Genomic DNA, 57,671 nt, shown 5'->3' on the forward strand with positions numbered 1-57,671 from the left:
CTTTCTGTTCGGATGGATGTTTTTTCCTCAAATTCACCCTTTTTTTTGCTTTTTTATCTATTTTTTAAGCATTTTTCTGTATTTTTTTCATATTCAATCTATTTTAATGCTGTGTTTTGCATACGAAAGCCAGAAAATCGTGGCATTTTTCTTGTGATCGCACTTTAAAAAGAAAAACCGCATCAAGTCGATGCGGTAAATCCAATACTTTGTGAGCTTTTATATTTGGCAGCCATTTCATCGGCAAGATGCTGCACAACCGCATCCACACTTTCAAACGGATGAAAACAGGACTGTCGTACAATCACTGCAAAGTCTCCAGCACTTAAACGATCTAGAGCATATAACTTAGACTTTATCTCTGACTCATCCACAACAAGCTTCAGTTGGGTACAAACGTTTTCCAACAAAGCCAAGCGTTGAGCATAATTTAAAAAATCAAAATGCATCTTAAAGTCAAAACGGCGCATTGCTGCCTGATCCAACTCATCAAAACGATTGGTTGTTGCAACCATAACGCCATTAAAGCTTTCCATTTGAACCAAAAACTCATTTACTTGAGAAACTTCCCAAGAACGTGTTGCTTGACGACGGTCTTGTAACAAACCATCTACTTCATCCAAGAGTAAAACAGCTTGCATCTCTTCTGCTTCCTGAAAAGCTTTTGCAAGATTTTTTTCTGTTTCCCCCACCCAAGCTGAAATCAAATCCGAGCCACGCTTAATCAATAATGGTCGATTGATACGTTCAGAAAGCCATTTTGCAAATGCGGTCTTACCCGTTCCAGATGCACCATATAGACATAAACGTCCGAAACCATGTTGCTGAATCCCTGTTGTGATTTCAGCAAGATTTGACTTACAGTTGATATAAGCCAAGTCATAGAATTTGGGTAATGCATTGCTATCTTGCAACCGAATCGCTTGATACCCTTGTGCTTTCAGTGTATTGGAAACCAATTGAGTCATGCTTTCCTGTACCACTAAACCTTCATTTTCCATCTGTGCCACTTTCGCAACACGATAACTGCGACGTAAAATTGCAGGGGAAAGTTGTTCAACATTGGCAAACGCTTGTTGATACAACATATTGAGATCTTCACCACAATGCTGTTGTATAAAGCTGCTCCGTTGCTGTTTAGGGGGGACTTTTATTTCTAACACCATGTCAAAACGGCGTATAAACGCAGGATCAAGCTGATCAGAGTTTGAAACCCAAATCGTAGGTGTTCGATTTTGTTCTAATATCCGGTTGACCCAAGCCTTACGACTTTGCGCTGTGCTTTTCATGCCGACACCATTTTCAGTGTCATTAAACACATCTTCCACTTCATCAAACATCAATAATGCAGATTGGCTATCGAAAATACATTGTGCCGCACGATAAGCACATAAACGCCCTGTCGCTGAAATCGCATCACCATCTTCATCTTCACAGGTGATTTCAAAAAGCTGTACGCCCATTTCTTGTGCCAATGTTTTACAGAGTTGTGTTTTGCCTGTACCAGAACTGCCATACAGAAAAATATTCACACCTTCTTGTTTATTCTGTTTCACTTGCTTTAGATAAGCCATCAACAAGGTCAATTCAGAGGCTAAATGAGGATAGTCCCTAAGCGTCAATTCAGCAGGATGACTTTTATTGATCGTGCCAACAAAAAGATCCATAACATCATTGGTTTTCACCAATAATTTATCCGCCAATTGGTTAGAGACCAGATTCAGTTTTCCACGTAAATAGTTACGATAGTGCTGCTGCACACTGATCAAACCACTACGATGTAAACGCCCTTGTACAGATAGCGCTTGACGGATCTCGTCATAAGGTAAATCCAAAACCACAGCCAAAGCACGAATCGTTTTAGAAGCCGTGAGCTCACCAATCGTGTCAGCGACATCATCTAAAAGTTGCTCACTGTTGAGCATCACTACAAAACCTAAAATCGTTGTTTCAACAGCGTTTAAATCCAGCAATTGCTGGATTAATTTCAAGTTATATTGAAGTTCATCATTAAATTGAAAGGCATTCAATAAATTTTGTTGCTGAATGCTTTTATGCAATTGATTGAGTTCTTGATAAGCTGCTTGCTCATTAAATTGATCCGCAAGCAATGCTTCTGAAAAACCAAGTTTCTTAGCAATCCATTGATGGCTAAAACAATGATCAGAAATGAATTCTTTTGCGCCTCCCAGCTCCAGCAAAAATCGAAAAGCCCAGAGTTTTACAATCGGAGAAATTTCAGCAAAATCCGCAACCTCAACATGTTGCACCGTATGTGCAAAAGGTTGATTTATATATTCGTTCATATATTCACTTTTTTCTTTTCATGTCCGAGTTTGGCTTTAGCTAATCTGTATTTTTTACAAGCAAAGCGATCCCGAAGAACATGTATATTCTTTAAAATAAGGTTTTTGTTCGTTTAATTTAAACGATTAAAATGTATGGGGGTCTATTGAAAGCCCAAAATAAGAAATACGCTAAACAACATGATTGTTCTCCCGATTATTGAATTTAAATGTAGATTCAAATTACATTTCAAACAGGTGTCTAAAATGTGCTGGGTTTAATCAAGATATTATGGTTATCCTGCAACCAGTCAGTGGTCGTCTATAATCTTGTCAAATGGCAACGTTACAAGATCAAATAAGGCAAGTGAAAGAAAAAAATACGGTCATCATTGTGATTATTTAAGCCATCGTGGCTAAATTTTGGCTCATTTTAATGTGAAGCATCTATTTTTGCAATTCTTTCTTAGATTTTTAGCCTTCATTATTCTTTTAAAGCAATCCATTTTCTTCGTATAAAGAAATTTAAACGTTTTGAAATTCCTATGCGCTATCAACCTCAAGACTATCAAGGTCTTACCCAAACAGAAAAAATAAAAAATCCCGCCTAAGCGAGATTTTTTTATTGTCTTTCAGGTTATTTCGCTTTATCTATAAATAGCTGAGTACTATATTCAGTCGTTGCTAATTTATTAATTTTCTTTTGCCCTTCTTGACCAGTCAAAGCTTGGGCATATTTAAGAAAAGCCTCTGCATAATCTAAGCCGACATCTAAACGACGCTCACCAGTGATGGTCTTTAAAGTCGTATAGTAATCCCCACCATTGGCAAGAAAATCAATAGTGATCACTTTATAGGTTTTATTCAGATCAATATTTTCATATTGTCCTGCTGCATTACGTACTTGTATTTGACTGAGGCGCTGACCTTTATCTTTTGTGAAATCAACATTCCAACGTAAACCACCCGTGTATGGATAACTTCCCGTGTTATTCTGGGTAATCACTCCGTCGATCGCATCTTCGAGTGTTGCTTTAACTTCAGCACCCGTCAAATCTAAACGCAACAACGTATTTTTAAAAGGTAATACATTATAAATTTTACCGACCGTGACATCGCCCAAAGCAACATCTTCACGGACACCACCGCCATTTTGGAAGGAAATATCTGCACCAAAAAACACTTTACCTTGTTGTAAAAATGCTTCGGCAATAATTTGCTGAATATCACCACCATGTTGATCGACATGAGTATTTTTATTACACACATCTCCTAATGTAGAACGGTTTACATCACGTAATGTTCCTGGTACTCGGCGCGAGCATAGATTATCTGTCGCCTGCCCTACAATTTTTTGAGCAAAGCTTTTCTTTTGATCCTGATAGAGTTTTAAAACATCTAAAGTCTTTTGTAATGGTGTGACCACAGTAAACGGTGCATTGTCTGTTTTAAATTGAGCCAGAATAGCTTGTTTTTCTGTTTCGGTGACTGCTTTTGCATCTTTCGCTGTACGGGTAAAATTATTTCCAATTAAAACATGCGGCGTACCACTACAGCTTTCGACATTACCATTTTTGTCGAACTTAACATTGAGATCTCCCACAATATAACTATATTGCCAAGCTTGAGCCACACAGACCAATTGACCATCTTTATTGCGTAGTTGAGTCGGATAAGCACCTTCAGGTGTCATTCCATATTTTTTTAAGCCATCTGGACCCAATAAAGTATGTGAATCGCCACCAATGATCACATCGACATCTGTAAGTGATTTTGCCAACTGTTGATCGAGGTCATATCCCACATGGGTTTGTAGAATAATATTTTTGATGCCTTGTGCTTTGTATTGATTAATTTCTTGTTGTGCGGTTTCGATTTCATCAGCAAATAATGTATCAGCATTCGGCTGAGAAGAGTTTTTGGTTTTTTTCGCCACAGTTAAACCAATAATTGCGAATTTAACACCATCTTTCTCAAAGACTTGTGACTTTAAAATACGGTTGGTTTTATACAATGGCGAAGATGCACCGAAACTTACGTTGGCAGTCAGGACTTGAGTCTTTTCTTTACAAGTACCTTGGTCTAGGTAACCAATAAATTTCTTTAAACCATCATCCTTAGCATCGAATTCATGATTTCCAGGGGTAAATGTATCAAAACAAACGGTATTCATCGCATCAGCATCTGCTTTACCGTCCGTAAGGTTATAGTACAAATCACCAGTGGTCGCATCACCTGCATGGATTTTAAAAGCGTTTTTCTTTTCTGCTGCAAGTTGATTAATTAAGCTGGCTACACGCGCAAAACCACCACTTGTAACACTGAATTCTTCTTCCCCTGTCCCCACATTGGTTTTAAATTTGATACTTTCTTCATCTAAATGTGAATGGTGGTCATTTATATGTAGGATGTTTAGCTCTAATGGTTTTGCTTCTACAGGCTGATCAACATTTGAATGATCATTATCATCATTACACGCCACCAGCAACGTAGAAAGCATACTCAGCAAAAATATTTGCTTTTTCTTATTAATCAACATGATATTTCCAACAAGCAATAAATTATTCTTGCTTAGTATGTTGATCGTTTATTTAATTTTGATGAATAATTAAACATTTTTCACATAAAAAACCTACGTTGAAATCTTGAATTTCCAAATAGTTTAATGCTTTTAATCACAAAAACCTTGTACCAGTCTGAATGTACCGTCTTAGTTTTTAAATAGCTTTATTATATTTATTGCTAAAACAATTATGTAAATTTATGATTTTTATTGATTTTAAATTTAATACATTCAAACGCAAAAAAACCAATCAAATCTGATTGGTTTTTAACGGTGGAAACTTAATCTGCTTGATAAAATGGTCGATCACCCATCAATGTTGCTCGATTCATAACCCGGTGCTGTGGGCGATAATCATCGACTGCATAGTGGAAAGTACAGCGATTGTCCCAAAATGCAACATCATTGGCTTGCCAAGACCAACGCACCACAAACTCAGGTTTTTGAATATGCTCAAACAGCATTTTCAAAACTGCATCACTTTCTTTGGCTTCTAATTCATTGATTCGTGTTGTAAACCCCTCACTCACAAATAAGGCTTTACGACCTGTAATGGGATGAGTACGAATCACAGGGTGGCTAATCGGTGGATGCTTTTTCTTGGCTGCTTCTAACTTTTCCAACTCTGCTGGGTCACCACCAAAGCGATCTATCGGAAATGAACGTGCAATATCATGTGTTGCAGTTAAACCCGATAGCATCTCTTGCATCGGTTGAGATAATGCTTCAAAAGCTGCTGTACCACTTGACCAGAGTGTATCGCCACCCCATGCTGGAACTTTCTTTGCACTCAAAATTGCACCCATTGCAGGTTCTTCAAGGAAAGTGACATCGGTATGCCATAGTGCATTATCACGCAAATCATTTAATTCGGTATCCAAAACCATAATTTCTGGCTGTTCTGGAATATTTGGATAAATGGGATGAATATGTAACTGTCCAAACTGTCGAGCGAAAGCAGCATGTTGCTGAGCTGTCATCGGCTGATTTCTAAAAAAAATAACCTGATGTTTTAGCAATGCTGTTTCGATCAATGTCTTTTCTTCAGGCGTCAAAGCTTGATTAAAATTAATCCCTTCAATCACAGCACCAATGGTAGGATTCAATGGTGTAATTTTAAAAGTATTTGATACAACAGCGTTCATTTCTTCCTCGATCATCTCAAGATGTTTTAAAGGCAAATCATTATTAAAACTTTAAAAATACAATAATCAATTTGAGGGCGATTGCGTTTTTATCAATCTTGCCAACATGCCCACAAAGATTTAAATCAAAGCGCTTAGTGAGCTTGCTTATCCCAAGGGACCAATTTCTTTTGCAAACGGCGTAATCCAATTTCCAGTGCAAAGGCAATCACAGCAATAATCAAAATACCCACAATCACCACATCTGTTGCCAAAAGTTGTGAAGATGATTGCACCATAAAGCCTAAACCTTCTGAAGCACCAACCAACTCAGCAGCAACCAATGTTGACCAACCCACGCCAAGTCCAATACGAATACCTGTTAAAATGCCAGGTAAAGCACTCGGTAAAACCACATGTTGAATAATTTGCAATGGCGTTGCACCCAAAGACTGTGCAGCACGAATTTTTGCTTGGTCGACAGAACGTACGCCTGTTGCCGTTGCGATAACAATCGGGGCAAAAATCGCAAGATAAATCAATAAAACTTTGGATAACTCACCAATACCACACCAAATTACGATCAAAGGCAAATAAGCCAAAGGGGGAATTGGACGGTAAAATTCGATGATTGGATCGACAACACCACGTATCACTTTATTTCGACCAATCGCAATTCCCACAGGAATAGCCGTAATTACAGCAGCAACCAAAGCCGTGCCAATACGACCTAAGCTTGCGCCAATATGGCTCCATAAGCTGATGCTCATATAGCCATTGGTCATCAAATCTTGTAAGCGATCTAATACTGCAACTGGTGATGGCAAAAATAAAGCATCAATCCAACCTACAGCAGTGACAAACCACCAAATTGCAAGCAATACCACAATTGTCATGCTACTGATCAAGGTAATATTCACTTCACGTGGAACATTATTTTTTTGGGGCTGAGGTTGAACTGAAGCCATTAATTTTGGGTCTAATTGTGCTGTCATCATTACACCTTTTGCCCTTGAGCTGACGTTTGTTGAGATGAGTGAGATTGCTCTTGATGATTTTGAATAAATACACGACTCAACACATGCTCACGCATTTCAATAAATTTTGGATCAGATTTGATGCTTCGTGCAGACTCACCATTGGCATATCTTTTTGCAAAGTCCAGTGTTAATCGCTCAACAATTCGTCCTGGATTGGGCGCTAAAATAATCAGATCTGTCGCAAGGAAAACTGCTTCTTCAATATCATGAGTGATTAAGAAAGTTGGTTTTGCCGTACTTTTCCATACATCCAACAACAAACACTGCATTTGTTCGCGTATAAAAGCATCTAAAGCACCGAACGGTTCATCCATCAGTAGAATTTTAGGATCTGAAGCCAAAGCGCGCGCTAATCCAACTCGTTGCCGTTGACCGCCTGACAGCTCCCAAATATGACGCTGTCCAAAACCGTCTAAATTGACCAGTTTCAATAATTCATGCGCTCGCATTTGACGTGTTTTTTTATCAATACCTGCCAGTTCTAAACCAAAAGCAATATTATCCTCAACATTCTGCCAAGGCAGTAAAACATCATCTTGGAACACCACACCACGATCACGACTTGGTGCAACAATGCTTTCGCCATCAAGCTTGATATTTCCTGCTTGGGGATGGGTAAAACCTGCAATCAAGTTTAATAATGTGGTCTTACCACTTCCCGACGCCCCCAAAGCAACCATGAGTTGTTCGGAGCCCAATTGAAATGACACATCTTGAAGTACCGGTTGCTCAGCACCTGGGTACTGTGCTTGTACGTGTTCTACAGTCAATACAGCCATGATGAATAGTCCCGATTTCTATTTTGACGCGTTGATAAAACGAGTGTTAATAAATTGTTGATAATTTGGTGAGACCTTTTTAACCAAGCCCTGTGCTTTCAAAAAGTTAACCGCATTGGCAATATTTTGTGTAGTTCGCCCACCTAAATACTGTGGGCTTAATTGTGCTTGACGATCAGGATATTCTGCCCCTGCAAGAAGCGTTGGAACATCTTGCGCATCAACTCCGGTAATTTTGGCAATTTTTTGTACTTCGGCTGAGTTTGCAGTCCAATGGCGCTTATTACGGTTGTAAGCATCATAGTAATTCAAAGTCACCGAGGAAAATTTGCTGAGTACTTCAGGATGCTTTTGCGCAAAATCCTTACGTGCGACCCAAACTTCAAATGTAGGCGAACCCCATTGCCCAACCTGCCCTGCATCCGTCATCACCTTGCCGGTTTTTTTGATATTGGCGAGTGCTGGAGACCAAACAAAAGCGGCATCAATATCTCCTCGACGCCATGCTGCATTGATTTCAGCAGGCTTGAGGTTCAACAACCGAATCTGATTGGGTTTAATATTCCAGTGTTGCAATGCGCCCAGTAAACTGTAGTGCGAAGTCGAAGCAAATGGTGTAGCCACTTTTTTCCCAATCAAATCTTGCGGACGATGGATACCAGAACCATTTCTGACCACCAAGGCTTCTGCACTTTTTAAATCTGTTGAAATCAAAAACACATCAATTGGCAAGTTATTGGCAACAGCAGCACCTAAAGGACTAGATCCAATCAAAGCAATATCTACAGAGCCTGAAGCCAAAGCAGTTAAAACTTCAGCACCACTGTTAAATAAGCGCCAATCCAGTTTTTCTCCAATCACTTTGTCATATACACCATCAGCCTGTGCAACTTTGGCAGGCTCTATATTGGTTTGATAACCAATCACAATTGGACGTGCATTTACCCAACCACTATAGCTAAACATAGCTAAAGACGAGCAAATTAAAATAAGCTGCTGAAATTTCATGATGGATATAAGCTGACAATCAATGGAAAAAGAAGAGAATCTGCTTTATGGTAAGGTTTTTGTATATTATTAAAAATATGTTTTTTAGATTTACTTATTCACTTTTTTCATTAATAAAATTGATCTTTTCACTGTGAATAGATATCTAGATCAAAACTAGAGAGTTTTTATTTAATCACAGCAATACATGAAAAACATAAAACACATCTCACTAAAATAATAAAGTGAAAATTAAATCACATTAAGCAACACTTTCAATGGTTTATTCATCGGAAATAGAGCAAAAGCTCTATTTTTATCTAAATAAAATTACTATATTGATTATAAATAAAGCACTTTTTAGCTATAAGGATATAACATGAAAAAGGGATTTATTGCTTTTACATCACTCGCATTATTAGGATTATCAAGCGCTTCTCAAGCTAAACAGGATGTCTGTGTATTTGACTTATTAGGAAAAGCTGGTGAATCTTATAAAATGATGGAGGAATGGGCACTCGCTGCAAAAGCGTGGAATACCGATATACAGCTGATTGCTTATCAAAATGAAGAAATGGCAGAACGAGACTTCCAAAGTGGTAAATGTGATGCTGTCTTTTTAACAGCAATGCGAGCACGCCAATTTAATAAATTTGCTGGTTCTATTGATGCGCTTGGTGGCGTTCCAAACAATGCCATCGCCTTAAAAGCCATTAATTTCGTTTTAGATAAAAGAAACACGCAACGACTGAAATCAACAATCAACGGTGTGGAGTATGAAGTGGGCGGTATCGCTCAAATCGGTCCTGCTTATATTTTTGTGAATGATAGATCGATTAACACCATTGAAAAAGGACGCGGAAAGAAATTCGCCGTATTGTCCTATGATAAAGCCCAGATCGCCGCAGTAAAACGTGTCGGCGCAATCCCTGTTTTATCTGATATTTCAGATTTTATTGTGAAGTTTAATCAGGGCAAAGTGGATATGGTGGGTGCGCCAGCTTATGCCTTTAAACCTTTAGAACTTTCAAAAGGCTTAGGTAGCAATGGGGCAATGTTTAACTTCCCTGTACTCAATGTCACTGCCGATTTGATTTTTAATACCAGTAAATTTTCTCCAGGTTTTGGCAACCTATCACGAGAATGGTTCCTTAAAAAAATGCCAAAGCAGTTTGAAATGGTCAGAAAACAAGAGGAAAGCATTCCAAATAAATATCGTCTGAATTTAAGTAAAGAGGACAAAGAGCGTTATCAAAAACTACTTCGGGATACACGCTTAGAATTGACCAAACAAGGGGTCTATGACCCAACCATGATGTCAGTGCTTAAGCGAGCACGTTGTACTGTAGATCGGACCAACTTTGAATGTTCACTCTCAGGTGAATAGAACTAAATTAAAGCCAACAGCGTTAGAGTGCTAATGATTTCTAAAAATTATTGGCACCATGACTCAATACCGTTTAAATGTTTCTTTATATTCTAGTTTCCTAAATAGAAATCACACCAATCCATTCTGTGAAGCATTGGCTGTAATATATCAAAACATTCTCTTACTACATCGCCATTCTACGAGACAAGGCTGAGTCTCGCTGGCGTAAAAATTCTCGTAAAAGTATAAAATAATCAGGATGTACAGCTTGTTGCACCGATGCACGTCCAGCCAATGCCATACGCCAAAGTTTGATCTTTGGTAGATTCTCAAAGAAATGAAAATCACCTAGATGATCAAACAACTCAAAATAACGAAATATGGGTGCAAACACGGCGTCCACCATGCAGAAATCGCTTCCTGCAAACCATGGACCCTCCGATAATTCTTTTTCAATTTGAAACAGTCGTGTACGAATCAAATCTGCTTGTATTTCCAACATTTGTTCGTCTTTAGCATTATAGAATGTAGCAATCGTATTGAGCAACGATGAACCAAACTCTATCCATGAACGATGATGAGCACGAATCAAAATATTCTTTGGATGCAACGGTGGTTCTAGGGCATCTTCTAAATATTCACAAATCACAGCAGACTCAAAAATTCCAACCTCATCAACCAGTAGAACAGGTGTTTTACCCAAAGGTGAATAGCTCAGAAACCACTCTGGTTTATTTGCTAAATCTATGTCTCGACGTTCAAAATGAACCGCTTTTTCCTTCAGTACAATGACAGCACGCTGTACATAAGGACAGAGTACATGGCTAATTAAAATCAGGGAGCTCATTCTATAATCTCCCTTTCAATGTGACACTGAATGAAGCAATCTCTGCTTCGTGTTTTATATTTATCAATACACAACAATAAAACATCGAATACTAAAAAATTTGATGGAATGACCATGAAAGCCTCCAATTTACAAATTAATAGATTCCATCTTATGATTGCAAGATCACAATAAAAATAGGCAAAAAAGAAATCGATGATTGCAAATTCGCAATACAAATTAAAAGCGAGTGATCTAGAACTTATTCTGGCACTGGTTCGAACACATAATTTAATGGGTGCAGCCGAGCGGTTAGGTGTCAATTCTTCAACTGTTTTTCGCACAATTCGCCACATCGAACGCAGTTTGGGACATGAGCTATTTGAACGTTCACGCACAGGATATTTACCTACTGAACAAACTTTATTGTTGGCTGAATATGCTGAGAAAATAGAAGCACAATTAGAGCAAGCTCGTTCTGAAGTTCAACTCGTCCCAGAGCAGGTATCAGGTATTGTGCGCATTACCACTACGGATACCATCCTACATGGCTTGATCGCACCTTCACTTCACAAGCTTTCAAATGTACATCCCTTATTAGAATATGAACTACATACAGGTAATGAACTCACGAGCTTAACCAGACGTGAAGCAGACATTGCAGTGCGTGCAACTAAACATCCTCCACACCATCTGATAGGCAAGCATATCGGTACATTAAATATGGCATTATATGCAGGAACTAATATTGATCACGATCAACTGGCTAATTTTGGTAAAGTAAATTGGATCGTCCCTGATGATGCTCTACCCGACCATCCATCGGTAATTTGGCGCAAACGTCATTATCCAAAAGCAGTGCTACGTTATCGTGTTAATAGTATTCTTACTGTAATGGAGTTCATATCTGCAGGCATGGGTGTGGGTGTATTACCTGTGTTCCTTGCTCAACAATGCAAAGATTTGATTGCATTAACCGACATTCTCGAAGAATGTGAAACTGAACTATGGATACTCACGCATCCTGAATCAAGACATCTACTTAGAGTATCCAGTGTATTCAGGCATCTGAGTGAAACATTAAAACTATGATACTGACTAGGATTACAACACTAGTTTAAAAATACATATAAGGACTGAAATAATGCAAATCACATAATTTAAAATTTTATTGTGATCGTTAAACTCAAATATAAGAGCGGTTAATGATTTATAATCATGGGTGTTTACATCTCTGAAACTTTTCAACTAATCAAAATTATTTTTAAAAATCATAAATTTAAAATTCAAAACTATAAAAAACATGATCTAAAAAATCAGGCGATGGAGGCATCCATATAATCGCCTGATTTTTTTTCAGAACTTACTGAGCTGAAGGTTGTTCACCCAAAGTTGGATCTTGAGTGGCTTGAGCTGGTTGCGATTGTTGAATCGTAGCATCACCTTCTACCGCAGTGCCTTGCTGAGCAGGATCAACTGTTGCTGTTTGTGCAGATTGGTGCTGATCTGCTGAACTCATTGGCGCTGATTGTGTGGTTTCAGGTGCTTGTGTGGTTTCACTTGAAGTACATGCTGTACTCATCACCGCAACACCTGCCAATAACATAAAAATAAGACCTGATTTTTTCATCATCAATTCCTTTATCATCACTCGATTAAAAAACGACAATACAATCCGCATCATCGTGCTGACTATGATTGCCATTTTTTCAGCTAAGTTCGTTGCAGCTTGGTAAGACTTTTAACGTGTTGCCGTATAAGTTCTGCAAAGTTTATTAAATCAATTACTTATTTTGACTAAATAAAATATCAACGTTAAATCATTCATTTGTCTGAGTTTTTAAATATGCGCTGAGTTGACACAAGAAGAAAGCTCATGTTGAAAAATATATTTTTACCGTAAAAGTCTCGTATTAGTTACATTGTTAAAATTTTTAATGAAGCAAAAAAAAAAGCTTATCCAAGAAGATTGGATAAGCTATGAAAAACATATTCAAATAAAAAGAAACTACAGCCATAGAATCTTAGGAGCATGATAATGAAACTCTATGTTTTTCGCAAAGCCTTATTTTCAATAAGTTTAATCGGTTTTATATATTAATTTATAATTTTTATCTATTCATTCAATTTTAATTTATGAATTTAATGGTCATTTTTCACAATTTAAGAATAAGAAAAAAAACAATTTCTCATTTTGTTTGTGGAAAAAAATCTATGTATTTGCTGAATATTCACACAATAAATTAAGATTTATATGTTATTCAGTTACGCTTCTGAGTTTTTTTGCTGAATTTCATTAAATAATATTCAATCTTGCTTGAATTTTAGTAGCTCGCCCACATTTCATATTCATTGACGAATTAAACGACCATGGCAGTTCAAAAATGAACACAGTGCAAAACTGCTGCCGATAAGGACTGTACATGTTTAAGAACCCATTTAAACGGAGTAAATCAATGGCAACTGAGCAAAATCAAGAAGCCCAAGATCTTCAAAACGAGCAAGCAGAACAGCAAACTCAGACTGAAAATGAACAGGTTGAAGTTACCGTTGAAGCTTTAGAAGCTCAAATCAGCAATTTAGAAGAGAGTTTAAAACTGGAAAAAGCCCGTACGGCAAATGCAGTATATGAAGCACAAAAAAGCGTTGAGCGTATTCAACGCGATGCTGAAAAACATAAAGATACGGTATTGGAGAAGTTTGCAAAAGAATTATTAGATTCTGTAGACAATCTTGAACGTGCGATTCAGGCAGGTGGCGATGAAGAAACGCCTGTACTTGAAGGTGTAAAACTCACGTTAAAATCTCTTCTTACCACTTTAGAAAAATTTGGTGTTGTTGAAGCAGATACCACAAATGGCTTCAATGCTGACTTACACCAAGCCGTAGGGATCGACCCAAATGCAGCTGCCAACCAAATTGGTACCGTTTTGCAAAAAGGTTATACCTTAAATGGTCGACTACTTCGCCCTGCAATGGTCATGGTGGGTCAATAAGCTTAATAAATGAGGGCTTTTTGAAAATATTTTCATGAATTTTCTCAAATAATGACTTGAAAATTTTTGAATGGCTCTCATATCGGATAACAAGAAAATCCTTTTAACGCTTCCTTTCTCAAGGGAGAAATAAAAGGGATTCAAAAGAATTTAGAGGAATAGATTTATGGCTAAAATTATTGGTATTGACTTAGGTACAACAAACTCATGTGTTGCTGTACTTGAAGGCGATAAAGTTAAAGTAATTGAAAATGCTGAAGGCGCGCGTACAACACCTTCTATCGTTGCATATAAAGATGGCGAAATTCTTGTAGGTCAATCTGCTAAACGTCAAGCAGTGACTAACCCTAAAAATACATTATTCGCGATCAAACGTTTGATCGGTCGTAAATACGAAGATCAAGCTGTACAAAAAGATATCGGTATTGCACCATTCAAAATCATCAAAGCAGACAATGGCGATGCTTGGGTGGAAGTGAATGATAAAAAACTTGCACCTCAACAAATCTCAGCAGAAATTTTGAAAAAAATGAAAAAAACTGCGGAAGATTATTTAGGTGAAACAGTAACTGAAGCAGTTATTACTGTACCTGCTTACTTCAATGACGCTCAACGTCAAGCAACGAAAGATGCTGGTCGTATTGCAGGTCTAGAAGTTAAACGTATCATTAACGAACCGACTGCTGCTGCACTTGCGTTCGGTATGGACAAAAAAGAAGGCGACCGTAAAGTTGCGGTATATGACTTAGGTGGTGGTACATTTGACGTATCAATCATTGAAATCGCAGACTTAGATGGCGACCAACAAATCGAAGTATTGTCTACCAATGGTGATACATTCCTTGGTGGTGAAGACTTTGATAATGCATTGATCGACTATTTGGTTGAAGAGTTCAAAAAAGAACAAAACTTCAACTTGAAACAAGATCCTCTTGCATTGCAACGTTTAAAAGAAGCTGCTGAAAAAGCCAAAATTGAGCTTTCTTCATCAAATTCTACTGAAATTAATTTGCCATACATCACTGCGGATGCAACAGGTCCTAAACACTTAGTGATGAATGTAACACGTGCGAAATTAGAAGGTTTAGTTGCTGACTTAGTTGCTCGTACGATTGAGCCTTGTAAAATTGCGCTTAAAGATGCAGGTCTTTCGACTTCTGATATCTCTGACGTGATTTTGGTTGGTGGTCAATCACGTATGCCAATGGTTCAACAGAAAGTACAAGAGTTCTTCGGTAAAGAACCTCGTAAAGATGTGAACCCAGATGAAGCTGTTGCTATCGGTGCTGCAATTCAAGGTGCAGTATTGTCTGGTGACAAAACTGACGTACTTTTACTTGACGTAACACCGTTAACACTAGGTATTGAAACCATGGGTGGTGTGTTAACTGCAATTATTGAGAAAAACACGACGATTCCTGCGAAGAAATCTCAAGTATTCTCTACAGCAGCAGACAACCAACCAGCAGTAGACATTTCAGTTTACCAAGGTGAACGTAAAATGGCTCAACAAAACAAATTGTTGGGTAACTTCCAATTAGGCGATATCCCACCTGCTCCACGTGGTGTGCCACAAATTGAAGTATCATTTGACATTAATGCTGATGGTATCTTGAAAGTATCTGCTAAAGATAAGAGCACTGGTAAAGAGCAATCAATCCAGATTAAAGCAAACTCAGGTTTGTCTGATGCTGAAATCGAAGCAATGATCAAAGATGCTGAAGCAAATGCTGAAGAAGATCGTAAGTTTGAAGAACTTGCAAAAGCACGTAACGAAGCTGATGCTTTAGTTGCTTCTGCAAATAAAGCAGTTAAAGATCTTGGCGAGCAAGTCACTGCTGATGAAAAAACTGCAATTGAAACAGCAGTTTCTGAATTAGAAGTAACTGCGAAAGAAAATGATGTTGAAGCAATCAAAGCGAAAACTGAAGCTTTACAAAACATCATTATGCCGATCACTCAACGTGCTTATGAAGCTACTCAAGGTCAAGGTGGAGCACAAGGCTTTGACCCGAACCAATTCGGTGGTGATGCAGGTCAACAACAGCAAAAAGCTGATGATGGCGTAGTCGATGCTGAATTCACAGAAGTAAAAGATGACAAAAAATAATTTGTCGCTTTAATCGAAAACCGCTCAAGAGATTGAGCGGTTTTTTTATGCTGGCAAATCATCTTTATACAAGTCTATTTAAACTTTAGATCTAAAGCGTGGCAATGAAAGTTTTATATCATTCAACACTATTTTCATCGCATTGATTTTATGGGTTCAGAGAAATTATATTTTACTGTTTGCATTTTTCAACAGATTGACTATATGGAGTGTGTGCTTTGCTAATCTCTGACATTTCTAAAAAAACAGGTTTATCCATCCATACACTACGTTACTATGAACAAATTGGGTTGCTGAAAAACATCCATCGTAATCTGTCAGGACAACGTGTGTATACTTCACTTGATTTAGAATGGCTTGAATGGATCAAACGTTTAAAATCAACAGGAATGCCTTTAGAAAAAATTCAAAATTTTGCCGAATTTCGTTTACAGGGAGAACACACTTTAAAACAAAGACAACAGCTTCTGATTGAGCATTCTGCTCAATTAAAACTGGAAATTCAAAGACTTCAACAAGAGCAAACTATTGTTGACTATAAAATTAAAATTTATGCTGAAAAAATGCTTGAGCTAGAGTGAACTCGAGCAGTTAAGCTTTTTACTTCCTACTTTAAATCGGAGTAAAAAACATGTTTCATTCAGGCTTTTACATCACCGCAGAATTAAGAATACTAGATGAAAATAAAATCTTAGAAACCCGTGAAGCTTTACAATCATTATGCACAATGACCCTTCTACAAGAACCAGAATGTAGCATGTTCCAACTGCATCAATGTCAACAAGAGCCAAGACGTTTACTGCTCTGGGAACGCTTTGATTCAGAACAAGCGTATCAGGCTCATTTTAAGCAGGTTTATACTCAAGAATATTTGGCACGGAATTTAACTGAAGTGGTACAGCATTTCGTTAGCGATTGCGTGTTATAAGACCTCATGTATAGCTAAGCCCATTGTGATTTTTCAAGATGATGAATTGCTAATCCGCATTAAATCTTTTATCTTAATTATCACAATAATAATGGATCAAACGATGAAAAACTCCCCTGCTGTTTCACCCGCTGTTTATTATAGTTTGATCCTTGCTCAGTTTTTTTTGCCCGTTATTGCGGCAATCATAGACATATACTGCACTGAACCTGAGTTAATACTACTTGATAAAACCCTCTATCAAGACCCACAGACTTGGGAGTTGGCAGTGATGTCTGTTGCAGGCTTAATTATACTCATCATCACTTTTGGCTTATGCTTGAAAAAAGAATGGGCAAGAAAAGCCTATCTTTATAGTTTTTTTCCAACATTTTTACTTTATTTCATGCCGTATATGCACTGGATTTACATGACCAGTTATGCTGCGATTTTTAACGATCTTGCCTTTGTCTGTTCAGGTATTTTATTGATGATTTTAGTGACACCCTCACTGTATCAACCTATTTTTGAACACGATTAATCATGTATAAAGTCCTCAGCATAAGCCTTGCTTTATACGTCTTTCTAGAAATTCTATGTCATGTATTTGCTCTTGTTGCCCGCAAGATTGTCAGTCGCTCAGATACGCAAAAACTCAACCACCCTTTGCATCTTCAATTTATCCAACAAAGTTTTTATCGCACGATGTTACTGGTCAGCATCGTACTGATGAGCCATTTTTATACTGAATTAGCTTTTTTTGAGCAGAATGATTGGATTCGATTGGGGTTGAGTATCTTGATTATTTTAATGATTTTACTGGTATTTTGGTGGATAAATGCTTTTATTGTGCGGCAAGTTGTTCTAAAACAACAATACGCTGTCACCGCAGCGTTTAAACAGAAAATCAGTTATATCATGCGACATCCCTTACAATTTAAATCCCTGTATATCACTACTGAATACTTAAGCATATCCGTTTGGATGAACAGATTCCTAAGTGCACTGGCATTTATCCTGCTGTTTATTGATATTCATATCCTGTTTAGCCCCTAAATAAAATTGATCAGATCACGCCTTCCATCCTAATTCCTAAACTGAGCTGTAATAGGGTAAACAATCCTTTCATGAATAAAAATAATCCTGCAAATATACATATCAACATAATTAGTCGTTGTTTTTTGCTGAGGCTGTGTTTTATTTGTAGATTGTATTGCTGATCAAGGACTTTATTTATTGGTAAGTGATCAATCACTTTCTGGGAAATTTGTTTTTCTAACTGATTTAATGATGAGCCTTCAACAATCGTTAAGTTGTAATTTCCAACCTCCAACTCACAATAAAACATTAAATTTGAACCTCGTGTAAAACTATTTTTATGTGGTCGTCCTAGACTTGGGGTCAATTTAACCTCCTCTTGTGAATCGAGATTGACGATTATAGGGTGAATAAAAGCCAGAGGTGCGAGTTTAAATAATGGTCCTTCCTGCCAAATTGAATAACCACCTTTATGAGTAACGCTAAAATTTTTAGACTTTTGCACCAAAGGCATTTCTAGCACTAACTTTGCTCGAAAGAGCTGTACCAAGCAATATATGACATTCACCCAACAGCAAATGCCCGCAATTAAAAAAATCCAGCCTAAAATCAACATTCCATTCATCAGTCTTTGCGATTGTGTAATTTTCAGATAAATTATCGATAACAAAAATTATTTTTTTAAGCAAGCATGCGTTTCTGGATTATTGTTAGCGTCATTATTTTTACGGCATATTTTGCGATTCAACGCATGATGTATCCGCAACTCAACCATAATTCAGCGATTGATCGCATTACACACCCTTTAGATACTCGATTGCGTTATCGCATTGGTGAAGTTGATCCTCGCTTCCATCTGAGCAAAGCACAGGTAAAAAATTTAGCGCAAGAAGCGGCTGACATATGGCACTTAGGTACAATGCAAAGTTTATTTGTTTATGACGATCAGGCAAAGCTGACGATTAATTTGATTTATGATGAGCGCCAAGCTGAGTCCAGTGCCAGAACTCAAGCCTTACGCACCTTAGAAAATACCCAACAATATTCTCAAAGTGAAAAGCAAAAAATTCAACAACTGCATCTTGAATTAAATCAAGCCAATCGAGAAGTAGACTTTCAAAAGCGTAGTTATCAACATAAAGTTGAACAATATAATCAACTGATCAATGCACTTAATCAATCAAGGCAAAATTTAGATGCATCTGCAAGATTTGAATTAGATCAACAAAAAAATCAATTGATCATTGAACAGAGTCAATTAAAACAACAATTAGATCTTTATAACCAAAAAGTGGATACATTAAACCGTCAAGTTGAACAGCTTAATTCAGTGAACCATCAATATAATCAATCTGTTGATCAGTTTAATATGCGTTTTCAGCCACGCCAATTTGACAAAGGTGTCTTTGATGGTAAAACCATTAATATTTATGAATTTGAGTCCGATGCAGATCTAAGAGTCACCATTGCACATGAACTGGGTCATACTTTAGGTCTTGCACATAATAATGATCCTAAAGCACTCATGTATCCGATGATGAAAGAACAAGATTTGAAAAATTTTAGATTAACTCAAGCTGATTTAGCCATGCTAAACTCAAGACAACGATAAGAAAATTTAATAATGAACCATCAGCATTTAAATCCATAATTTTCTTATGTATTTAAATTATTTTTTTCAAATTCATGTTATTGTGAACTGAAGACGCAATGAATTGAGGAGATGACTGTGAGCTATTATCATATTATTCTGGAAGTAAATGATCATATCAGCACGATTGAGCAAACTCGTGATATTGAAATTTATGATATTACTGAACTTCAGCCATACCTTCATTCTATTTTATTGCCTTACTTCAATGAGCAAATTATTGAACTGGAAGATGAAAATATTGAGTTTACAGATATTTTACATCTTGAAATCAAACAAACGTTACTTCCAATCCAGCATTTGATCGAAGAAGAACAGAAGCAATTGCCTAGTGATACCGATGTGACTATTACTGCACATGAAATCTTTAATGATCGAGATCACACTCAGGATGTTACTGCGGTCATTTTAGATGTATTAGAAGCTGTCAAAATCGATCAATCTGCGATTGAATAAATCCAATCAATAAAAAGGTCTGCAATTGCAGACCTTTTTATTGTATTCGTTGCCCTGAATACAACATATCTTTACTGCATCATACTTTTTGCAGCCTCATTTCTAAATGCTTTTAAAATCTGCTGCCCTGCTCGACCTGTTGGACTTAATCCTAATTTGACCTGTTCTTGTTGAATAGCTTGGCGAGTTTTATCACCAATCAGACCATCAGCATCGCCAATCGCATAGCCTTTCTTCAATAAATAGTTTTGAATTTCACGGCGTTCTGCACGAGATGTTCCAGCATCTTCTGTTGGCCAAGCCGTTTGGAATCCTCCTTTACCCTGTAAACGATCTGATAAATGTGCAATTGCGAGTGCATAACTTTCAGCAGCATTATAGGAATAGATTGCATCAAAGTTTTTAAACACCAAAAATGCTGGACCATTTGCACCCGCAGGCATCATTAAACCAGCTTGAGAGCCTTCAGATAAGTTTCCTTGAATGATTGGTGTGCCATCGACACGTGTAAAACCACGATTGACCCAAGAACTGAGTGATTTTTTATTGCGGCGACTTTCTCCAGACACTGATGCACCTGCAGGAATTTTTACCTCAAAGCCCCAAGGCATTCCTGTTTGCCATCCACGCTTTTTCAAAAAATTAGCGGTTGAAGCTAAAGCATCAGAAGTACTTGAAACCAGATCACGACGTCCATCACCATCAAAGTCCACAGCCAATTCTTCATAGGTAGAAGGCATGAATTGAGTATGACCGAATGCACCAGCCCATGAGCCTTTCAGTTGATCTTCGCGTAAATCTCCACGTTGTAAAATACGCATCGTGGCAAAAAACTCACCTCTAAAATAGCTTTGGCGACGCCCTTCACAGCTTAATGTCCCTAAGGCTTGTAATAATGGATATTTTCCAGAAATATCTCCAAAATTACTTTCTACACCCCAAACGGCAACCACTGTTTCTGCAGGAACACCATAAGCAGCCGCAACACGGTTAAGAACATCCCGATGCTGGCTCAGCATTTGACGCCCTTTTTCAACACGTTCTTCATCGACTAAACCTGAAAGATAGTCCCAAATCGGAGTAGAAAACTCTGGTTGATAGTCTAATTTACTAATGACGGAATAATCAGGCGTTAAATTTTGTGTATAACGATCATAGGTTGAACCGCTTACACCAGAGCTCACAGCTTGTGAACGTAAATTTGCAATACAGCTTTGAAAATTAGAATTAGGTGTATAAGTTGTATCTTGAGTTGTTGTCACTGGTGAGCTAGACACCGCCTGACCATTAATAATTAATTCAGCATTGGCATGTGATGCCGCGAATAAAACAGATCCACAAATCAAAGTTAAATGGCGCATAATATCCACAAAAATAGTTTTAAATTTAAATTATCTGAATACCATAACAGCCTGTGAATAAAATGACAGATGTAAAAACGTAAATTTTGAATTCATTTTCCAATTTTAAATTCAAAACTCTCAACATCGTAACTTTGAATTTAAAATAAAGTTATCCACACAAGCCCCCAACATACAGTTTTAAATTCATTTATGAATTCAAATTAATTCTTATTTTTCTGCACATTTTTAAATTCAAATTGTTCTAGTTTTTATCCACAACACACCCCAAAAATTTAACAATGCGAGTTATCCACAAGATTGATTTTAAATTCAAATCTCCATCTGCTTTAAATTTAAAGTTTTAAATTCAAAATATTTAATTTTATGTCTTAGATTTTTTGTGGATAAGTCTAGAATGATACAATTGAGTTGGGCAGCATGAATGGTTTTGAATTCAAAAAATTATTGATTTTTTGAGATTTAAAATACTTCTTTTTAAAGCTCGTTGTTATTTTTATATGTCATTTTTCGATGTAAGTTGAGATCAAAATACCCAAAAAATAAAGGAATGCCATCATACAGAACATCGAAAAAGAAAAAAGCAGCCAACACCTTGACTGCTTTTTTTACACACAATAGTGAGTTTAGATGCTCATATCTTCACTTAATGACAGTGGATTTGGCAGAATTTTTGCTAAGTGACGGCATAGCGTCGTTAATTCCTTAGAATCATTTGGCATCAACGTGATATGTCCAATTTTACGACCTTCACGCTCAGTCTTGTTATAAAGATGCACATGAGCACCTTCTAATGCCAAAACCTCTTCCAATGGTGGATATTGACCAATGATATTGACCATCACCGTTGGACGTACAACTTCTGTTGAACCTAAAGGTAAACCAGCAACCGCTCGGACATGATTTTCAAATTGCGAGCATACAGCACCTTCAATTGACCAGTGCCCCGAGTTATGCACACGTGGTGCCATCTCATTGGCATATAAGCCTTTTTCAGTGACAAACAGCTCCAAAGTCAACACACCCACATAATTCAAATGATTTAAAAGGCGAGTGATATAGTCTTGTGCAACAGGTTGCAAATCTGAACTATTTGGAGCAGGAACGATCGAATGTGAAAGGATACCATTGTGATGATGATTTTCAGCCAATGGCCAAGTTTTTACATCTCCATCAATACCACGTACTGCGATAATTGAAACTTCACGAGAGAAAATAACGAAGCTTTCAGCAATTAACGAACCTGCTGGACCAAGCTCTGTCCAAGCTTGGTCAATTTGATCTTCTGAACGTAATACAAACTGACCTTTACCATCATAACCACCAGTCGCGGTTTTCAGGACAATCGGCAGTCCTAATTCAGCAACTGCAAGCTTGAGGCTATCCAGAGAATCTACCGCTTTATACGGCGCAACTGGAATCTCTAACGCATCAAACAACGCTTTTTCTGAAAGGCGATGTTGTGCAATGGCTAAAGCTTGGCGTGGTGGATGTAAGTCCTTATGTTTGGTCAATACATCTACATCAATCAATGGTGTATTTTCAAATTCCAAACTAAATACATCCGCACTTGCAATAAAGTCCTGCAAGCCATTTTCAGCTTTTGTTGAAAATACTTGCCCTAATATCGCAGATGGACAATCTGTATTGGCTTCAAGAAAAGTACATTGAATATTTAACGGTAGCGCAGCTTGCGCCATCATACGGCCGAGTTGACCACCACCAAAAATACCGATGGTTTTATTCATAACCTGTGTCCCGTTTTAAGCTTGACCCGGAATGTTTTTACTAGCCACTTTATCAGTTTGTGCCGCACGGAAATCTGCAACATTTTTTGCGATCTCTGGACGGGTTAAACCTAAAATCTGTGCTGCCATAATCGCGGCATTGGTTGCACCAGCAGGACCTATCGCCAATGTACCTACGGCAATACCAGCAGGCATCTGCACAATAGATAATAACGAATCAACACCATTTAAAATCGAAGACTTCACTGGCACACCAAGCACCGGTAGATCTGTTTTTGCTGCACACATCCCTGGTAGATGCGCTGCGCCACCTGCACCAGCAATAATCACTTGAATACCACGTTCACGTGCTGTTTCAGCATACTCAAATAAGCGATCTGGCGTACGATGCGCAGAAACAACTTCAGCTTCAAAAGGAACACCAAGCTGTTTAAGCATATTGGCAGTGTTTTCGAGAGTTGCCCAATCTGATTGAGAACCCATGATAATTCCAACTAGAGGAGCGTCTTGTACAGCGGCCGCATTCATTGCATATATTCCATAAACCAATGTAAGGAAGTTTAAATACTGGTGATCAGTGTTTAAATGAATATCAAGAAGCTCGCTATTATAGACTGATTTTTCATCTCACGAAAATTTAACAGACGTAGCAATGCAATATTTTTTAATTTAACCACCTTAAGCGCTTGAGTCGAAGGGCAATATCAGGCTTGAGTCCCTAAACAACATAAAAATAGAAAAAGCCAGTCAACTCATCAGGTCAAAAAATAATGATGTATTCCTAACTCAAACCATCATTATTTTAACTTTGTCTATTGATCTTACTGACTTCTAAAGACAAAAAATACGCATCCCAACAAGCACAATCCTGCCCACAGATAGTCCAACTTAAAAGGCTGTTTAAATAAAAAAATCATAAAAGGAACAAATACCAAGAGTGTGACCACTTCTTGGGTAATTTTCATTTGTCCCAATGACCAACCATGTTGAGCCAAAAGGCGAGTCGCAGGAATCATAAAGCTGTATTCAAGTAGGGCAATCACCCAACCAAATAAGATGGCTTGCCACAAAGGTGCTTCATGGAGGAACTTTAAATGACCATACCAAGCCAAAGTCATAAAACAATTGGAGATAATCAGCAATAAAAGCGGTAGAGATAAAGCCATTTTTAGCTCAACAATGATGTATGCCTCAATAGATTACACTGCATTTTTTTAAAAGTGAAAAACCTTCAATCTCGATCATGCTGACGCGCGTACCAATACACATGATGAGCAAAGAATCTAGATTTGGCATGAAGGGGAGAAAACTCAAGCTCACTTTGAGCTGTTTTTAAAAATTTAAGTAATACTAGACGCTTTTCTTCATCAACGATATTTCTATAAGAAGAATCATTTAAAAATATTTTTTGACCCTGATCAAGATAAAAATGAATGGAAACTTTTGAATTGAATAATAAAGGTGATTTGGTTGAATAATCATAGCTGTAAAAACCTAAAATTTCCTGTTTGGCATATTTTTGTGGCGCTTTTTGATTGAATTGAAGATACATAGACTGATCATCAAACCAAATGGTGACATCTTTAGAAAATAGTCGGATTATCCTTGTCGTTGTAGCAAAATAAAGCAAAAACGTTAAGCTTACTGGACCTAAATAAAAACCGTCACCCAACAAAGAATAATAGGCAATGCCATAAATCAACATCATTGGCAAAGCAATCAATAAACTACTGATCGAAGAATAAGGATAAACCTGATTTAAGACGAATTTTTTTGCTGTTCTTTTCCGAGATTTTGACATGTTTGGCAATAATAAAATTTATGCGAGCACCTATATTCAACTGCAAATATGCAGGATTTTATCCGCAAAAGCTATGCTTTAAAATCGTAACAAGAAAAACTATCTTTTCGCTTTAAGCCTTGCTATCGTTGCTCTCAAATCAAATGAATCGGCTACATCACAAGCACAAAGTGATGAGTCTATAAAAGCACTGGAGTTAAAACGAATGCATCTGCATATTTTGGGTATTTGCGGCACCTTTATGGGCTCATTGGCATTATTGGCACGTGATTTAGGTCATAAGGTTACGGGTTCAGATGCAAATGTTTATCCGCCGATGTCAACCCAGCTTGAAAATGCAGGTATCACCTTGATGCAAGGCTATGACCGTAGCCATTTACAGCCCCACCCAGACCTTGTGATTGTTGGTAATGCCATGAAACGTGGTATTGATGCTGTTGAATATATGTTGAATGAAGGTTTGCCCTATATTTCAGGACCACAATTTCTTGCTGACCATGTATTACAAGGTAAACATGTCTTAGGTGTTGCAGGCACACATGGTAAAACCACCACTACAACCATGTTGGCATGGGTGTTGGATCAGGCAGGATTAAATCCAGGTTTTTTAATTGGTGGTGTACCTTTAGGTTTTAGTGAAAGTGCACGTTTAGGCGGAGGAAAATACTTCTGTGTAGAAGCAGATGAATACGATTCTGCGTTCTTCGATAAACGTTCTAAATTCGTACACTATCATCCAAAAACTGCGATTTTAAATAATCTTGAATTTGACCATGCCGATATTTTCGATGATTTGGCTGCGATTCAAAAACAATTCCATCATTTAGTCCGCACCATTCCCAGCGAAGGTCGCATTATTGCACCGATCACTGAAACCAATATTGATGAAGTTTTGCAAATGGGGTGTTGGACACCAGTGGTTCGGACCTCATTAGATGCCAACGACAGTGCTGAAGTCTATGCGGAGCAACTTTCTGCGGATGGTTCACATTTTAAAGTCTTACAACACGGCGTAGTCAAAGGCGAAGTTCAATGGAATATGACAGGGCAGCATAGTGTTGCCAATGCCTTAGCAACGATTGCTGCTGCGGAGCACGTAGGTGTCGACATTGCAACGGCTTGTGAAGCCTTGTCGAATTTTGGTGGGGTGAAACGCCGTATGGAATTGCTCGATACTGTAAAAGGTATTGAGGTATACGATGATTTTGCCCATCATCCAACAGCGATTGATACAACCTTAGAAGGTGCACGCAAACGCTTAGGCGAACGCAAACTATGGGCAGTCATTGAACCTCGTTCAAATACCATGCGTATGGGTAGCCATAAAGACGGGTTGGCGCATTCTGCACGTTTGGCAGATGAAGTCATTTGGTATCAACCTGAAGGCTTGGATTGGGATTTACAGCCCGTGATTGATGCTGCCACAAATAAAGCTGTTGTGGCTCGTACCTTAGATGAGATTATCAATACCATTCGCACTGAGGCAGGCGAGGGCGATGCCGTAGTGATCATGTCGAACGGCGGTTTTGGTGGATTACACCAAAAACTAATTACTGCATTAAAAGCAAAATAAGTTTTCTAGAAATGAAAAAAACCACAAAATGTGGTTTTTTTTCGTTTAATCTGGGGTCGCTGTTTTCTGCAAAGCTTTAAAATCTTTAAGTTTGACCCATCCTTCAACCAAGTCATCTTCTATATGTTGATTTGGATCATTAAATACCACATAGACCCACGCTTGTTTTGCCCGATCTTTATACACTGAATATGCTGTAACATTATCATTTTGAATAACAAAAGTATCATTCATTTTACAAAAGTTTTTAGGCGCTGAATAAAAATATATACGATGTTTCGATTGAGCCACTAATTCCCAACGTGGGTTGATCTCTTGCTCTTTTTGATAAGCGCGTAAGTTTAATTCAAAACAACTTTCTGCATAACTTAGTATAGGGCTGATCAATAATGATAAAGCGATCAGAATTTTTTTTAACATATTGAAGTATCTAACTCAATTTTAACAGTCCAATCCAGGTAGGACATTAAATGTATGTATATCTATCTATGCTTTGACATCTGCAAAGCTTTTTTCACGTTTAAACATCACATCCACATATGAACATGTTGGCACAATTTTTAGTTGTTTTTCACGCGCAAATTCAACCAAAGTATCTAATAATTGGCGGGCGATACCCTGACCGCGTAGGGAATCATCAACCCAAGTGTGGTTGGCAATAATCTGCTGCTCGCCACTCCAAACGTAGCTAATTTCAGCAATACGTTGTCCTTGTGAATTATCTAAGAAAAACTCACCCTTATGTTGATTATCGATATGTTGGAATTGCATCTATTATTTCTCATTAATGATTTATGACACAATTCCACTTTAACAAAGCAAACTTAAGATTTCAAAACATCATGTATCGATTGATCTTTATCAAATACAGATTTTGAAAAAGGGCATAGAGGGATAATTTTCACATTTTTTGAACGTGCCATATCCACCACTTGATCCAATAACTTACGTCCCACACTTTGACCACGCAACTCATCTTCTACAAGTGTGTGATCAATAATCAACATATTTTCACCTGCCCATGTATATGCCATTTCAGCCAAATGGTGACCGTCTTCACCAATATAAAACTCACCTTTTTTTCCATCATCTTTGTGTCTAATTTCTAACATTTTATTTACTCTTTATATACATACAAACTTAAAAGTACATTCAAAATGCCATAAGTTTATTGGGTTTATCGTTAAGTTTTGTCCGACAATCCTAATTTTTATGTATCAAAACTTAAGCTTAACTTTAGGCAAAAATCAGCCTAAAATTTAGTGCTAATCTTTGAAAATATGATCATGTCCAGTTCCTCTCCCCAAACGCCCATACCCCAATCTGCCCCCAGTGAAACGCAGCAATGGGTCAGTGTAATCAGCCTTGCCTTTGCTGCTTTCATTTTTAATACCACAGAATTTGTACCCGTAGCTTTACTCAGCGATATTGGTAAAAGTTTTAGTATGCAAGCCACGGATGTCGGCATCATGATTACTCTATATGCATGGGTAGTTGCGCCGATTTCTTTGCCTATTATGCTCCTCACCAAAAATATCGAAAGACGCTTTTTGCTGATTGGCTTATTTATGGTTTTCGTCGCCAGTCATGCCTTGTCTTATTTTGCATGGAGTTTTGATGTACTGCTTGCCAGCCGAATTGGTATCGCATTTTCGCATGCGCTATTTTGGTCGATCACTGCCTCGCTAGCTGTTCGTGTCGCACCCAAAGGTAAGGAGTTTCAAGCTTTAGGTCTTTTGGCTACAGGTACAGCATTGGCGATGGTCTTAGGTATTCCTTTTGGCAGAATGGTGGGGGAATCTTATGGTTGGCGTAATACTTTTGGTTTGATCGCCATTGGCGCAGCTGTTGTCTGTTTAATTTTAGCCAAAACATTACCACGCTTACCAAGCGTTAATTCAGGCTCTTTAAGCAGCTTAAAAGTATTTCTAAAACGCCCTAGTTTGATGATGGTCTTTGCACTCACTGTGATTGTGATTACAGCACAGTTTACGGCTTATAGTTATATCGAACCTTTTGCCTTAAATGTTGCACATTTTAGCTCAACACAAACCACAACCTTATTACTCATCTATGGCGCAGCAGGCTTTTTTGGCTCCTATTTATTTGGAAAATTTGCTAAAAAATATCCCAAATTGCCGATCCCACTCAGCAGTCTGATACTGGCGATTTCTATGCTGTTATTGACCACATTAAGCATCGATTTTGTCAGTTTCAGTGTGTTGAGTTTGTTCTGGGGAATGGCAATTATTTGCTTTAGTTTAGCTCAACAAGCCAAAGCATTAAATTTAGCTTCTGATGCAACAGATGTGGCGATGGCCATTTATTCTGGACTTTACAATGTCGGCATCGGTGGTGGGGCACTACTCGGAGGTCTAGTTACTGCCAGTTATGGGCTCAATCATATTGGTGTGGTTGGCGGTATCATTGCTGTATTGGGTACGCTACTCGCTTTAGTGTTGGTACAACGTAAAGATTTTATTCAAAAAGCTTAAATTTACAAATTTTAAAGTGACATCTCGACTCAATAACTTTAATTTAATCAAAGTTATCTAGTCATTATATGATGATCAATGCAAACTTTCTTTTTCGTTAGATTATTCACCACCACACTGCATCGGCAGTGTGGTTTTTTGCATTTAAAATAAATTGTAAAACCAACCCTGCCAAATGTGCGGGGTTATTTTTTGGCTCCGTGATTAGGCACATCGTTACGGAGAAATTCATGTCAGCTCTTCAAAATAAACAAGCCTTAATTGTTGTTGATATGCAAAATGGTTTGTTTCACGCTCCACAGCCTCCATTTGAAGCTCATCAATTATTGCAAAATATCAATCAACTCATTGAATATGCTCATCTAAAGGACATTCCCGTGTTTGCAATCCGTCATGTGGGTGCTGCCAATACTGCTATGGCACCTCATAGTCCAATGACTCAATTGATTGCAGAATTAAACATTGATCATGATGTTGATCAGGTGTTGGAAAAAACTCGCCCAAATTGTTTTTTTCAAACTGATTTAGAACAACGATTGAAGTCATTGAATATAAAAGAGCTGATTGTTTGCGGTTTAAAAACTGAATTTTGCATAGATAGCACTTGTCGTGCAGCAAAAGATTTAGGATTTAAGGTGCAATTGATTTCAGATGCACACAGTACTGTAGATTCAGCCGTACTCAATGCGCAGTTGATTATTCAACACCATCATCAAACACTCAGTCAGGCTTTTGCACAGCTAAAAACCTGCGCTGAATTTTGTATATAATTTGAGCTACATAAAAATACATTCAATATTTGCACATTTCAAATAAATGTGCGACTCTCTGCGCATATAAAGAAATTTTTATTTCTTACACAGTTTATTGAACAAGGGGAGTAGCCTCCTCCAATCAGAATATCGTCATTACGCTTTGAAAAGCCGGTATCTGAGCATTTTAGTCATGTTATAAACGCTAAAATGTAGGCAAGACCTTGATCATGTTGATACAGATGTTTAATCATCTGGCAACAGGTCAAGGTTTTTTTATGCCTGATTGCCAGATTCGGAGAATTTTATGGAATCTATAGGCAATCCATGGCTGTATTTAGCGTTCTTCGCTATCGTCATTGTGATGTTACTGATTGACTTTTTAGGCTTTAAGCAAAAAGAAGGTCAAGACGTTAAAATTAAAACTGCTGCCTACTGGAGTATTGCGTGGGTCAGTGTCGCTGCTTTATTTGGTGGCGGTTTATGGCTGTATTTACAGCAAACTGCGGGTGTTGCCATAGCCAATACGAAAACCATGGAATACTTTGCAGGCTATCTCTTAGAAAAATCCTTAGCAATTGACAATGTTTTTGTTTGGTTGATGATTTTTGCTGCATTTGCAATTCCCCAAGGCTTACAGCGTAAAATTTTACTCTATGGTGTATTAGGGGCAATTATTTTACGTACTCTATTTATCTTTATTGGTGCTTGGTTCGTTCAAGAGTTCTCTTGGGTCCTCTATATCTTTGGTGCTTTCCTCGTTTATACAGGATTCAAATTCCTGAAAGGTCAAGATGAGGAAGAAACCAATATCGAAGATATGGCGATTCTAAAATGGCTACGTAAACACATGCGCATTACACCTAAACTGGAAGGCGCTAAATTCTTTGTCCGTCAAAATGGTGTACTTTGGGCAACGCCGTTATTTCTAGTATTAATTTTAGTTGAAGCATCTGATGTGATCTTTGCTGTCGATTCAATTCCAGCTATTTTTGCGGTCACCAGTGATCCCTTTATTGTACTCACGGCGAACTTAATGGCAATTTTAGGCTTGCGTGCGATGTTCTTCTTATTGTCTGGTGCTGCGTCTAAGATGCACTATTTACCTTACGGTTTAGGAATTATCTTACTGTTCATTGGTTTTAAAATGTTAATGTTGGATGTATTCCATATGCCAATTTGGATTTCTTTAGGGTTCATTGTTATTGTATTGACCATTACCGCTTGGCTGTCGATCCGCCATAACAAAAAGCATCAGGAAACCCGTTTATAAAACTAAACCAAGCCTTCCACTCGGAGGGCTTTTTTATCAGGACATCCTAAGCAAGGAATGCGTTTTAAATACCACTTGATCATGGGATGTTTTGGAATATTGAATTCATTCTTTACTGAGCTATTCCTGATCTCTAAATGGTTGATCGACAATGACCAATTTGTCCCATCTCTGCAAAAAACGCTTAGACTCGATTCGTTGTACAAAGGTGGCATAACTGACTAAACGAGCATTCCATCTTAACTTTAACTCAAATAAATCATTGAGCCCAAAAGGCGCAATCCATTCTAATTGACCAGACTGTTGTAGACGAACAGCTATTGCAGTTGAGGTTTCAACCCAAACAGATAAAGCATCAAATAATGAAGAATATTGACTAATCGCATTCCCATCATCGGTTTTGTACCATAGATGAACATAGGCTTGATTGACCACATCCCAATCATTGCTTGGGAATTTTTGTTTTAATTCTTGGCTTAAACGCCGTTCTTCACCCCCTAATTGATCTTTTAAATCATAAAAAATCACATCAATCTCGGTGTCATCAAGACAATAAACCTGATCGTGTAAATTAGACCATACCATATTGCGAATGACCCCTGCACTCAAATAGGCATCTGCATGTAGTTCTCGCAAATACTGTAACCTCATCATCAGTTGAGGGGAGCTATAAATCATCTGTTCAAGCTGTTTTGTATAGTTCATGGCTCTTTTTATTCAAAGCTATTTCGCAATCATTCAATGTCTAAATGGTTTGAATATCGATTTATTTTCAGACGATTATCCAGATAAAAAACAATTTTATAAATCACAGACTGTACATTCAACATACATCCTCATATCATACAGCGCATAAAACAATTTCTTTTTATCATGTTATAAAGCAAATAGATAAAAATACTCGATGATCTAAGGCTAATCATGCGTTCAAAAAAAATCAGTCTGGTTGTAGTCCCTCTTTTAATTACAGCATGCAGTAGCAATAACAAACCCCTTGTTCAAGATGTTTATAATAGCCAATATGACTGTTCATATGACTGGAACACTGATCTCTGTGAAGAGGAAACAGCAACAAGTTCTTCTGGTAGTCATTCTTCTGGTGGATACTATGCTGGCTCTCGCTTTATTGGTCCACAATATTATGAAGGCAATCGCAAAGTAAATTATTTAGGACGTAAAGTTGAACCCTCTACAAATCTAAGTGTTGGACAACCACAGGTTTCTCAAGTCACCAAAAGTAATAGCAAATCTTCGCCTGTGCGTGGAGGCTTTGGGCGCAGTGGGTTCTCTTTTGGTGGTTAGACATCTTATACGCAATCTTATGATTTAGAATATTATGAAAAGAAAATGCTTCCAAGCTCGTCCCAACTGGCAACAAGAACACGAAAAAATTGGTTTTGATTATTACAACTTACCTTCTCTGGATGGCTCCATTTACTGGTCTGAAGGGGTTGCTTATGAATTTACCCTAAAGCAAATTGAGCAACTTGAAGATGCCTCGAATGAATTACACCAGATGTGCATGCAAGTGGCTGGAGAAATCATTCAAAAAGGTGATTATCCTGATTATTTTCAAATTCCACAGGCTGCAATCCCACTCATTGAACATTCATGGCACAACCATGCACCCATGCTCTATGGTCGATTTGACTTTGCCTATGATGGTCGTCAAATCAAAATGCTGGAATACAATGCAGATACACCCACGGGGTTACTCGAAGCCTCAGTTGCTCAGTGGCATTGGATTGAACAAGTGGAAAATATTCCGCATCGTGATCAATTCAACAGTATTCACGAAGACCTGATTAATCGCTGGAAAACGATTTTTCCACGAGGTTCGCATATTCATTTCGCTGCTTGCCAAGAAGCCGGACGTGAAGATTGGGGAAATCTCGAATATTTAATGGATACGGCGTTTCAAGCAGGTCATCGTGTGTCCGAACTTTCGATGGAAAATATCGGATGGGATGGACAAAACTTTGTGGATTTGAATGATCAATCGATTGATCAGCTATTTAAACTGTACCCTTGGGAATGGGTCTGGGAAGAAAACTTTTCTCAATATTTAAAACCCACAACACAATGGGTGGAGCCATGTTGGAAAATGTTGCTGTCAAATAAAGCAATTTTGGTAGAACTTTGGAAAAAGTTTCCAAACCATCCTTATTTACTTGAATCCCATGCCTTCGATACCAATGTTTCATTACAAGGCAAATGGGTGAAAAAGCCTATTCTCGCCCGAGAAGGCGCAAATATCCGTGTAGTAGAAGATAATATTGATCAGGGTGCTGCTTCAGGAAGCTTCTACTTTGATGATTATGATAAATACGGTTATATTGCGCAAAAATGGGTCAATACCCCATTGTATGACGGTAAACTTCCAACACTGGGTTTATGGATGGTTGGACATACTTGTGCAGGTATGTCGATTCGAGAAGATGAATTTGACATTATTGGGAATGATGCACATTTTGCAGCCCATTATTTTATAGAGTAATTTTAAACAGACCAATATTCAGTACAACACTGTCATTATTTTGGCGATTAAACATTTAAAAAATCTCTAAATATCATATCCACTACTTAAACTAAGGGATTTATCCAGTGAGATAAATCCCTTTTATGACTCTGCTTATTGTTAAATTGTATGATCCGCAACACGTTTCATGTATTGATTTAAGCGGGTAAAAAACACAATCTGCAAAAAAATCGTAAAGGCAGAAACACACCACTCATACCACATTTCAAAAGCAGTATTTTCAAGATTAAAAAATTGATAAATGCCGAGTAGAATCAAACCAAAAGCAATTCCCGCAACAGTGGTCTGCAACAAAATAGGGAATGAGAGTGCAGTGACACGATTCATAAAATGCACGCCCTCATCACCACCGTTTGCAGCATAGCAACGTTGAATGCCAACAAACATAATGATCAGCGTCAATATGCCTTCTAAACCAATCACACGAGCATCATAATAAGGTGAAAACATACCATAGTAATAAACTGCACTGACCACTAAAGCAGCGATCAAATAATAATTCTTATAATGGCGTTTTTCTAAAGTATCTTCTGCTAGTTCATGCGCCAAAGCTTTGGTATTCCAAAAATACATAAATATTATTTTCTCTTATTTCCATCATTTGCCGACACTGTACCTATTCTTAGATTAAAGATAAAGTCACAAACTCAAATATTCGTCTAATGCTTTTGATTTTTTCACAATCTTCAACATCAATTACATTTTTGAGCACACAAGAAAATAAAACTGCTTACAGCAGCTTAAATAAATTTCAGGTACAATCAATCGAAAAAAGGATAAATTGCAGGTTTTACATGTCTTCTGTTGTGCAGAAAACGGCGATTCGCGGACGTTTTCTTGATATTCAAAATACCGTTTCCCAAGCCACTCAAATTTTAGATCAAACGCGTTATATTGAAGATGGGTTATTGATTACTGAACAAGGTAAAATTATCTGGTTTGGTGATTGGGAAGCAGGGCAGTCGCAATTAAGTAATGATATGAGCGTTGATCATTATCCTGAACAGTTGATTGTACCTGGTTTTATCGACACTCATATTCATTTTCCACAAACAGAAATGGTGGGTGCCTATGGCGAACAATTATTAGAATGGCTCAATACCTATACCTTTCCAACAGAAATTCAATTTGCAGATAAAAACTACGCAGATAAAATCGCACAGTTTTTTGTTCATGAATTACTAAAAAATGGCACAACAACAGCACTGGTTTTCTGTACAGTACATCCGCAATCTGTGGATGCTTTATTTGAAGCTGCAGAACGTCATCAAATGCGCTTAATTGCGGGTAAGGTGATGATGGATCGTCATGCACCAGAAGAGCTGACCGATACTGCTGAAAGTGCTTATATCGACTCAAAAGCACTGATTGAAAAATGGCATGGCAAAGGTCGTAATCTTTATGCCATTACGCCACGCTTTGCACCAACCTCTACACCAGAACAGTTGGCAAAAGCAGGGCAATTAAAAGCAGAATATCCTGATGTTTATGTCCATACGCATTTAAGTGAAAATAAAAACGAAATTGCTTGGGTCAAAGAATTATTTCCAGAACAACAGGGATATTTAGATGTTTATCATCATTATGGGTTAACAGGGGAGCGTTCTGTTTTCGCCCATTGTGTTCATTTAGAAGAACACGAATGGGATTGTATGCATGCAACTGATTCTGCGATCGCATTCTGTCCAACCTCCAACTTATTCTTGGGCAGTGGTTTATTTCCATTAAAAAAATCTTGGGAAAAACAAGTCAAAGTTGGTCTTGGAACTGATATTGGCGCAGGCACCGCATTTTGCCACTTACAAACACTTAACGAAGCCTACAAAGTTCAGCAACTACAAGGCGATAAACTTTCAGCCATGGAATCGCTTTATCATGCAACGCTTGGTGGTGCTAAAGCGCTGCATTTAGATGATCGATTGGGCAATTTCAATGTAGGCAAAGAAGCTGACTTTGTCGTGCTGAATTTAAAAGCAACGGCATTACAGCAACTGCGTCAAGAGCGAGCAAAAAATATTGAAGATGCATTATTCGCCTTATTCACCATGGGGGATGACCGCAATATTCAAGCCACCTATATTTATGGACAAAAAGCCTATGCACAAGTCTGAAAAAAAACCTAAATCATCACCCTCCAAGAAAAAACTTCTTTTGATAGGGGGTGTTTTTATCGTATGTGCGCTGTTGTTAAAACAAGATGCGCACTAGACATTTAGCTTCAAATTTCGGCATTTACATTTTCAAATCGTAAAAAGGATGCATCTGAACCTGATATGTTTTAAAATTATGCCATCTTTTAGGGTGTTGCTAGTCAACACCTTTTTTAATTTTAGAATTTGATGTTTAAGTTTTAGGTATTTCCCATGACTGTTGAAATGAAAGTAATGATTTCTGCTGAAGAAATTCATGCAAAAGTTCAAGAACTTGGTAAAAAAATTGATGCGCATTATGCCAGTAGTGATAAAGAATTGGTTTTAATTGGCTTATTGCGTGGTTCAGTGATTTTTATGGCAGATTTATGCCGTGCCATTACTAAAACTCACGAGCTCGATTTTATGACGGTTTCAAGCTATGGTGGCAATACAACATCCTCTCGTGATGTCAGAATCCTAAAAGATCTAGACGGAGAAATTCGTGGAAAAGACATCTTGGTGGTAGAAGATATTATTGATTCAGGCAATACCTTGAGCAAAGTTTTAGAAATATTAAGTACTCGTCAACCGAATTCAATTGAACTGTGTACTTTAGTCAGCAAACCTTCTCGCCGTGAAATCGACTTAGACGTGAAATTTCTAGGCTTTGAAGTAGAAGATAAGTTCATTGTGGGTTATGGCTTAGATTATGATCAAAAATATCGCCATATTCCATTTATTGGAGAAATTGGTCTATAAGATCATCTTCGGTAAACCCATTTTACCTAAACTGATTTAAGCGACCACGGTCGCTTTTTTTATGGCTTCCCCCAGCAACCGTCGAACAAAAATGCAACAACTTGTAGCAAATCCAACCTTTTACTTCCTGTAAAAATATTTGAATATTAAATTAATTCGATGCAGTAACTCACGACAAAATAAAGAAAAAGGAGAAAGATTATGATGTCATTGATTAGTGCAATTGTGATTGGTTTTATTGCAGGTCTTATTGCTCGAGCAATCCATCCTGGTGATGATAAAGCAGGTTTTATTGTAACCACAGCGCTGGGGATCGTAGGTTCATTGGTTGCAACCTACGGCGGTCAATTATTAGGACTTTACCCTAAAGGTGCATCTGCCGGTTTTATTGCCTCTGTGGTGGGTGCAATTATCGTGTTATTTATTTACAACATGATTGCCAAACGAAGTTAAAATTTTGCATTTAGAAAAGCACCCATTCAGGGTGCTTTTTTTCTAAGTGCTTATGAAATTATCGTTTTATAATCCAAATTTGTTCCATAACTTCTCAATTTCTTCAGCAGGGTAGGCACCCATTGCTTTATAGCCATTTGAGAAAATAATTGCTGGTGTACCGTGTAGCGCTAATTTTTTACCTAATTCTAAATTACGCTCAATCGGTGTTGGACAATTTGCTGGTGCAGTGGGTTTTACCCCATTTTGAATCAAATTTTTCCATGCATATTCACGATTTGCCGAACACCAAACTTGCTTAGAAGGTAAAATAGATTGAGCCTTGATCGGGTAGATAAATGTATAAATCGTAACATCATTGAGCTTGGCTAGATTCCCTTCAAGCGCTTTGCAATATGGGCAATTTGGGTCAGAAAAGATGGCTAGCTGGCGCTTTCCATTCCCCCGTACTGTTTTTACTGCATCATTGAAAGGAAGACTTTTAAAATCAACTGTGTTTTTTTGAACAACCAGATCTTTGGTTAAATTATGTTGATCTTTTAAACGAATCATAGAACCAATAAAAATGTGTTGAGCATCTTCATCGACATATACAATTTGATTATCTAGCGTGCCACTATATAGTCCCTGCATTTCAGTCGGTCGTAATTGATCAATTTTGACATTGGGATAGTTCTGGCTAAGTTTTGCTTTCACTGTTTCAATACTGGCAAAGCTACTTCCACAAAAAACAAAACTTAAACTTAGTGCAATCAAGTGCTTTAACATAGATCAAAAAATCAGAATAGATATGGTGGATTATTAAAACACAATAGATTTATATACGTGTTTGAAAACTGTGATTCAACAAAATAAAACCATCTTAAAGTCGCTCAAACTCAGCTTTTGTGATCTCATCAACAAAACAAAAGCCTAACGTCTAAGCCGTTTCACGTGAAACAAAATTAAACATCGCAGTTTGATTAATTTCAACAGAAATATGAACCAACTCTTCATGAATTGATAAAGCTTGGCGAATCTGGTCCGCATTGATGGTTGGATCTTTAGACTCTAATGCCAAAATCACTGAAAACTTAGCTTTACCCACCTTCCAAACATGCAGATCGGTAATTTTTGCTTCAACATGAAAAGCAGCAATCACTTCACGGATTTCATCCACCACAGCATGATCCATTTCTGCATCAAGTAAGGTTTTTCCTGTTGCTTTGATGAGGCCAAAGGACCAACGCCCGACTAAAAGTGCGCCCACAATACCCAAAGTCGCATCCAAGAAATCCCAACCAAAATATTTACCAGCAAAAAGTGCGATAATTGCCAAAACGGAGGTCAATGCATCTGCAACAACATGCAGAAAAGCCGCTTTTTGATTTAAATCATGTCCATGATGTTCATCATGATCATGTGAATGATGGTGATGGTGATGGTGATGGTGATGGTGATGGTGATCATGCAGTAACCATGCACAGATTAAATTGACCAATAAACCTAAAATAGCAATTAGAATTGCTTCATTATAATGAATCTGAACAGGATGAAATAAACGTTCAATCGATTGAAAAGCCATAAATAAAGCCACAACCATCAGTAAAATTGCACTACTATAACCTGCTAAAATCTCTATTTTCCATGTACCAAAACTAAAACGAAAATCCTGCGCATAATGGCGCGCGGCTCGATAAGCAGCATAAGCCAAACCGAGCGCCAGCATATGTGAACTCATATGCCAACCATCAGCAAGTAATGCCATCGAATTAAAAATCCAGCCTCCCAGAATTTCAAACAGCATCATCAAACCTGTCAAAATGGTTGCCCATAAAATTTTCTTTTGTGCCAATGGATTACCTTCATCAAACTGATGAGTGTGTTCACGTTGTATAGTTTTAAATTGCATGTGGGCATAATCCTATATACTCCCCATGAGTATATTATTTTATTTTTAAATATACTATAAGGGAGTATATTTTTAGCGGATCAGTTTATGAGTCATGTCCATCAAGATAAAAAAGTCCTTAACCGTGTCAAACGTTTAAAAGGACAGCTGAATGCCATTGAAGAGGCATTGAATGATCAAAGTACTTCATGTATTTCGGTTCTCCAACAAGTCGCAGCAGTGAAAGGAGCCGTCAATGGTTTAATGAATGAATTAATTGAGCAACATCTCACTGAACATGTGATTCAAGACCCTGAAGCTGTTGATGCAAATGAGTTACAAGAATTTTTAAAATTGCTTAAACGTTATTCATAAAATAAGCTCAATACAGGTGATTAGATAAAGTCTTAAAGTTTTAATTGACCCCCTACTGATTAAGTTCTAAGCTTTTCGGTATATACGATTTCTTCGTTGCCGATCTTAATACTTATCTTCGGCATTTATCCGCAAGATTATTTGCACTTTAAGTCCTAGATCTATGAATCAGCAATCATGGCGTCCATTTCTCATGGTCAGTCTTGCCTTATGTATTGGCACCATCGGTACTGCACTTGCGAGTCCGTTATATCCAATCTATCAACAGCTTTGGCACCTGCTCCCGAGCCAAATCACTTATATCTTTGTTGCATATATGTTTGGTTGTTTAACTACCTTGCTGTTTTTAGGGCGTATGAGCAATAGCTTTGGCTTTATTCGTACCTTACAGATCGGCTTATTATTCGCTATTATTGGTCTGAGCCTCTCAGTTTTTGCCTCGAATAGTTATTATCTGGGTTTAGGTCGTTTCATTATCGGAATCGCATCTGGCTTAATCAGCACCTCGGCAATGCTAGGATTAATCTATACTATCCCAGATTCACACAAACAAAGTGCAGCACAATTAAGTTCAATTATTACCGTGATTGGTTTTGGGTTGGGACCTTTTATTGGCGGTGCAATTGCTCAATTTTCAGATCAACCACTAATCACACCTTATTTACCTGTCATTGTCGCAGCGCTACTGAGTTTATTCAGTTTATTTCGCATTAAAACTGTTCAATTTGAAAAACAATCTTTTTCCATTGCACCTCATTTACAATTACCAGAGACACAATATAAAGGCTTATTTTACATCACCAGTTTTAGTGCGTTTTGTGCTTTCGGATCATTCAGTTTATTTGCCTCTTTAGCGCCCTCGTTTATACGTGATGTTATTCCGTGGCATGGTCCTTTGGTCAGTGGTGCAACCATTGCCAGTATTTTAATGGTTTCCGCGATTGCTCAATTCGCTGCCAAATCAATGAATATGCACAAAGCCCTAAATATAGGACTGATTTTATTAATCAGTAGTTATTTGATTTTGTCTGTCTGTATGCTGATGCATTGGAGTTTTTTATTCTTTATCAGTGTGATTTTGGTTGGCATGGGACATGGGCTCAGTTTATTGAGTGCTTTTGCATTGATTCATCAAATGACCCAAATCGAAAATCGTGCCGCTGTGGTTTCAACATATTTGTTTATTGCTTATTTTGGTACGATTGTGCCAATTATTTCCGCAGGATACTTATCCGATCATTTTGGTTTAATGATCGGTGTTTTAGGCTTTTGTGCAGGAGTCGGCACATTATGCTGTTACTTATTGATTCAACATTTAAAAAACAAATACCGCTTAAAAATAGGTGCTTAGCACCTATTTTTAAATCAGTTATGGAACAATATCTATTTTAACCACTTCAATATCTGTTGGTTTGTAGCGATGCGTGTCGACTTCACCCACGATTTTTACTTTGGTGCCAGGCTTTAATTTTTTTAAATCAATCAGATCATCATCCACTTCGATTCCAATGGTTCCTGTACTGTCTTTTAATTCATAATGTTCATGCTTAATTTGACGCACAATCGAACCGGTTAAAGTTACCGCAGTTTCGTCACTGGCACGTAATGCTTGTTCAATGGTGATATTATTTTTCGCTGCTTCTTGAATAATCACATGATCTGCCTTACCCGCCCAGACATTTGAAGTGATCACGAATACTGCGAGGGAAAGCAATAAAGGAGACTTTTTCATAATACACCCTTTTGAATATGTTATTGATCTTACAGTAAACAATTCAAACTCAGATGTAAAATCAGCTTACAAAAGCACAACTTTTCATCAAAAAAGCTGACACTTGGTCAGCGTTCATGTTCACTATTTTAAGCTTATTTACCAATACAGAACGATCCAAAGATAACTCCCAAGAGATCATCAGCACTAAAATCACCTGTGATTTCACCCAAAGCGTTTTGGGCAAGTCGTAGTGATTCCGCAACCAACTCTCCTGCATGATAAACCACAAGTTGCTCATGTGCCTCTGCCAAATAGCGCTGTGTGCGCTTCATTGCGTCTAAATGGCGTGTTCGAGCAATAAAGGTATCTTCCTCAGGCTGAAAGCCTGCATGCGCTGTAATCGCATCTATGAGTACTTGCACGCCCACATCCTGTTTGGCTGAAACGGTGATATGGCGAAAACCTTGCAAATCATTTAATTCAGCAGATTGATCAGTGAGATCACACTTATTTCCAATCAGTATTAAACGCTTGTAATCTAAGTGGTTTTCAAAGTAATTTTGTGCAAGTTCTAAAGGATTTTCACCTTGGCTCAAGTCATAAACCAAGAGCAATAAATCGGCTTGCTCAATCTCTTTAATTGCACGACGAATGCCTTCTTTCTCGACCACATCGCCTGTTTCACGTAAACCTGCAGTGTCGGTTAAAGTGATCGGTAAGCCATTTAAACTAATTTTCTCATGCAACACATCACGTGTAGTTCCAGCAATATCCGTCACAATAGCACGATCATTACCCGCCAAGGCATTAAGCAATGAAGATTTACCTGCATTAGGTTTCCCAGCAATCACCACTTGCAGACCTTCACGTAGTAATTGACCTTGACGAGCCGATTGTTGTACCGCAGCAACCGAAGTTTGAACCTCTTCTAACAAACTCAGTATTTTCCCATCCGCCAAAAAGTCAATTTCTTCCTCTGGAAAATCAATTGCAGCTTCAACATGCAAGCGTAGATGGATCAGTTTCTCCAACACGGTATTTACCTTATTGGAAAATACACCTTGTAGGGAACGTACCGCAGAACGCGCTGCAGCTTGTGAGGTTGCATCAATCAAGTCAGCAATCGCTTCAGCTTGTACCAAATCCATTTTGCCATTTTCAAAGGCTCGCATGGAAAACTCACCAGCTTTGGCTGCAGTGGCACCAAGCTCCAATAAACGTGTCAGTAGCGCATTTTGAATCACTGGTCCGCCATGTCCCTGTAACTCAACCACATCTTCACCTGTAAAGGAATTTGGATTGGGAAAACAAATGGCTAAGCCTTCATCTAAGACTTCACCTTGATCGTCAAAAAATTGACGAAAACCAGCAAAACGTGCTTTGGGAAGATCTTTTTGTGTCAAAGCTTGCGCAATACTGTAAGCCTTTGGTCCAGAAAGACGAATCACACCTACACCACCACGTCCTGGTGGCGTCGCAATTGCGGCAATTGTGGTTTGGTTTACAGTGTTCGTCATCTAAATTTACTCAAACTTTGACAATAAAAAATCCGCCTAAGATTACCATCTTAAGCGGATTTTTTCAGCTATTGCTTAATCGTTAAAGATTAAACAACTTCATTTTCAACTTTGGCTTTTGCAACATTTTTATTGATAAACCACTGTTGCAGAATCGTGATCGAGTTGTTCACAATCCAATATAAAACCAAGCCAGCAGGGAAGAACAGCATAAATACTGTAAACATGATTGGCATGATTTTGAAAACTTTCGCCTGCATAGGGTCAGTCGGTTGTGGGTTCAATGATTGTTGAACAAACATCGTAACACCCATAATCAATGGAAGGATAAACCAAGGATCCATTGCAGACAAATCTTGAATCCACAGCATCCACGGTGCATGGCGAAGTTCTACAGACTCCATCAATACCCAATACAATGCTAAGAATATTGGCATTTGTAAAAGTAATGGTAAACAACCCGCCAATGGATTGACTTGTTCGCGTTTGTAAAGTGCCATCATTTCTTGAGAGAAACGCATACGGTCTTCACCAAACTCTTCTTTCATGCGTTGCATTTCTGGTGCAATCACACGCATTTTCGCCATAGAACGATAGCTCTTAGACGACAACGGCCAAAGAATAAGTTTAACTAATACAGTCAATAGAATGATTGACCAACCCCAGTTACCCACAAGGTTATGGAAGAACTGTAAACCTGCAAATAATAATTTGGCAATTGGCCATAACCAACCATAGTCTACAGTTTGGTTTAAACCTACCGCTAAATCTTTCAATTCAGACTGGATTTTTGGACCAGAGTAGAAAGTTGCATCAATGCTCATGGCTTTACCCGCTGGAACATTAATGGTTGGTGAAGTAAATCCAATGATGTTCATACCATCAGCAGATTTACGTGATTCCAATTTTGCCGTGTATTGCTGACCACCAAAGTGACCTGGCATCCAAGCACTTACGAAATAATGCTGAACGATCGCAACCCAGCCACCTTTTGCTTCAGTGTTGAGTTTTTCATCGGTAAAATTCGCAAATTTTAGCTTGTTATAATGCTCATCTGGTGTACCCCAAGCGCCACCCAAATAGGTTCCAAGTGTGAAAATACCTTGAGAGGTTTTTCCTGGATCATCTGAGTTATCACGCTTAATTTGACCAAACATTTGTCCTTGCCAATTTTGCGTACTACGGTTTACAACCTGATAGCTGACATCAATTGGGTATTGACCTTGTTTGAAACTAAACGTTTTGATGATTTCAACACCATCCGCTGTTTTAAATACCATCGGAACAGTTAAGACTTGAGAAGATTTACCTTCTTTGTCTTGTGCGGTTTTAGCATCAGCAAGGGTATAAGCACTTTTTTCAAACGCATAGCTTGGACGATCTGGTTTACTGTCTGGACCGTTCAATCCAATTAAACCAGATTGCGCAACATAGGTACGTTTTGCATCACTTTCAAGCATAACAAAAGGCTGATCACTGTCTTTGCTCTTGTCATGATTCAGTAATTCAATACGAACAATATCACCACCTTTTGGACTAATCCAAAGATGATAAAGATCAGTTTGTACTGAAATCAATTGTTGATTTGCTGTGGCTGGCGCAGCTGTATTTTGTTGTGCAGCAGCTATATTTGCTTGTGGAACATCGCTAGAAGCCGCAGTTGCTTGACCTTTTGGCAAATCGGCAGAGACATCATGCGCGACAACAGCCTGCGGAGTCGCAGCTTTTGTTGCATCATGACCATAGTCTTTTTGCCAAGCCAAAATGAGCAAATATGCGGTGACTAACATGGCCCCAAGGATTGCAAACCTGGCCCATTGTTGCATATCTATTACCCCAAGTGGTTAGAGTGATTTTGGTTCAATAAACGTTCACGCAAGGGTACAGGAACATGAAGCGTTTGAGAATCTATTTGCTGAAACGAAATAAAACGAATTGTTTTTTTTGGCACGGGATCATAACCATACCCGCCCCAAGGATGACAACGGCACACGCGTTTTGCAGCTAACCAGCTGCCTTTCATTGCGCCGTGCGTATGGATTGCTTCTAACGAATATTGAGAACAAGTCGGAATATAACGACAACGAGGTCCAATGAGAGGACTAATCGCAATTTGATAGAAACGAATCAACCAATGCAATAAACGAATCATTGGTTTCCTCTATTTTTGAGGGGAAGATTGAGCTATTTTATGGTGCTTTTTAACGATGCGTTGCAATTTTAACCAAGCAAATTGTAACTGCTGAAAAAGTTCAGCATTGGGTACGGCTTCTATGCCGACTTTAGGCATCACCACAATATCCAACAGATCAATATTTTGCTGGTTTAAGCGAAAACTTTCACGCGTTAAACGTTTTATTCGATTTCTTTCGTGCGCACGGCGCACTTTTTTCTTAGCAACAACGATACCCAAACGGCTTTTAGGCTGTTCGGTCACTTTTGCTAAGAATATAAAATGGGGTTGATGCACTTTAAAAAGCGCACCATCAAATACACCTTTGTAATCTGCAGCGCAGTGGATTCTCACCGCTGGGCTGAAACTATAAAGAGACATAACACCCAAGTCGTGTATTAACTGTTTAACGAATTAAACAGTTAAGCTGTGACGACCTTTTGCACGACGGCGAGCTAATACTTGACGACCAGCCTTAGTAGCCATACGAGCACGGAAACCATGAACGCGCTTACGCTTTAATTCAGATGGTTGGAATGTACGTTTCATATCGAAACTCCAAAATTGATCTTTCTAAAGGTTCGCGATTGTATTGTGCATTCTTTATGCTGTCAATGAATATACACATATCTCTTCTATATTCGATCATATTTGTTGCATTTTTACCCACATGAAATTTTAACTGTCTTTTGAGCTATAAAATCAACAAAAAAAGTATTCACAACATAACTTATTATTTTATAGTATAAATAAGAGTTACCAACAGATATATCCTCAAAGTTATCCATAACCTCATCTAGATTTAAATTCGTTCCCATGTTTTTAAATTTAAAAACCTGCTAATTTTGAATTTAAATTCATAACTTGGAGGTTATCCACAAAAAACTCGGTTCTTATAAATAAATTCAAATTTAAAATTTAAATTTATTATTATTAGTGTCGGTTATTTCTGTGGAAAACAGCTTTTTTACATTAAATAATAAAGATTTAAGCTGTGGGTATCTGTGTTTTTATTAATTTGATGGATTGTGGATAAGTTTATGTGATAATTTATCCACAGCATGTGGAAAACCTTATCCACAAGTGCTTTGAATTTAAATTTATTTACAGAAAGTTGCTTTTTTGAGCGAATTTACTTGAATTGTTCATGACAGATGTGGATAACTTGGTTAGAATGGCGACCCCTTTATCTATAGGGTAGGGGGAATGTTGTGTTTTTTGAATTTAAAATGGAATAGAGGGGTTTCACATGCTTTGGACGGACTGCTTAACTCGCTTGCGACAAGAGCTCTCTGATAATGTCTTTGCCATGTGGATTCGTCCGTTGGTTGCAGAAGAAGTCGAAGATACTTTAAAACTGTATGCACCTAATCCATATTGGACACGCTACATTCAAGAGCATCATTTAGAATTGATTTCAATCTTGGCAGAGCAATTATCTGAAGGTCGTATACGTAAAGTTGAAATTTTGGTTGATTCACGTCCAGGTGCAATCCTCTCTGCTGCTGAACAACCAGCAACGACTACTGCTGCTTTAGAACAACATACCAGCCCAACTATAGCATCGCCAAAAGTAAAAAAAGACAAAGAGCAAGACGTTGTTTCTGCAAAAAATGTGAAAAAGAGACAACTTAACCCATTGTTTAATTTTGCTTTATTTGTAGAGGGGCGTTCCAACCAAATGGCGGCAGAAACTTGTCGTAAAGTTTTGACTCAATTGGGTGAATCTCAGCATAATCCGCTGTTTCTTTATGGTCCAACAGGTCTCGGTAAAACACATTTAATGCAAGCGGTTGGAAATGCTTTATTACAGGCAAAACCAAATGCGCGCGTGATGTATATGACTGCTGAAAGTTTTGTCCAAGATTTTGTCAGCTCTTTGCAAAAAGGCAAGGTTGAGGAATTTAAAAAGAATTGTCGTTCTTTAGATTTATTATTGGTCGATGATATTCATCTATTGGCGGGTAAAGAAGCCAGTTTGGTTGAATTTTTCTATACATTCAATGCTTTATTAGATGAGTCTAAACAAATTATCTTAACTTCGGATCGCTATCCAAAAGAGTTAACAGAACTTGATCCACGTCTAGTCTCACGCTTTTCTTGGGGGTTGTCTGTTGGTGTAGAACCGCCTGATATCGAAACTCGAATCGAAATTTTACTGAAAAAAGCTGAAAGTAGTGGGATTGATCTCCCGCGAAATTGCGCATTGTTTATTGCTCAACAAGTGGTTGCCAATGTTCGTGAGCTTGAAGGCGCATTGAATAAAGTCGTCGCAATATCCCGTTTTAAAGGTGCTGCGATTGATTTGGAAGTGGTGCGTGAATCACTGAAAGACGTTTTGGCCATTCGTGCGCGGACGATCAGTACAGAAAATATTCAACGCGTGGTGAGTGAGTATTTCCGCATTCCATTGAAAGAATTAGTGGGTCCGAAAAGAACCCGTATTTATGCTCGACCGCGCCAATTGGCTATGGGCTTGGCTCGTGAATTAACTGGGGATAGCTTCCCGGAAATTGGTATGGCATTTGGTGGTCGCGATCATAGTACGGTCATGCATGCTTGTGAAAAAGTGCAGAGCTTACGTGATGAAGACCCAATTTTTAATGAGGATTATAAAAACCTCATGCGTCTGTTACAAAGCTAAAATTTGTACAAATTATACGCTTGCAATGCGGCATAAACTGCCGCATAGTACGTCATTAAAAAAATTTATTATCTGTCTTTTCTGTCAAATTTAGTTAGAGGATTTCCACCGTGCGTTTGAAAATCGCGAAAGAGAGCTTACTCAATGTTTTATCCCATGTGGTTGGAGCTGTTGAACGTCGCCATACTTTGAATATTCTTTCAAACGTGAAAATTCAAGCTACAAATCAAGCGCTTACCATTACTGGTTCAGACTTGGAAGTCGAGTTGGTTGCCAGCACAACCTTAGCGGATGGTGCATGTTTACAAGCTGGGGAAACAACTGTTCCTGCGCGTAAATTGGTGGATATCTGCAAATCCTTACCATCGGCAGCATTGATTGATTTACAGATTACTGAAGACCAGCGTTGTATTTTAAAATCAGGAAATAGCCGCTTTGTTTTGGGAACTTTGCCAGCAGAAGATTATCCATTATTGACCAATGAGCATAGTCAAGGCACACAAGTTCAAGTGACTGAACGTGAATTAAAGCGTTTATTTGAAAAAACCTCTTTTGCCATGGCTGTGCAAGATGTGCGTTTTTATCTGACTGGAACTTTATTGGAAATTGATGAAAATCAATTACGTGCTGTGACGACTGATGGACACCGTTTGGCACTGTGCGAAACCTTAGCATCATCAACTGCAACCCAGTTGGTACAAGCGATTGTTCCACGTAAAGCGGTAGGGGAACTACAACGCCTTCTCAGCATCGAAGATGAACAATTGACCTTGTTGATTGGTCGCGAACTGTTGAATGTGACCATTCAAACACCAAGCCGTGATAAAGAGCAAGGTGACATTACTGTACGTTTCACGACAAAATTAATCGATGGTAAGTTCCCAGACTATCGTCGTGTGATTCCGCGTGGTGGCGATAAAGTGGTTCATATCCCGCATGATGTGTTCAAGCAATCATTACAACGTGTTGCGATTTTAAGTAATGAGAAATTACGTGGTGTGTTTTTGAATTTTAATGCAGATTCTTTGCAATTGCGTGCAAACAACCCTGAACAAGATGAGGCGATTGAGGATCTAGCCATTCAATACGCCAATGCACCTATGGAAATGTCATTTAATGCGCAATATATTTTAGATGTATTGAGTGTTTTAGATGGTGATGATGTTGCGATGACCATGTCTGAAGCAAATCAGTCGGTATTGGTTCAAGATCCAACCCAATCCAATCAAACCTATGTTGTCATGCCAATGCGTGTTTAATTGATTTATTTTTTAAATCATTTGTTATGCATATTACGCGTTTAAATATACAACGTGTTCGAAATCTTAAGACGGTTGCTCTCCAAGAGTTGCAACCGTTTAATGTTTTTTATGGACAAAATGGATCTGGAAAAACCTCGATTTTAGAAGCCATTCATCTATTGGCAACTGGACGTTCCTTTCGAACTCATATTCCTAAAAATTACATTCAAAACAATCAAGCTGATGCGATTGTCTTTGCGCAATCTATGACTGAAAAAATCGGTATGCAGAAACTACAGAGTGGTGAGCAACTGATTAAAGTCAATGGCGATACTGTGGCAACACAAGGGCAACTTGCCAAAATTCTACCTTTGCAACTGATTGATCCTTTAAGTACCGATATCATTGACCATGGCGCAAAGCCACGGCGACAATTGCTTGATTGGTTGATGTTTCACGTGGAACCAGATTTTTATCATGCATGGCAATATTATTCGCGAGCTTTGAAACAACGCAATACGTTGCTGAAATCGCAACGCAACCTGTCTTTGCAAGATTTGGAACCGTGGAACAAAATGCTCAGTGATTATGGTGAAATGTTGCATTCTCAGCGCGTCGAAATAGTCGATCGTTGGAAACAATATTTACAAGAAGATTTGGCGCAATTACTTCCTGATTTAAGCATTGATATGGAGTATAACGCAGGGTTCCATGTGGAACATGGCTTAGCCAATGACCTCATTCAATATCATCAAAAAGATGTTGATCGTCGCTATACTGAATACGGTCCGCACCGTGCTGACATCCGACTGAAAACCCCAATGGGGGATGCTGATGTGGTACTGTCCAGAGGGCAAAAAAAGTTACTAATAATGGCGTTAAAACTCTCACAAATTGCCATGTTACATGCCTGTAATAAGGAAACTGTGGTATTATTAGATGATGTAACAGCAGAATTAGATTTAAGTGCACAACAACGTTTAATTGAGCGATTGAGCCAACTTGGTAGTCAAGTTTTTATTACCACACTAGACCATGAATCAGTAAAAAAACATTTGCATGATTTGTCTATTTCCTACCAGTTATTTCAGGTGGATCAAGGTCAGGTAAGTGTTGTTGCAACATGATTTTAGATTTTAACCAATTTTGGAAAGACCTATTTTTCACTAGGGAGAAACCATGAGTTCAGAAGATCAAATCGCTTCTCAGACAGAACAAACCAATGAAAAGGCTTATGATTCCTCTAGTATCAAAGTATTACGTGGTCTAGATGCAGTTCGTAAACGTCCAGGTATGTATATTGGTGATACTGATGATGGTTCAGGTTTACACCATATGGTTTTCGAAGTCGTCGATAATGCGATTGATGAAGCCTTAGCAGGTCACTGTGATGAAATTTTAGTGACGATTCATGAAGATGAATCTGTCAGTGTTGCAGATAATGGGCGTGGTATTCCTACTGATATTCATCCAGAGGAAGGTGTTTCTGCGGCAGAAGTAATTCTGACCATTCTACACGCTGGCGGTAAGTTTGATGATAACAGCTATAAAGTATCAGGTGGTTTGCATGGTGTAGGTGTTTCGGTCGTAAATGCACTATCGAGCAAACTTGAATTAACGATCCACCGTGCTGGGCATATTCACCAACAAGAATACAAACATGGTGATCCTGTATATCCCTTGAAAGTGATCGGTGATATTGAAACAACAGGAACCACTGTGCGTTTCTGGCCAAGTGCAGAAACCTTCAGTCAAACGATTTTTAATGTGGATATTTTGGCACGTCGTTTACGTGAGCTGTCATTCTTAAATGCTGGTGTACGTATTGTTCTTCGTGACGAACGTGTCGCTTTAGAGCATATCTTCGATTTTGAAGGTGGTTTATCTGAATTTGTAAAATACATCAATCAAGGTAAAACGCATCTGAATGAAATCTTCCATTTTACTACGCAAGCTGAAAATGGAATTGGTGTTGAAGTCGCATTACAGTGGAACGATACTTATCAGGAAAATGTACGTTGTTTCACCAATAACATTCCACAAAAAGATGGTGGAACGCATTTGGCTGGTTTCCGTGCAGCATTAACACGTGGCTTAAACAGCTACATGGAAAATGAAAACTTACTCAAAAAAGAGAAAGTTGCCGTAACTGGTGATGATGCGCGTGAAGGCTTAACAGCAATCGTTTCAGTGAAAGTGCCTGACCCTAAGTTTTCATCACAAACCAAGGAAAAATTGGTATCAAGTGAAGTAAAACCTGCGGTAGAACAGGCAATGAACAAGGCTTTCTCTGAATACTTGTTGGAGAATCCTCAAGCAGCCAAATCGATTGCAGGAAAAATTATTGATGCTGCACGTGCGCGTGATGCGGCGCGTAAAGCACGTGAAATGACGCGTCGTAAAAGTGCGCTTGATATTGCGGGTTTACCAGGTAAATTGGCAGATTGCCAAGAAAAAGATCCAGCACTTTCTGAATTATACTTGGTCGAGGGTGACTCTGCGGGCGGTTCTGCAAAGCAGGGACGTAATCGTAAGATGCAAGCCATTCTTCCATTAAAGGGTAAAATTCTCAATGTCGAGCGTGCTCGATTCGACAAGATGATTTCATCTCAAGAAGTGGGAACGCTGATTACTGCACTAGGATGTGGTATTGGGCGTGAAGAATATAATCCAGACAAATTACGCTATCATAAAATCATTATCATGACCGATGCGGACGTGGATGGTTCACATATTCGTACCTTGCTGCTGACTTTCTTCTTCCGTCAAATGCCTGAGCTTGTAGAACGTGGTTATATCTACATTGCGCAGCCTCCATTGTATAAGTTGAAGAAAGGTAAACAAGAGCAATACATCAAAGATGATGAAGCGCTTGAAACTTATCTGATTTCCAATGCAATTGATGAGTTAGAGTTGCACGTAAGTGCAGATGCACCTGCTATTCGTGGTGTGGCACTGGAAAAAGTGATCTCAGATTATCAAACTTCACAAAAAAGCTTGAATCGTTTAACGCTACGTTATCCAGCAACTTTGCTGGATGGTTTGTTAAGTTTAGATGCTTATAAACTTGATCAAAATCATGATCAAAATTATGTACAGCAATGGGCGGAAAAGCTTCAATCTGCTATTGGTGCAGCTCAACCAAGCCTTCGTCCTGAGTTGAGTCTAGAGGCATTCGATAAAGACAATGCTGACGGAACTAAAACGACAGTTTATTTCCCACGTATTACCGTATATGTGCATAACTTACCGCATAGCTATTTATTAGATGCAGGTTTATTGGCATCGAGTGAATATAAACGTTTATTGCAAAATTCTAAGAGCTGGTTCAGTTTGTTGGAAGATGGCGCTTATTTGCAAAAAGGTGAGCGTAAAATCAACGTTTCAACCTTCCACCAAGTGTGGCAACACATCTTAAGTGACTCTCGTCGTGGCATGATGATCCAACGCTATAAAGGTTTGGGTGAAATGAATGCGGAGCAGCTTTGGGAAACCACAATGGATCCCGAAAACCGTAATATGCTTCAAGTGACGATTGATGATGCAATTGAAGCAGATCGTATGTTTGCGTGTTTGATGGGTGATGACGTAGAACCACGTCGTGCTTTCATTGAAGAAAATGCACTCAATGCTGATATTGATGCTTAATTGAAGAAATGCAGTGCAAAAAAAGGGAATAAACTTTGGTTTGTTCCCTTTTTTTGTGATTAATAATTTAAATATATGATTCTAAATTTAAAAAGAGAGCAATAAAAAACCAGTTTATGGAAACTGGTTTTTTATTGCAAATGTTGAAATACTCAATTGTATTATTCACCGCCAAGGGTACATTCAAAGTTGGCTTTATCTACTGAACAGCGTGCTTTTTTCAGTACTGACATCATACCTGCATCATAAATACCTTGCTTAGTCAGTTCTAAACGACCGTCACGCATTAACTTTTGATATTTAAGTTTATCTTCAGCCGTTAAATTCATCTTGTATTTTGCTGGAATGGTTGCTTCTAAACGGTTAATCATTGCGAAGCTTTTTGGCAAGTTTTTCACAAAATAATCGCGAGATTTTTGACCAAAACCAGCTGGGAATTTCTCTGGGCGAATAACAAAGTCAGCAGTTACTTGTAGAACTGGGAAGTTAAACATCGCCCCATTTGCACCTAAACCTTTTTGAATTTCAAGTGGTTTATAAGCATATGCAGGCGCACCAACCATATCAACTTGACCATTGTTGAATTTAGCAACAAAGTTAGTGATATCTGATGGTACTGCTTGTGCACCTACGCGCTGTACCAAGATTTTTTGTGCATTATCATAGCTCAATACCGCAAACTTTTTACCAGCAGCTTTTTCGATTGAGTTGATGTTTTTATCACGTACGAAAATAAATGCTGAACCTAATGGTGCGATCCCTGCAACTTCGTATTTTTTACCACCTAGGGTTGTGGTCATTTTTGCTGCATTACGTGCATCTAAAGCAAAAGTAATGGCTTTTTGTGCAATCGCATTACTTGGTACACCACCAATTGAATCGATTGAACCTACAAATTTATTATATTGACGTGCGCGCATTGCGGTCATAAACACGCCATCACATTTACCCGCTTTAAAATCGTTATCAGCAACAGCCTCATCTTGTTTAGGGATAAGATTAATATCTGCCCCCCAACTTTTTGCTGTCAATGCCCATTCTTGAGCCATCTGGAACGATTCACCAGATTTACCCAATAAGTCGAATACACAAACATCAATAGCAGCTTGAGATGCTGAGCTCACTCCAAGTAAAGAAGTAGCGGCAATAGCGAATGCAATTTTTTTCATATTTTCGTCCTGATCTATTTGTTCATCTTGAGGAACTTTCCTTAAGCGCAATATTAATCAGCTTTGTTTGAAAAAAATAGAGTATTTACTCCATTTATTTTTATTTTTTTGATAATTATTGTGAACTAGTTGGTTCATTTTATTACATATCCTTCATTTTCATAATTAAATCAAATTTTTAAGTAAGTGGTACTGCTTTTATTACAAATTGTTTGTATGTAACAAGATTGTGTAATTTTCACTATTTTTTACTCAATTTAACTTTTTTTAAAGATTAGATACACATTAAAAAAGCGACGAATAGACAAATTTTATACTTGAATTGTGACTGATTCTTGATCAAAATATTGTTGATAAGTCTGTGGGTAATTTTGGATTTCAAACGAATTTTGACTACAGAAAGTACAAACTTTAATGCTCAAATACCATAAAAATCTTAAAAAATGGACTGTGAAAATTTTTCAACAAACAGTAATTAAATCTTAGTTATCCACAATTGTTTAATCAGAAACGCTTAAATTTGAACAAGATTATCAGGAAAACACTCTATTTCTTAATTTTGTAGTAATTCTAATATGTTCCACGCTTGTTTTTTAAATTATAAATAAAAGTTATGTATCTTTTTGAGAGATTTTAGAGGCTTTGACTTAAAAAATTATTCCAAAATGGACTGGGTATTTTGCATATTAAAAATTGATCAGATCTGATCAGAAGCATCAGTTATGTTAAATGTGCATCAAGAACACATTAAAAATGGCTTTGATCGTTGAAAATCAAAAAAAGAATTGTCGTGGGAATAAAAAGGAATGAGATTGGGCGATGTTGCAGTGAACCATGAAGGATTTCATCAAAGATTTATTGCATGATTAAAATTTTATTTTAAGTTATTGATTTATTTGTGTTTTTGTAAATAAAACTAGAGGTGGATGCCTCCACCTCTAGCTGATTCAAAAAGCATTATTCGAAAGAACTTTCTAATGTTTCAAGTTCCATCATTAACTCTAGCATTTGCTCTTCAGCTTGTTCTAGCTTTGTTTTGAGTTCAGTCTGTTCATTCATTAATTTGAGTAAATCATCTTTACGATTTGCTTCATAAAGTACTGAATCTGCTAAAGATTCCTCAATTTCAACAAGTCTAGGCTGAATTTTGCCAATTTGGCTTTCAATTTTCTCTATATTCTTGCGAATCGGGCGGCTCAGTTCACGTTGGCGTGCGGCTTCTTTCCGTTGAGCTTCCTTGTCGACTTTAGAGATGCTGGTTTTTTCAACGACTTGAGACTGAATAGGGGCACTTGGTTTTTGACCATTTTTCATCATATCAATACGTGCTTGGCGTAACCATGCTGCATAATCTTGTAAATCACCGTCAAATTCTTTGCTTTCACCTGCATGAACCAAGATCAGTTCATCACATACTGACGCAATTAATTGACGTTCGTGTGAAACCAGAACCACAGCACCTTCAAAATCTTGTAGCGCCATAGTTAAAGCATGACGCATATCTAAATCTAAATGGTTGGTTGGTTCATCAAGGATGAGCACATTGGGACGTAACCAAACAATGAGTGCTAACGCTAGACGGGCACGTTCACCACCTGAGAAACTCTCACTAGGAGTGTCCATACGTTCGCCACTGAATCCAAAGCTGCCTAAAAATGAGCGTAAGGTGGCTTCGCTAATTTTCGGGTCTGCGATTCGTGCAAGTTGCAGCATTGGACTTGCATTGCCATCTAAAGCATCCATTTGATGCTGTGCAAAATATCCAATATTTAATAATTCAGAATCTTTGCGGACGCCTTGTATTAGCGCTAAATCACCTACCAGAGATTTAATCAGCGTCGATTTACCCGCACCGTTCATACCTAATAAACCGATACGGCTGGTAGGCGTGATCTGTAAATTAACATTGGTCACAATTAGTTTATCACCATAACCAATATCTGCATGTTCCAATGTAAGTAGCGGAGAACTCATTTTGCTGGGTTCTCGGAAACTAAACGTAAATGGATTATCGACATGCGCAGGTGCGAGTTCCTGCATTCGTTCCAGTTGTTTAATACGGCTTTGAGCTTGTCGTGCTTTGGTGGCTTTGGCTTTAAAACGATCAATAAATTTTTGTAGATGTGCTTTGGCTTCTTGTTGCTTTTCGAAAGCTTGCTGCTGTTGTGCTAAGCGTTCCGCACGCGTAGTTTCAAAAGTAGAGTAATTGCCTGTATATAAGGTCAAGATCTGATTTTCAATATGTAAAATATGATCCGTAATAGCATCTAAGAAATCTCGGTCATGTGAAATTAAAATCAGTGTGCCTTCATATGCTTTTAACCAATCTTCTAACCAAAGAATTGCATCTAAATCTAAATGGTTGGTTGGTTCATCGAGTAAAAGTAAATCTGAACGACTCATCAATGTACGCGCTAAATTTAAGCGCATACGCCATCCACCTGAAAAGCTCGACACTAAAAGTTCAGATTGATGCTCAAAAAAGCCTAATCCAGCCATCAATTGTGATGCTTTAGAAGATGCTGTATAACCGTGAATTTCTTCAAAACGGCTATATAGGTGTGCGAGCTCATCATTGCTTAGGTTTTCTGGATGATTTAATTGATCTTGAATTTGCCAATATTCTTCATCGCCAGACAACACAAAATCGATGGCTTTCATATCGAGCGCTTTGATCTCTTGAGCCATATGGGCAACAGTCCAAATATTTGGGCGAGTCAGACTGCCACTATCAGATTCAATACCACCGAGTAATGCTGAGAAGAGGGTGGATTTACCTGCACCATTGACACCCGTTAAACCAATTTTCCAACCAGGATGAAGTTGCATTGACGCTTTTTGAAATAAAATGCGTCCACCGCGACGAATTGAAAGTTGATCTAACTGAATCATAAGAAGCTGACTGTTGCTTATTGGATGCGATATATTAAAGGATAAATCCCAGAGTTCAAAAAATGTATTGAATAAAACCGAAAACAAATTGGTTTTAGGGTGACAAATCACAAAAAGAGAAGTGAATCTGACAGCATACTTCTTCATGTTGCTTGGATTACAACAGCGAAATGTTAATTTTTTAGTATATTTTAACAATATTAAAATTTTATATATTTGATATTAATAATTGAATTTTAATTCGTTTTATTTTGAAGCTAATGCTAGTGCTAACTTTCCGATCAAAAAATGATAAAAATGCTTAAATTTTGTGTAGTATGTATCACATTATTATTTATTAAATGTGTATTAAAACAATTTATTGTGGACTGAATTGTTTACATAAATTTCAATTTATCTTTAAATAAATATGGAAGTTTAGATGATGAATAAGGCTAGATATTTACTTCTTATTGTTTCTATTTTTCTGTCACCTTGGGCACAAGCCAAGCAAAATGTTTGTGTCTTTGATTTGTTGGGAAAGGCAGGTGAGTCTTATAAATTGATGGAAGAATGGGCTTTGGCAGCAAAAGCATGGGGTGCAGACGTCAATTTAACGGTATATCAGTCAGAAGAAATGGTGGATAAAAACTTTAAGACCAATAAGTGTGATGCTGCTGCCATGACCACTATGCGCTCACGTGAGTACAATAAATTTGGGGGTTCAATTGATGCTTTAGGTGGAATTCCCAACAATGAAATTGCCAAAAAAGCGATTAATTATGCTTTGGATAAACGCAATGCCAAGCGATTGGTATCTGAAAAAAATGGCATTAAATATGAATTGGTCGCGATCACACCTATTGGGATCGCCTATATTTTTGTTCGTGATCGTTCAATCAATACCCTAGAAAAGGGTAAAGGGAAAAAATTTGCTTATCTGCATTACGATATTGCACAAAAGATTGCTGTTGAACGGGTTGGGGCGATTGGTGTGCCTTCTGATATTTTTAATTTTGTTAAAAGATTTAATGATGGTGAAGTAGATGCCATTGCTTCACCAGCTTATGCTTTCAAGCCGTTAGAAATTTATAAGGGTATAGGGGCGAATGGGGCAATGTTTACTTATCCCGTAGTCAATGTGACGGCTGACTTAATTATTAAGTCCGATCAATTTCCTGATGGTTTCGGCATGAAGTCTCGAGAATGGTCAGTTAAACAATTGAACAGTTCTTTTAAAAAAATAGAAAAAATGGAAGCTGAAATTCCTGCAAAATATAAATTAAATGTGACCAAAGACGATGCACTTCGTTATCAGAAATTGTTACGTGATGGACGTATAGAGCTGACCAAAAGAGGGATTTACGATCCTGTAATGATGTCTGTATTAAAAAGGGCACGTTGTACTGTGGATCGTACCAATTTTGAGTGT

56 protein-coding genes (1 of these 56 running past the window's edge) are annotated in these 57,671 nt (G+C 38.0%); 26 read left to right on the forward strand and 30 right to left on the reverse strand.

Annotation, left to right across the window (positions count from 1 at the left end):
- Positions 1-182: 182 nt before the first annotated feature.
- The 6 genes from AC1Z3T_RS20215 to tauA all read right to left on the reverse strand — a co-directional run bounded on the left by AC1Z3T_RS20215 (position 183) and on the right by tauA (position 8,799).
- Positions 183-2,306, reverse strand: coding sequence for an AAA family ATPase (locus tag AC1Z3T_RS20215; RefSeq protein WP_100886215.1), 2,124 nt, complete (start codon positions 2,304-2,306; stop codon positions 183-185).
- 616 nt (positions 2,307-2,922) lie between these two features.
- Positions 2,923-4,824 carry a 5'-nucleotidase C-terminal domain-containing protein gene (locus tag AC1Z3T_RS20220; protein ID WP_483396928.1) on the reverse strand — a complete coding sequence of 634 codons (1,902 nt, stop codon included), beginning with the start codon at positions 4,822-4,824 and terminating at the stop codon, positions 2,923-2,925.
- A 305-nt stretch (positions 4,825-5,129) separates the two neighbouring features.
- Entirely contained in the window at positions 5,130-5,993 is an 864-nt protein-coding gene (gene tauD / locus AC1Z3T_RS20225) for a taurine dioxygenase (RefSeq protein WP_005034900.1), read from the reverse strand.
- A gap of 134 nt (positions 5,994-6,127) precedes the next feature.
- The gene (gene tauC, locus AC1Z3T_RS20230) at positions 6,128-6,967 is read right to left on the reverse strand and encodes a taurine ABC transporter permease TauC (RefSeq protein WP_009584743.1); all 840 of its coding nucleotides are present in this window, start codon (positions 6,965-6,967) and stop codon (positions 6,128-6,130) included.
- Positions 6,968-6,969: 2 nt separating this feature from the next.
- Entirely contained in the window at positions 6,970-7,791 is an 822-nt protein-coding gene (gene tauB / locus AC1Z3T_RS20235) for a taurine ABC transporter ATP-binding subunit (protein WP_042088874.1), read from the reverse strand.
- An 18-nt stretch (positions 7,792-7,809) separates the two neighbouring features.
- Positions 7,810-8,799, reverse strand: a complete 990-nt coding sequence (gene tauA / locus AC1Z3T_RS20240) for a taurine ABC transporter substrate-binding protein (protein WP_100886217.1) — start codon at positions 8,797-8,799, stop codon at positions 7,810-7,812.
- A gap of 358 nt (positions 8,800-9,157) precedes the next feature.
- Here tauA and AC1Z3T_RS20245 point away from each other — a divergent pair, with 358 nt between their 5' ends.
- A complete protein-coding gene (locus tag AC1Z3T_RS20245; RefSeq protein ID WP_005034890.1) occupies positions 9,158-10,165 on the forward strand; it encodes a putative solute-binding protein in 1,008 nt (335 codons plus the stop codon).
- 166 nt (positions 10,166-10,331) lie between these two features.
- On the opposite strand, the gene AC1Z3T_RS20250 is transcribed toward AC1Z3T_RS20245, so the two are convergent.
- Positions 10,332-10,994: a glutathione S-transferase family protein gene (locus AC1Z3T_RS20250; RefSeq protein ID WP_100886218.1), complete on the reverse strand. Its 663-nt coding sequence runs from the start codon at positions 10,992-10,994 to the stop codon at positions 10,332-10,334.
- A gap of 195 nt (positions 10,995-11,189) precedes the next feature.
- Between AC1Z3T_RS20250 and AC1Z3T_RS20255 the strand changes: the two genes are divergently transcribed.
- Positions 11,190-12,065, forward strand: a complete 876-nt coding sequence (locus AC1Z3T_RS20255) for a LysR family transcriptional regulator (RefSeq protein WP_100886219.1) — start codon at positions 11,190-11,192, stop codon at positions 12,063-12,065.
- 271 nt (positions 12,066-12,336) lie between these two features.
- On the opposite strand, the gene AC1Z3T_RS20260 is transcribed toward AC1Z3T_RS20255, so the two are convergent.
- Positions 12,337-12,603 (reverse strand): hypothetical protein, encoded by a 267-nt coding sequence (locus tag AC1Z3T_RS20260; protein ID WP_005034888.1) that lies wholly within the window; start codon positions 12,601-12,603, stop codon positions 12,337-12,339.
- Between the two features lie 826 nt (positions 12,604-13,429).
- Between AC1Z3T_RS20260 and grpE the strand changes: the two genes are divergently transcribed.
- The 6 genes from grpE (at position 13,430) to AC1Z3T_RS20290 (ending at position 18,042) form a co-directional block, all read left to right on the forward strand.
- Positions 13,430-13,969 (forward strand): nucleotide exchange factor GrpE, encoded by a 540-nt coding sequence (gene grpE / locus AC1Z3T_RS20265; RefSeq protein WP_100886220.1) that lies wholly within the window; start codon positions 13,430-13,432, stop codon positions 13,967-13,969.
- A gap of 166 nt (positions 13,970-14,135) precedes the next feature.
- A complete protein-coding gene (dnaK, locus tag AC1Z3T_RS20270; protein ID WP_005034883.1) occupies positions 14,136-16,079 on the forward strand; it encodes a molecular chaperone DnaK in 1,944 nt (647 codons plus the stop codon).
- A 209-nt stretch (positions 16,080-16,288) separates the two neighbouring features.
- Entirely contained in the window at positions 16,289-16,660 is a 372-nt protein-coding gene (locus AC1Z3T_RS20275) for a MerR family transcriptional regulator (protein ID WP_228153649.1), read from the forward strand.
- A gap of 50 nt (positions 16,661-16,710) precedes the next feature.
- The gene (locus AC1Z3T_RS20280; RefSeq protein WP_100886222.1) at positions 16,711-17,007 is read left to right on the forward strand and encodes a putative quinol monooxygenase; all 297 of its coding nucleotides are present in this window, start codon (positions 16,711-16,713) and stop codon (positions 17,005-17,007) included.
- Positions 17,008-17,110: 103 nt separating this feature from the next.
- Positions 17,111-17,527, forward strand: coding sequence for a hypothetical protein (locus tag AC1Z3T_RS20285; RefSeq protein WP_009584741.1), 417 nt, complete (start codon positions 17,111-17,113; stop codon positions 17,525-17,527).
- 2 nt (positions 17,528-17,529) lie between these two features.
- The gene (locus AC1Z3T_RS20290) at positions 17,530-18,042 is read left to right on the forward strand and encodes a hypothetical protein (protein WP_100886223.1); all 513 of its coding nucleotides are present in this window, start codon (positions 17,530-17,532) and stop codon (positions 18,040-18,042) included.
- Positions 18,043-18,052: 10 nt separating this feature from the next.
- Here the strand turns inward: AC1Z3T_RS20290 and AC1Z3T_RS20295 are convergent, their stop codons facing one another.
- Positions 18,053-18,640 carry a hypothetical protein gene (locus AC1Z3T_RS20295; RefSeq protein WP_228153650.1) on the reverse strand — a complete coding sequence of 196 codons (588 nt, stop codon included), beginning with the start codon at positions 18,638-18,640 and terminating at the stop codon, positions 18,053-18,055.
- A gap of 75 nt (positions 18,641-18,715) precedes the next feature.
- On the opposite strand from AC1Z3T_RS20295, the gene AC1Z3T_RS20300 reads away from it, so the two are divergent.
- Positions 18,716-19,636: a matrixin family metalloprotease gene (locus AC1Z3T_RS20300; RefSeq protein ID WP_100886225.1), complete on the forward strand. Its 921-nt coding sequence runs from the start codon at positions 18,716-18,718 to the stop codon at positions 19,634-19,636.
- 111 nt (positions 19,637-19,747) lie between these two features.
- Positions 19,748-20,131 (forward strand): hypothetical protein, encoded by a 384-nt coding sequence (locus tag AC1Z3T_RS20305; protein ID WP_010590990.1) that lies wholly within the window; start codon positions 19,748-19,750, stop codon positions 20,129-20,131.
- Positions 20,132-20,202: 71 nt separating this feature from the next.
- Here the strand turns inward: AC1Z3T_RS20305 and AC1Z3T_RS20310 are convergent, their stop codons facing one another.
- The 5 genes from AC1Z3T_RS20310 to AC1Z3T_RS20330 form a co-directional block, all read right to left on the reverse strand.
- On the reverse strand, positions 20,203-21,492 hold the full coding sequence (locus AC1Z3T_RS20310; RefSeq protein WP_004824037.1) for a lytic murein transglycosylase: 1,290 nt from the start codon (positions 21,490-21,492) through the stop codon (positions 20,203-20,205).
- Between the two features lie 626 nt (positions 21,493-22,118).
- Entirely contained in the window at positions 22,119-23,240 is a 1,122-nt protein-coding gene (locus AC1Z3T_RS20315; RefSeq protein WP_100886226.1) for a 5-(carboxyamino)imidazole ribonucleotide synthase, read from the reverse strand.
- A gap of 15 nt (positions 23,241-23,255) precedes the next feature.
- Positions 23,256-23,768: a 5-(carboxyamino)imidazole ribonucleotide mutase gene (gene purE / locus AC1Z3T_RS20320; RefSeq protein WP_004718991.1), complete on the reverse strand. Its 513-nt coding sequence runs from the start codon at positions 23,766-23,768 to the stop codon at positions 23,256-23,258.
- A gap of 293 nt (positions 23,769-24,061) precedes the next feature.
- A complete protein-coding gene (locus tag AC1Z3T_RS20325) occupies positions 24,062-24,406 on the reverse strand; it encodes a DMT family protein (protein WP_004824031.1) in 345 nt (114 codons plus the stop codon).
- Positions 24,407-24,471: 65 nt separating this feature from the next.
- A complete protein-coding gene (locus AC1Z3T_RS20330) occupies positions 24,472-25,041 on the reverse strand; it encodes a hypothetical protein (RefSeq protein WP_100886227.1) in 570 nt (189 codons plus the stop codon).
- A 205-nt stretch (positions 25,042-25,246) separates the two neighbouring features.
- Between AC1Z3T_RS20330 and mpl the strand changes: the two genes are divergently transcribed.
- Positions 25,247-26,614, forward strand: a complete 1,368-nt coding sequence (mpl, locus tag AC1Z3T_RS20335; RefSeq protein ID WP_100886228.1) for a UDP-N-acetylmuramate:L-alanyl-gamma-D-glutamyl-meso-diaminopimelate ligase — start codon at positions 25,247-25,249, stop codon at positions 26,612-26,614.
- 45 nt (positions 26,615-26,659) lie between these two features.
- Here mpl and AC1Z3T_RS20340 read toward each other — a convergent pair whose 3' ends face one another.
- From AC1Z3T_RS20340 to AC1Z3T_RS20350, 3 genes are all read right to left on the reverse strand, one after another.
- On the reverse strand, positions 26,660-27,034 hold the full coding sequence (locus AC1Z3T_RS20340; RefSeq protein ID WP_058971384.1) for a hypothetical protein: 375 nt from the start codon (positions 27,032-27,034) through the stop codon (positions 26,660-26,662).
- Between the two features lie 66 nt (positions 27,035-27,100).
- On the reverse strand, positions 27,101-27,385 hold the full coding sequence (locus tag AC1Z3T_RS20345) for a GNAT family N-acetyltransferase (protein WP_100886230.1): 285 nt from the start codon (positions 27,383-27,385) through the stop codon (positions 27,101-27,103).
- Between the two features lie 53 nt (positions 27,386-27,438).
- Entirely contained in the window at positions 27,439-27,726 is a 288-nt protein-coding gene (locus AC1Z3T_RS20350) for a GNAT family N-acetyltransferase (protein WP_004824024.1), read from the reverse strand.
- A 174-nt stretch (positions 27,727-27,900) separates the two neighbouring features.
- Here AC1Z3T_RS20350 and AC1Z3T_RS20355 point away from each other — a divergent pair, with 174 nt between their 5' ends.
- Entirely contained in the window at positions 27,901-29,109 is a 1,209-nt protein-coding gene (locus AC1Z3T_RS20355; protein WP_004824022.1) for a sugar transporter, read from the forward strand.
- Positions 29,110-29,215: 106 nt separating this feature from the next.
- On the opposite strand, the gene AC1Z3T_RS20360 is transcribed toward AC1Z3T_RS20355, so the two are convergent.
- A complete protein-coding gene (locus AC1Z3T_RS20360) occupies positions 29,216-29,341 on the reverse strand; it encodes a hypothetical protein (protein ID WP_262773596.1) in 126 nt (41 codons plus the stop codon).
- Here AC1Z3T_RS20360 and AC1Z3T_RS20365 point away from each other — a divergent pair.
- Positions 29,340-29,879, forward strand: coding sequence for a cysteine hydrolase family protein (locus AC1Z3T_RS20365; protein WP_100886231.1), 540 nt, complete (start codon positions 29,340-29,342; stop codon positions 29,877-29,879). The two genes, AC1Z3T_RS20360 and AC1Z3T_RS20365, sit on opposite strands and share 2 nt — an antisense overlap.
- Before the next feature lie 289 nt (positions 29,880-30,168).
- Positions 30,169-31,134, forward strand: a complete 966-nt coding sequence (locus tag AC1Z3T_RS20370) for a TerC family protein (protein ID WP_004824018.1) — start codon at positions 30,169-30,171, stop codon at positions 31,132-31,134.
- 120 nt (positions 31,135-31,254) lie between these two features.
- Here the strand turns inward: AC1Z3T_RS20370 and AC1Z3T_RS20375 are convergent, their stop codons facing one another.
- Entirely contained in the window at positions 31,255-31,839 is a 585-nt protein-coding gene (locus tag AC1Z3T_RS20375; protein WP_005034853.1) for a nucleotidyltransferase family protein, read from the reverse strand.
- A gap of 216 nt (positions 31,840-32,055) precedes the next feature.
- Here AC1Z3T_RS20375 and AC1Z3T_RS20380 point away from each other — a divergent pair, with 216 nt between their 5' ends.
- On the forward strand, positions 32,056-32,436 hold the full coding sequence (locus AC1Z3T_RS20380; RefSeq protein WP_004824014.1) for a hypothetical protein: 381 nt from the start codon (positions 32,056-32,058) through the stop codon (positions 32,434-32,436).
- 34 nt (positions 32,437-32,470) lie between these two features.
- A complete protein-coding gene (locus tag AC1Z3T_RS20385; RefSeq protein ID WP_100886232.1) occupies positions 32,471-33,631 on the forward strand; it encodes a glutathionylspermidine synthase family protein in 1,161 nt (386 codons plus the stop codon).
- A gap of 141 nt (positions 33,632-33,772) precedes the next feature.
- On the opposite strand, the gene AC1Z3T_RS20390 is transcribed toward AC1Z3T_RS20385, so the two are convergent.
- Entirely contained in the window at positions 33,773-34,246 is a 474-nt protein-coding gene (locus tag AC1Z3T_RS20390; protein ID WP_004824006.1) for a hypothetical protein, read from the reverse strand.
- A gap of 221 nt (positions 34,247-34,467) precedes the next feature.
- On the opposite strand from AC1Z3T_RS20390, the gene guaD reads away from it, so the two are divergent.
- The 3 genes from guaD (at position 34,468) to AC1Z3T_RS20405 (ending at position 37,017) form a co-directional block, all read left to right on the forward strand.
- Positions 34,468-35,784, forward strand: coding sequence for a guanine deaminase (gene guaD, locus AC1Z3T_RS20395; RefSeq protein ID WP_100886233.1), 1,317 nt, complete (start codon positions 34,468-34,470; stop codon positions 35,782-35,784).
- A 252-nt stretch (positions 35,785-36,036) separates the two neighbouring features.
- Positions 36,037-36,564 (forward strand): hypoxanthine phosphoribosyltransferase, encoded by a 528-nt coding sequence (gene hpt, locus AC1Z3T_RS20400; protein ID WP_005034840.1) that lies wholly within the window; start codon positions 36,037-36,039, stop codon positions 36,562-36,564.
- 201 nt (positions 36,565-36,765) lie between these two features.
- Entirely contained in the window at positions 36,766-37,017 is a 252-nt protein-coding gene (locus AC1Z3T_RS20405; protein WP_004824000.1) for a GlsB/YeaQ/YmgE family stress response membrane protein, read from the forward strand.
- Positions 37,018-37,083: 66 nt separating this feature from the next.
- Here the strand turns inward: AC1Z3T_RS20405 and AC1Z3T_RS20410 are convergent, their stop codons facing one another.
- Both AC1Z3T_RS20410 and dmeF read right to left on the reverse strand, forming a co-directional pair.
- The gene (locus tag AC1Z3T_RS20410) at positions 37,084-37,785 is read right to left on the reverse strand and encodes a DsbC family protein (protein WP_100886234.1); all 702 of its coding nucleotides are present in this window, start codon (positions 37,783-37,785) and stop codon (positions 37,084-37,086) included.
- A gap of 151 nt (positions 37,786-37,936) precedes the next feature.
- Positions 37,937-38,908, reverse strand: coding sequence for a CDF family Co(II)/Ni(II) efflux transporter DmeF (gene dmeF, locus AC1Z3T_RS20415; protein WP_483396934.1), 972 nt, complete (start codon positions 38,906-38,908; stop codon positions 37,937-37,939).
- Positions 38,909-38,995: 87 nt separating this feature from the next.
- Between dmeF and AC1Z3T_RS20420 the strand changes: the two genes are divergently transcribed.
- Complete coding sequence (locus AC1Z3T_RS20420; RefSeq protein ID WP_004823994.1) at positions 38,996-39,262, forward strand: metal/formaldehyde-sensitive transcriptional repressor; 267 nt, start codon at positions 38,996-38,998, stop codon at positions 39,260-39,262.
- Between the two features lie 163 nt (positions 39,263-39,425).
- Positions 39,426-40,613 (forward strand): MFS transporter, encoded by a 1,188-nt coding sequence (locus AC1Z3T_RS20425; RefSeq protein ID WP_100886236.1) that lies wholly within the window; start codon positions 39,426-39,428, stop codon positions 40,611-40,613.
- An 18-nt stretch (positions 40,614-40,631) separates the two neighbouring features.
- On the opposite strand, the gene AC1Z3T_RS20430 is transcribed toward AC1Z3T_RS20425, so the two are convergent.
- The 6 genes from AC1Z3T_RS20430 to rpmH all read right to left on the reverse strand — a co-directional run bounded on the left by AC1Z3T_RS20430 (position 40,632) and on the right by rpmH (position 45,215).
- Positions 40,632-40,994, reverse strand: coding sequence for a NirD/YgiW/YdeI family stress tolerance protein (locus tag AC1Z3T_RS20430; RefSeq protein ID WP_009584746.1), 363 nt, complete (start codon positions 40,992-40,994; stop codon positions 40,632-40,634).
- Positions 40,995-41,128: 134 nt separating this feature from the next.
- Positions 41,129-42,493 carry a tRNA uridine-5-carboxymethylaminomethyl(34) synthesis GTPase MnmE gene (gene mnmE / locus AC1Z3T_RS20435; RefSeq protein WP_046759640.1) on the reverse strand — a complete coding sequence of 455 codons (1,365 nt, stop codon included), beginning with the start codon at positions 42,491-42,493 and terminating at the stop codon, positions 41,129-41,131.
- An 89-nt stretch (positions 42,494-42,582) separates the two neighbouring features.
- Positions 42,583-44,319, reverse strand: a complete 1,737-nt coding sequence (gene yidC, locus AC1Z3T_RS20440) for a membrane protein insertase YidC (protein WP_004823987.1) — start codon at positions 44,317-44,319, stop codon at positions 42,583-42,585.
- 5 nt (positions 44,320-44,324) lie between these two features.
- Entirely contained in the window at positions 44,325-44,645 is a 321-nt protein-coding gene (gene yidD, locus AC1Z3T_RS20445; RefSeq protein ID WP_005034824.1) for a membrane protein insertion efficiency factor YidD, read from the reverse strand.
- A gap of 9 nt (positions 44,646-44,654) precedes the next feature.
- Positions 44,655-45,047 (reverse strand): ribonuclease P protein component, encoded by a 393-nt coding sequence (rnpA, locus tag AC1Z3T_RS20450; RefSeq protein WP_004823984.1) that lies wholly within the window; start codon positions 45,045-45,047, stop codon positions 44,655-44,657.
- A gap of 33 nt (positions 45,048-45,080) precedes the next feature.
- A complete protein-coding gene (gene rpmH, locus AC1Z3T_RS20455; protein ID WP_000831329.1) occupies positions 45,081-45,215 on the reverse strand; it encodes a 50S ribosomal protein L34 in 135 nt (44 codons plus the stop codon).
- Positions 45,216-45,915: 700 nt separating this feature from the next.
- Between rpmH and dnaA the strand changes: the two genes are divergently transcribed.
- The 4 genes from dnaA (at position 45,916) to gyrB (ending at position 52,199) form a co-directional block, all read left to right on the forward strand.
- Positions 45,916-47,310: a chromosomal replication initiator protein DnaA gene (gene dnaA / locus AC1Z3T_RS20460; RefSeq protein ID WP_004823982.1), complete on the forward strand. Its 1,395-nt coding sequence runs from the start codon at positions 45,916-45,918 to the stop codon at positions 47,308-47,310.
- Between the two features lie 110 nt (positions 47,311-47,420).
- Positions 47,421-48,569, forward strand: a complete 1,149-nt coding sequence (dnaN, locus tag AC1Z3T_RS20465) for a DNA polymerase III subunit beta (protein ID WP_004823980.1) — start codon at positions 47,421-47,423, stop codon at positions 48,567-48,569.
- A gap of 26 nt (positions 48,570-48,595) precedes the next feature.
- Positions 48,596-49,678, forward strand: a complete 1,083-nt coding sequence (gene recF / locus AC1Z3T_RS20470; RefSeq protein WP_100884259.1) for a DNA replication/repair protein RecF — start codon at positions 48,596-48,598, stop codon at positions 49,676-49,678.
- 52 nt (positions 49,679-49,730) lie between these two features.
- A complete protein-coding gene (gene gyrB, locus AC1Z3T_RS20475; RefSeq protein WP_004823977.1) occupies positions 49,731-52,199 on the forward strand; it encodes a DNA topoisomerase (ATP-hydrolyzing) subunit B in 2,469 nt (822 codons plus the stop codon).
- A gap of 161 nt (positions 52,200-52,360) precedes the next feature.
- On the opposite strand, the gene AC1Z3T_RS20480 is transcribed toward gyrB, so the two are convergent.
- Positions 52,361-53,368, reverse strand: coding sequence for a putative solute-binding protein (locus AC1Z3T_RS20480; protein ID WP_004823975.1), 1,008 nt, complete (start codon positions 53,366-53,368; stop codon positions 52,361-52,363).
- A gap of 957 nt (positions 53,369-54,325) precedes the next feature.
- Positions 54,326-56,260, reverse strand: coding sequence for an ATP-binding cassette domain-containing protein (locus AC1Z3T_RS20485; protein WP_100884260.1), 1,935 nt, complete (start codon positions 56,258-56,260; stop codon positions 54,326-54,328).
- 424 nt (positions 56,261-56,684) lie between these two features.
- Between AC1Z3T_RS20485 and AC1Z3T_RS20490 the strand changes: the two genes are divergently transcribed.
- A protein-coding gene (locus AC1Z3T_RS20490) for a putative solute-binding protein (RefSeq protein ID WP_010591401.1) crosses the window boundary here: on the forward strand, positions 56,685-57,671 show its 5' portion. Its footprint extends 18 nt past the window's final position; 987 of the gene's 1,005 nt are visible here — the first part of the coding sequence; it begins with the start codon at positions 56,685-56,687; its stop codon lies beyond the right edge, outside the window.

The sequence above is a fragment of the Acinetobacter sp. B-6 genome (assembly GCF_056930735.1).

Bases quoted from the DNA above. Each gene is read 5' to 3' on its own strand.
- tauA (WP_100886217.1), bottom strand. From the start codon at position 8,799: ATGAAATTTCAGCAGCTTATTTTAATTTGCTCGTCTTTAGCTATGTTT.
- gyrB (WP_004823977.1), top strand. From the start codon at position 49,731: ATGAGTTCAGAAGATCAAATCGCTTCTCAGACAGAACAAACCAATGAA.
- AC1Z3T_RS20405 (WP_004824000.1), top strand. From the start codon at position 36,766: ATGATGTCATTGATTAGTGCAATTGTGATTGGTTTTATTGCAGGTCTT.
- AC1Z3T_RS20375 (WP_005034853.1), bottom strand. From the start codon at position 31,839: ATGAACTATACAAAACAGCTTGAACAGATGATTTATAGCTCCCCTCAA.
- rnpA (WP_004823984.1), bottom strand. From the start codon at position 45,047: ATGTCTCTTTATAGTTTCAGCCCAGCGGTGAGAATCCACTGCGCTGCA.
- AC1Z3T_RS20360 (WP_262773596.1), bottom strand. From the start codon at position 29,341: ATGAATTTCTCCGTAACGATGTGCCTAATCACGGAGCCAAAAAATAAC.
- AC1Z3T_RS20485 (WP_100884260.1), bottom strand. From the start codon at position 56,260: ATGATTCAGTTAGATCAACTTTCAATTCGTCGCGGTGGACGCATTTTA.
- AC1Z3T_RS20305 (WP_010590990.1), top strand. From the start codon at position 19,748: ATGACTGTGAGCTATTATCATATTATTCTGGAAGTAAATGATCATATC.
- AC1Z3T_RS20300 (WP_100886225.1), top strand. From the start codon at position 18,716: ATGCGTTTCTGGATTATTGTTAGCGTCATTATTTTTACGGCATATTTT.
- AC1Z3T_RS20370 (WP_004824018.1), top strand. From the start codon at position 30,169: ATGGAATCTATAGGCAATCCATGGCTGTATTTAGCGTTCTTCGCTATC.
- AC1Z3T_RS20390 (WP_004824006.1), bottom strand. From the start codon at position 34,246: ATGTATTTTTGGAATACCAAAGCTTTGGCGCATGAACTAGCAGAAGAT.
- dnaA (WP_004823982.1), top strand. From the start codon at position 45,916: ATGCTTTGGACGGACTGCTTAACTCGCTTGCGACAAGAGCTCTCTGAT.
- AC1Z3T_RS20315 (WP_100886226.1), bottom strand. From the start codon at position 23,240: ATGAATAAAACCATCGGTATTTTTGGTGGTGGTCAACTCGGCCGTATG.
- AC1Z3T_RS20250 (WP_100886218.1), bottom strand. From the start codon at position 10,994: ATGAGCTCCCTGATTTTAATTAGCCATGTACTCTGTCCTTATGTACAG.
- rpmH (WP_000831329.1), bottom strand. From the start codon at position 45,215: ATGAAACGTACATTCCAACCATCTGAATTAAAGCGTAAGCGCGTTCAT.
- yidD (WP_005034824.1), bottom strand. From the start codon at position 44,645: ATGATTCGTTTATTGCATTGGTTGATTCGTTTCTATCAAATTGCGATT.
- AC1Z3T_RS20380 (WP_004824014.1), top strand. From the start codon at position 32,056: ATGCGTTCAAAAAAAATCAGTCTGGTTGTAGTCCCTCTTTTAATTACA.
- AC1Z3T_RS20295 (WP_228153650.1), bottom strand. From the start codon at position 18,640: ATGTTGATTTTAGGCTGGATTTTTTTAATTGCGGGCATTTGCTGTTGG.
- AC1Z3T_RS20285 (WP_009584741.1), top strand. From the start codon at position 17,111: ATGAAAAACTCCCCTGCTGTTTCACCCGCTGTTTATTATAGTTTGATC.
- AC1Z3T_RS20365 (WP_100886231.1), top strand. From the start codon at position 29,340: ATGTCAGCTCTTCAAAATAAACAAGCCTTAATTGTTGTTGATATGCAA.
- hpt (WP_005034840.1), top strand. From the start codon at position 36,037: ATGACTGTTGAAATGAAAGTAATGATTTCTGCTGAAGAAATTCATGCA.
- mpl (WP_100886228.1), top strand. From the start codon at position 25,247: ATGCATCTGCATATTTTGGGTATTTGCGGCACCTTTATGGGCTCATTG.
- AC1Z3T_RS20220 (WP_483396928.1), bottom strand. From the start codon at position 4,824: ATGTTGATTAATAAGAAAAAGCAAATATTTTTGCTGAGTATGCTTTCT.
- AC1Z3T_RS20425 (WP_100886236.1), top strand. From the start codon at position 39,426: ATGAATCAGCAATCATGGCGTCCATTTCTCATGGTCAGTCTTGCCTTA.
- AC1Z3T_RS20420 (WP_004823994.1), top strand. From the start codon at position 38,996: ATGAGTCATGTCCATCAAGATAAAAAAGTCCTTAACCGTGTCAAACGT.
- AC1Z3T_RS20325 (WP_004824031.1), bottom strand. From the start codon at position 24,406: ATGGCTTTATCTCTACCGCTTTTATTGCTGATTATCTCCAATTGTTTT.
- AC1Z3T_RS20330 (WP_100886227.1), bottom strand. From the start codon at position 25,041: ATGTCAAAATCTCGGAAAAGAACAGCAAAAAAATTCGTCTTAAATCAG.
- AC1Z3T_RS20260 (WP_005034888.1), bottom strand. From the start codon at position 12,603: ATGAAAAAATCAGGTCTTATTTTTATGTTATTGGCAGGTGTTGCGGTG.
- dnaK (WP_005034883.1), top strand. From the start codon at position 14,136: ATGGCTAAAATTATTGGTATTGACTTAGGTACAACAAACTCATGTGTT.
- guaD (WP_100886233.1), top strand. From the start codon at position 34,468: ATGTCTTCTGTTGTGCAGAAAACGGCGATTCGCGGACGTTTTCTTGAT.
- AC1Z3T_RS20215 (WP_100886215.1), bottom strand. From the start codon at position 2,306: ATGAACGAATATATAAATCAACCTTTTGCACATACGGTGCAACATGTT.
- AC1Z3T_RS20430 (WP_009584746.1), bottom strand. From the start codon at position 40,994: ATGAAAAAGTCTCCTTTATTGCTTTCCCTCGCAGTATTCGTGATCACT.
- recF (WP_100884259.1), top strand. From the start codon at position 48,596: ATGCATATTACGCGTTTAAATATACAACGTGTTCGAAATCTTAAGACG.
- tauC (WP_009584743.1), bottom strand. From the start codon at position 6,967: ATGACAGCACAATTAGACCCAAAATTAATGGCTTCAGTTCAACCTCAG.
- tauD (WP_005034900.1), bottom strand. From the start codon at position 5,993: ATGAACGCTGTTGTATCAAATACTTTTAAAATTACACCATTGAATCCT.
- mnmE (WP_046759640.1), bottom strand. From the start codon at position 42,493: ATGACGAACACTGTAAACCAAACCACAATTGCCGCAATTGCGACGCCA.
- AC1Z3T_RS20350 (WP_004824024.1), bottom strand. From the start codon at position 27,726: ATGTTAGAAATTAGACACAAAGATGATGGAAAAAAAGGTGAGTTTTAT.
- dmeF (WP_483396934.1), bottom strand. From the start codon at position 38,908: ATGCAATTTAAAACTATACAACGTGAACACACTCATCAGTTTGATGAA.
- purE (WP_004718991.1), bottom strand. From the start codon at position 23,768: ATGAATGCGGCCGCTGTACAAGACGCTCCTCTAGTTGGAATTATCATG.
- AC1Z3T_RS20290 (WP_100886223.1), top strand. From the start codon at position 17,530: ATGTATAAAGTCCTCAGCATAAGCCTTGCTTTATACGTCTTTCTAGAA.
- AC1Z3T_RS20385 (WP_100886232.1), top strand. From the start codon at position 32,471: ATGAAAAGAAAATGCTTCCAAGCTCGTCCCAACTGGCAACAAGAACAC.
- tauB (WP_042088874.1), bottom strand. From the start codon at position 7,791: ATGGCTGTATTGACTGTAGAACACGTACAAGCACAGTACCCAGGTGCT.
- AC1Z3T_RS20410 (WP_100886234.1), bottom strand. From the start codon at position 37,785: ATGTTAAAGCACTTGATTGCACTAAGTTTAAGTTTTGTTTTTTGTGGA.
- AC1Z3T_RS20345 (WP_100886230.1), bottom strand. From the start codon at position 27,385: ATGCAATTCCAACATATCGATAATCAACATAAGGGTGAGTTTTTCTTA.
- yidC (WP_004823987.1), bottom strand. From the start codon at position 44,319: ATGCAACAATGGGCCAGGTTTGCAATCCTTGGGGCCATGTTAGTCACC.
- AC1Z3T_RS20355 (WP_004824022.1), top strand. From the start codon at position 27,901: ATGTCCAGTTCCTCTCCCCAAACGCCCATACCCCAATCTGCCCCCAGT.
- AC1Z3T_RS20480 (WP_004823975.1), bottom strand. From the start codon at position 53,368: ATGAAAAAAATTGCATTCGCTATTGCCGCTACTTCTTTACTTGGAGTG.
- grpE (WP_100886220.1), top strand. From the start codon at position 13,430: ATGGCAACTGAGCAAAATCAAGAAGCCCAAGATCTTCAAAACGAGCAA.
- AC1Z3T_RS20340 (WP_058971384.1), bottom strand. From the start codon at position 27,034: ATGTTAAAAAAAATTCTGATCGCTTTATCATTATTGATCAGCCCTATA.
- AC1Z3T_RS20280 (WP_100886222.1), top strand. From the start codon at position 16,711: ATGTTTCATTCAGGCTTTTACATCACCGCAGAATTAAGAATACTAGAT.
- AC1Z3T_RS20245 (WP_005034890.1), top strand. From the start codon at position 9,158: ATGAAAAAGGGATTTATTGCTTTTACATCACTCGCATTATTAGGATTA.
- AC1Z3T_RS20255 (WP_100886219.1), top strand. From the start codon at position 11,190: ATGATTGCAAATTCGCAATACAAATTAAAAGCGAGTGATCTAGAACTT.
- AC1Z3T_RS20310 (WP_004824037.1), bottom strand. From the start codon at position 21,492: ATGCGCCATTTAACTTTGATTTGTGGATCTGTTTTATTCGCGGCATCA.